The 48,523-nt window shown below is 60.8% G+C and carries 46 protein-coding genes (1 of these 46 cut by a window edge); 31 read left to right on the plus strand and 15 right to left on the minus strand.

Going from position 1 to position 48,523, the window contains the following annotated elements; genetic code table 11:
* From FHK92_RS18595 to FHK92_RS18635, 9 genes are all read left to right on the plus strand, one after another.
* Positions 1–432, plus strand: partial view of a response regulator gene (locus FHK92_RS18595; RefSeq protein ID WP_030139365.1) — the 3' portion only. 300 nt of this gene lie to the left of the window's left edge; 432 of the gene's 732 nt are visible here — the last part of the coding sequence; its start codon lies beyond the left edge, outside the window; the stop codon is at positions 430–432.
* Positions 422–1,891, plus strand: coding sequence for an ATP-binding protein (locus FHK92_RS18600; RefSeq protein WP_181289328.1), 1,470 nt, complete (start codon positions 422–424; stop codon positions 1,889–1,891). Before FHK92_RS18595 ends, FHK92_RS18600 begins: the two co-directional genes overlap by 11 nt.
* A gap of 226 nt (positions 1,892–2,117) precedes the next feature.
* Entirely contained in the window at positions 2,118–3,377 is a 1,260-nt protein-coding gene (locus FHK92_RS18605; protein WP_181289329.1) for a D-mannose isomerase, read from the plus strand.
* A 116-nt stretch (positions 3,378–3,493) separates the two neighbouring features.
* Positions 3,494–4,795: an ABC transporter substrate-binding protein gene (locus FHK92_RS18610; protein WP_181289330.1), complete on the plus strand. Its 1,302-nt coding sequence runs from the start codon at positions 3,494–3,496 to the stop codon at positions 4,793–4,795.
* Positions 4,796–4,938: 143 nt separating this feature from the next.
* Positions 4,939–5,847 (plus strand): carbohydrate ABC transporter permease, encoded by a 909-nt coding sequence (locus FHK92_RS18615; protein ID WP_181289331.1) that lies wholly within the window; start codon positions 4,939–4,941, stop codon positions 5,845–5,847.
* Positions 5,840–6,685, plus strand: coding sequence for a carbohydrate ABC transporter permease (locus FHK92_RS18620; RefSeq protein ID WP_030139359.1), 846 nt, complete (start codon positions 5,840–5,842; stop codon positions 6,683–6,685). The genes FHK92_RS18615 and FHK92_RS18620 overlap by 8 nt, the downstream gene beginning before the upstream one ends.
* Before the next feature lie 2 nt (positions 6,686–6,687).
* Complete coding sequence (locus FHK92_RS18625) at positions 6,688–7,848, plus strand: ABC transporter ATP-binding protein (protein WP_181289332.1); 1,161 nt, start codon at positions 6,688–6,690, stop codon at positions 7,846–7,848.
* A 196-nt stretch (positions 7,849–8,044) separates the two neighbouring features.
* Positions 8,045–9,391: a carbohydrate porin gene (locus FHK92_RS18630; protein WP_181289333.1), complete on the plus strand. Its 1,347-nt coding sequence runs from the start codon at positions 8,045–8,047 to the stop codon at positions 9,389–9,391.
* A 264-nt stretch (positions 9,392–9,655) separates the two neighbouring features.
* Positions 9,656–10,510 (plus strand): D-hexose-6-phosphate mutarotase, encoded by an 855-nt coding sequence (locus FHK92_RS18635; RefSeq protein ID WP_181289334.1) that lies wholly within the window; start codon positions 9,656–9,658, stop codon positions 10,508–10,510.
* A 129-nt stretch (positions 10,511–10,639) separates the two neighbouring features.
* Here FHK92_RS18635 and FHK92_RS18640 read toward each other — a convergent pair whose 3' ends face one another.
* Positions 10,640–11,500 carry a MurR/RpiR family transcriptional regulator gene (locus tag FHK92_RS18640; RefSeq protein WP_181289374.1) on the minus strand — a complete coding sequence of 287 codons (861 nt, stop codon included), beginning with the start codon at positions 11,498–11,500 and terminating at the stop codon, positions 10,640–10,642.
* Positions 11,501–11,696: 196 nt separating this feature from the next.
* Here FHK92_RS18640 and zwf point away from each other — a divergent pair, with 196 nt between their 5' ends.
* Genes zwf through FHK92_RS18655 form a run of 3 tightly spaced genes read left to right on the plus strand, consistent with a single transcriptional unit; the run spans position 11,697 to position 14,552 of the window.
* A complete protein-coding gene (gene zwf, locus FHK92_RS18645; protein WP_181289335.1) occupies positions 11,697–13,169 on the plus strand; it encodes a glucose-6-phosphate dehydrogenase in 1,473 nt (490 codons plus the stop codon).
* Positions 13,156–13,869, plus strand: coding sequence for a 6-phosphogluconolactonase (gene pgl / locus FHK92_RS18650; protein WP_181289336.1), 714 nt, complete (start codon positions 13,156–13,158; stop codon positions 13,867–13,869). Before zwf ends, pgl begins: the two co-directional genes overlap by 14 nt.
* 17 nt (positions 13,870–13,886) lie before the next feature.
* Positions 13,887–14,552 (plus strand): bifunctional 4-hydroxy-2-oxoglutarate aldolase/2-dehydro-3-deoxy-phosphogluconate aldolase, encoded by a 666-nt coding sequence (locus FHK92_RS18655; RefSeq protein WP_181289337.1) that lies wholly within the window; start codon positions 13,887–13,889, stop codon positions 14,550–14,552.
* Positions 14,553–14,748: 196 nt separating this feature from the next.
* Here FHK92_RS18655 and FHK92_RS18660 read toward each other — a convergent pair whose 3' ends face one another.
* Positions 14,749–15,936 carry an aminotransferase class V-fold PLP-dependent enzyme gene (locus FHK92_RS18660; RefSeq protein ID WP_181289338.1) on the minus strand — a complete coding sequence of 396 codons (1,188 nt, stop codon included), beginning with the start codon at positions 15,934–15,936 and terminating at the stop codon, positions 14,749–14,751.
* A gap of 28 nt (positions 15,937–15,964) precedes the next feature.
* Positions 15,965–16,201, minus strand: a complete 237-nt coding sequence (locus FHK92_RS18665; protein WP_053119117.1) for a DUF3820 family protein — start codon at positions 16,199–16,201, stop codon at positions 15,965–15,967.
* Positions 16,202–16,407: 206 nt separating this feature from the next.
* On the opposite strand from FHK92_RS18665, the gene FHK92_RS18670 reads away from it, so the two are divergent.
* The 4 genes from FHK92_RS18670 (at position 16,408) to FHK92_RS18685 (ending at position 20,233) form a co-directional block, all read left to right on the plus strand.
* Positions 16,408–16,872, plus strand: coding sequence for a PA2169 family four-helix-bundle protein (locus FHK92_RS18670; protein ID WP_030139349.1), 465 nt, complete (start codon positions 16,408–16,410; stop codon positions 16,870–16,872).
* Between the two features lie 293 nt (positions 16,873–17,165).
* Positions 17,166–19,166 (plus strand): FUSC family protein, encoded by a 2,001-nt coding sequence (locus FHK92_RS18675; protein WP_181289339.1) that lies wholly within the window; start codon positions 17,166–17,168, stop codon positions 19,164–19,166.
* A complete protein-coding gene (locus FHK92_RS18680) occupies positions 19,153–19,359 on the plus strand; it encodes a DUF1656 domain-containing protein (RefSeq protein WP_181289340.1) in 207 nt (68 codons plus the stop codon). Before FHK92_RS18675 ends, FHK92_RS18680 begins: the two co-directional genes overlap by 14 nt.
* 10 nt (positions 19,360–19,369) lie before the next feature.
* Positions 19,370–20,233: an efflux RND transporter periplasmic adaptor subunit gene (locus FHK92_RS18685; RefSeq protein ID WP_181289341.1), complete on the plus strand. Its 864-nt coding sequence runs from the start codon at positions 19,370–19,372 to the stop codon at positions 20,231–20,233.
* 187 nt (positions 20,234–20,420) lie between these two features.
* Here FHK92_RS18685 and FHK92_RS18690 read toward each other — a convergent pair whose 3' ends face one another.
* A complete protein-coding gene (locus FHK92_RS18690) occupies positions 20,421–20,891 on the minus strand; it encodes a MaoC family dehydratase (RefSeq protein ID WP_030139345.1) in 471 nt (156 codons plus the stop codon).
* Positions 20,892–20,932: 41 nt separating this feature from the next.
* Positions 20,933–21,877: an alpha/beta hydrolase gene (locus FHK92_RS18695; protein ID WP_181289342.1), complete on the minus strand. Its 945-nt coding sequence runs from the start codon at positions 21,875–21,877 to the stop codon at positions 20,933–20,935.
* Positions 21,878–22,101: 224 nt separating this feature from the next.
* Here FHK92_RS18695 and fadD2 point away from each other — a divergent pair, with 224 nt between their 5' ends.
* Both fadD2 and fadD1 read left to right on the plus strand, forming a co-directional pair.
* Positions 22,102–23,790, plus strand: coding sequence for a long-chain-fatty-acid--CoA ligase FadD2 (fadD2, locus tag FHK92_RS18700; RefSeq protein ID WP_181289343.1), 1,689 nt, complete (start codon positions 22,102–22,104; stop codon positions 23,788–23,790).
* A gap of 382 nt (positions 23,791–24,172) precedes the next feature.
* A complete protein-coding gene (gene fadD1, locus FHK92_RS18705; RefSeq protein ID WP_181289344.1) occupies positions 24,173–25,864 on the plus strand; it encodes a long-chain-fatty-acid--CoA ligase FadD1 in 1,692 nt (563 codons plus the stop codon).
* 210 nt (positions 25,865–26,074) lie between these two features.
* Here the strand turns inward: fadD1 and FHK92_RS18710 are convergent, their stop codons facing one another.
* Complete coding sequence (locus FHK92_RS18710; protein WP_030139341.1) at positions 26,075–26,452, minus strand: hypothetical protein; 378 nt, start codon at positions 26,450–26,452, stop codon at positions 26,075–26,077.
* A 248-nt stretch (positions 26,453–26,700) separates the two neighbouring features.
* Between FHK92_RS18710 and FHK92_RS18715 the strand changes: the two genes are divergently transcribed.
* Positions 26,701–27,651, plus strand: a complete 951-nt coding sequence (locus FHK92_RS18715; protein ID WP_181289345.1) for a YihY/virulence factor BrkB family protein — start codon at positions 26,701–26,703, stop codon at positions 27,649–27,651.
* On the plus strand, positions 27,648–28,187 hold the full coding sequence (gene def / locus FHK92_RS18720) for a peptide deformylase (RefSeq protein WP_181289346.1): 540 nt from the start codon (positions 27,648–27,650) through the stop codon (positions 28,185–28,187). The genes FHK92_RS18715 and def overlap by 4 nt, the downstream gene beginning before the upstream one ends.
* Before the next feature lie 122 nt (positions 28,188–28,309).
* On the opposite strand, the gene FHK92_RS18725 is transcribed toward def, so the two are convergent.
* The 3 genes from FHK92_RS18725 to FHK92_RS18735 form a co-directional block, all read right to left on the minus strand.
* Complete coding sequence (locus tag FHK92_RS18725) at positions 28,310–28,729, minus strand: GNAT family N-acetyltransferase (RefSeq protein ID WP_181289347.1); 420 nt, start codon at positions 28,727–28,729, stop codon at positions 28,310–28,312.
* 289 nt (positions 28,730–29,018) lie between these two features.
* The gene (locus FHK92_RS18730) at positions 29,019–29,573 is read right to left on the minus strand and encodes a hypothetical protein (protein ID WP_181289348.1); all 555 of its coding nucleotides are present in this window, start codon (positions 29,571–29,573) and stop codon (positions 29,019–29,021) included.
* Positions 29,574–29,732: 159 nt separating this feature from the next.
* The gene (locus tag FHK92_RS18735) at positions 29,733–30,764 is read right to left on the minus strand and encodes a LacI family DNA-binding transcriptional regulator (protein ID WP_181289349.1); all 1,032 of its coding nucleotides are present in this window, start codon (positions 30,762–30,764) and stop codon (positions 29,733–29,735) included.
* A gap of 215 nt (positions 30,765–30,979) precedes the next feature.
* On the opposite strand from FHK92_RS18735, the gene FHK92_RS18740 reads away from it, so the two are divergent.
* Positions 30,980–31,513 (plus strand): gluconokinase, encoded by a 534-nt coding sequence (locus tag FHK92_RS18740; protein ID WP_030139335.1) that lies wholly within the window; start codon positions 30,980–30,982, stop codon positions 31,511–31,513.
* A gap of 91 nt (positions 31,514–31,604) precedes the next feature.
* Positions 31,605–32,957: a GntP family permease gene (locus FHK92_RS18745; protein WP_030139334.1), complete on the plus strand. Its 1,353-nt coding sequence runs from the start codon at positions 31,605–31,607 to the stop codon at positions 32,955–32,957.
* Between the two features lie 164 nt (positions 32,958–33,121).
* Here FHK92_RS18745 and alaC read toward each other — a convergent pair whose 3' ends face one another.
* Complete coding sequence (alaC, locus tag FHK92_RS18750; RefSeq protein ID WP_181289350.1) at positions 33,122–34,339, minus strand: alanine transaminase; 1,218 nt, start codon at positions 34,337–34,339, stop codon at positions 33,122–33,124.
* 206 nt (positions 34,340–34,545) lie between these two features.
* Between alaC and FHK92_RS18755 the strand changes: the two genes are divergently transcribed.
* Positions 34,546–35,208, plus strand: a complete 663-nt coding sequence (locus FHK92_RS18755) for a LysE family translocator (RefSeq protein WP_181289351.1) — start codon at positions 34,546–34,548, stop codon at positions 35,206–35,208.
* A gap of 79 nt (positions 35,209–35,287) precedes the next feature.
* Positions 35,288–35,776, plus strand: coding sequence for a GyrI-like domain-containing protein (locus FHK92_RS18760; RefSeq protein ID WP_181289352.1), 489 nt, complete (start codon positions 35,288–35,290; stop codon positions 35,774–35,776).
* Positions 35,777–35,844: 68 nt separating this feature from the next.
* Here FHK92_RS18760 and FHK92_RS18765 read toward each other — a convergent pair whose 3' ends face one another.
* On the minus strand, positions 35,845–36,330 hold the full coding sequence (locus FHK92_RS18765) for a GNAT family N-acetyltransferase (protein WP_181289353.1): 486 nt from the start codon (positions 36,328–36,330) through the stop codon (positions 35,845–35,847).
* 141 nt (positions 36,331–36,471) lie between these two features.
* On the opposite strand from FHK92_RS18765, the gene FHK92_RS18770 reads away from it, so the two are divergent.
* The 3 genes from FHK92_RS18770 (at position 36,472) to FHK92_RS18780 (ending at position 38,625) form a co-directional block, all read left to right on the plus strand.
* The gene (locus tag FHK92_RS18770) at positions 36,472–36,900 is read left to right on the plus strand and encodes a YybH family protein (protein ID WP_181289354.1); all 429 of its coding nucleotides are present in this window, start codon (positions 36,472–36,474) and stop codon (positions 36,898–36,900) included.
* 56 nt (positions 36,901–36,956) lie between these two features.
* On the plus strand, positions 36,957–37,301 hold the full coding sequence (locus FHK92_RS18775; protein WP_181289355.1) for a YciI family protein: 345 nt from the start codon (positions 36,957–36,959) through the stop codon (positions 37,299–37,301).
* Between the two features lie 88 nt (positions 37,302–37,389).
* Positions 37,390–38,625: an RNA polymerase sigma factor gene (locus tag FHK92_RS18780; protein WP_181289356.1), complete on the plus strand. Its 1,236-nt coding sequence runs from the start codon at positions 37,390–37,392 to the stop codon at positions 38,623–38,625.
* Positions 38,626–38,837: 212 nt separating this feature from the next.
* On the opposite strand, the gene FHK92_RS18785 is transcribed toward FHK92_RS18780, so the two are convergent.
* The 4 genes from FHK92_RS18785 to FHK92_RS18800 all read right to left on the minus strand — a co-directional run bounded on the left by FHK92_RS18785 (position 38,838) and on the right by FHK92_RS18800 (position 44,293).
* A complete protein-coding gene (locus tag FHK92_RS18785) occupies positions 38,838–40,181 on the minus strand; it encodes an imelysin family protein (protein WP_181289357.1) in 1,344 nt (447 codons plus the stop codon).
* A 264-nt stretch (positions 40,182–40,445) separates the two neighbouring features.
* A complete protein-coding gene (locus FHK92_RS18790) occupies positions 40,446–42,497 on the minus strand; it encodes a putative bifunctional diguanylate cyclase/phosphodiesterase (protein ID WP_181289358.1) in 2,052 nt (683 codons plus the stop codon).
* A 423-nt stretch (positions 42,498–42,920) separates the two neighbouring features.
* Positions 42,921–43,517, minus strand: a complete 597-nt coding sequence (locus FHK92_RS18795; RefSeq protein ID WP_181289359.1) for a superoxide dismutase — start codon at positions 43,515–43,517, stop codon at positions 42,921–42,923.
* Positions 43,518–43,690: 173 nt separating this feature from the next.
* Positions 43,691–44,293, minus strand: coding sequence for a LysE/ArgO family amino acid transporter (locus FHK92_RS18800; RefSeq protein ID WP_181289360.1), 603 nt, complete (start codon positions 44,291–44,293; stop codon positions 43,691–43,693).
* 95 nt (positions 44,294–44,388) lie between these two features.
* Between FHK92_RS18800 and FHK92_RS18805 the strand changes: the two genes are divergently transcribed.
* The 4 genes from FHK92_RS18805 (at position 44,389) to FHK92_RS18820 (ending at position 48,322) form a co-directional block, all read left to right on the plus strand.
* Complete coding sequence (locus tag FHK92_RS18805) at positions 44,389–45,282, plus strand: LysR family transcriptional regulator ArgP (protein WP_181289361.1); 894 nt, start codon at positions 44,389–44,391, stop codon at positions 45,280–45,282.
* A 55-nt stretch (positions 45,283–45,337) separates the two neighbouring features.
* Positions 45,338–46,330, plus strand: a complete 993-nt coding sequence (locus tag FHK92_RS18810) for an NAD-dependent epimerase/dehydratase family protein (protein WP_181289362.1) — start codon at positions 45,338–45,340, stop codon at positions 46,328–46,330.
* A 107-nt stretch (positions 46,331–46,437) separates the two neighbouring features.
* A complete protein-coding gene (locus FHK92_RS18815; RefSeq protein ID WP_181289363.1) occupies positions 46,438–47,319 on the plus strand; it encodes an ATPase in 882 nt (293 codons plus the stop codon).
* A 166-nt stretch (positions 47,320–47,485) separates the two neighbouring features.
* Complete coding sequence (locus tag FHK92_RS18820) at positions 47,486–48,322, plus strand: cache domain-containing protein (RefSeq protein WP_181289364.1); 837 nt, start codon at positions 47,486–47,488, stop codon at positions 48,320–48,322.
* The last annotated feature ends 201 nt before the right edge of the window (positions 48,323–48,523 follow it).

Genomic DNA, 48,523 nt, shown 5'->3' on the forward strand with positions numbered 1-48,523 from the left:
GGGGCCGATGATTACCTGGGCAAGCCGTTCAGCCCGCGTGAATTGCAGGCGCGCATCAAGGCGCTGCTGCGTCGGGCACAGTTCGGCCAGGAACGGTCGGGCGGCGACGTGCTGGCCTTCGACGAGTGGCGACTGGACATGGTCAGCCATCGGCTGTTCCACACCGACGGTGAAGAAGTGATTCTCTCCGGCGCCGATTTTGCCTTGCTCAAGCTGTTCCTCGACCACCCGCAGGAAATCCTCGATCGCGACACCATCGGCAACGCCACCCGAGGGCGTGAACTGATGCCTCTGGACCGGATCGTCGACATGGCGGTGAGTCGCCTGCGCCAGCGCCTGCGCGACACGGACAAGCCACCGCGGCTGATCCGCACGGTGCGCGGCAGCGGTTATCAACTGGCGGCCAGTGTGGTTGCCAGCAATGGTCACTGAAGCGATCAGAAAAATTGTCCGGCGGATACCGGTGCCACGCTCGTTGCTGGGCCGAATGCTGTTGCTGACCCTGCTGGTCGTGCTGTTCGCCCAGACGTTGTCGAGCCTGATCTGGGTCTCGCAATTGCGGGCCACACAACTCGAAGGCCTGGTCACCAGCGCCCGCAGCCTCGCCCATTCGATGACCGCCACCGTCAGCTATCTGCGCTCGCTACCGGTGGCCTATCGGCCCTTGGTGCTGGACCAGTTGCGCAGCATGGGCGGTACACGCTTCGTCGTCACCCTCAATGACAAGCCGCTGGGCATGGACGTGTTGCCCGTGACGCCACGCAAACTGGCGGTGCTCCAGGCCGTGGATGAAGTACTGCGGCGCTCCCTGGGCAACAACGCCGACATCTCCGTGAAGTTCGTCAGCCCGGAAGACCTGCGGATCTTCAACGGCGGACTGAAGCTCGATGAGCTGCCGCGTTCCTGGGCCCATTACGCCCTGACGCTTGAACCAGTGAATCCGCCGGTGCTGGTCACGCAGATCCAGATGGCGCCGGGTGAATGGCTGTACATCGCCTCGCTGCTGCCCGAACCCTACACCAGCCTCGAAGAACAGGACCTGCCCAAGCAGCAGGTGGGTTTCATCGTGCTCACCAGTAGCCTGTTGCTGTTGTTCATCGGCCTGCTGGTGCATTGGCAGAGCCGGCCGCTCAAGCGTTTGGCCCGGGCGGCGCGGGACATGTCCCTGGGCGCAGAGGTGCAGCCCGTGGCCGAAGGCGGCGGCAGCGAAGTGGTGGAAGTAGGCCGGGCATTCAATGCCATGCGCGAGCGCATCAGCCGCTACCTGACCGAGCGCAGCCAGCTGTTCAGCGCCATCTCCCATGACCTGCGCACGCCCATCACCCGGCTGCGGCTGCGGGTCGAGCTGCTGGAAGATGAGAATCTGCAAGCCAAGTTTGGCCGTGACCTCGACGAGCTGGAGCTGCTGGTCAAGGGCGCGCTGCAATGCGTCAAGGACACCGACATCCACGAGAACATCGAGCCGGTGGACCTCAATCATGTATTGGATTGCCTGGTGGAACCTTACCTCGCGCCCAACGGCAACGGCCGGGTCACCCAGGATGGCCGGGCGCTGGCGCCGTATCCCGGCAAGCCGCTGGCCCTCAAGCGCTGCATCGGTAACCTGATCGACAACGCCTTGAAGTACGGGCAGAGAGCCCACCTGCATATCGATGACGATGACACGGCGTTCATCCTGCACGTTGACGACGAAGGGCCGGGCGTGCCGGAACAGCGCTTGGAGCAGGTCTTCGAGCCGCACTTTCGCCTGGCCGGGCAGCAGCAGGGGTACGGTCTGGGATTGGGCATCGCCCGCAACATTGCCCACAGCCATGGCGGTGAGGTGAGCTTGCAGAACCTGCGCGAGGGCGGGTTGCGGGTGACGTTGCAGTTGCCTCGGAGTGTGGATTAGTCGGACCGCGTTATCGTTCTTCGCGAGCAGGCTCGCTCCCACAGGGATTTTGTGAGCGCGCAAAATCCAGTGTAGGAGCGAGCCTGCTCGCGAAGGCGCCAGTCGCTTCAACCCATTCCCATGCCAATGTCACAAGTCGGTGACATAACTCGCCCCTTTCGTTACCTGCCGCCGACCCTCCCTTGTTTAGACTCCCCGGGTCAAAACAACAAAAAAGGTCACGTCGATGGACACCTTCCAACCGGCGTTCAGCAGTTGGTTGAACGCTCCTGCCCACCAGCAATGGCTCGCCGCCGAAGGCTTGCGGCTGCTGGCGTTTGCCAAGGCCTCGAAGCTGCCGGACGGTTTCGGCAACCTGGACGAGCTGGGTCGCCTGCCCGCCGATGCCCGCGCCGAAACCATGAATACCGCGCGCATGACCCACAGCTTCGCCATGGCCCATATCCAGGGCCTGCCTGGGTTTGTCGAGTTGGTGGATCATGGTGTGCAAGCGCTCATGGGGCCGCTGCGCGATGCTGAGTTCGGCGGCTGGTTCGCCACCGCCAATCCGGCTGAAAACGAGACCGGCAAAGCCGCCTACCTGCACGCTTTCGTTGCCCTGGCCGCCAGCTCGGCGGTGGTGGCCCAGCGCCCTGGCGCCGAGGCCTTGCTCAAGGACGCCGTGCGGATCATCGACGAGCGTTTCTGGTGTGAAGAAGAGGGCGCCTTGCGCGAATCCTTCAACCGCGACTGGCGCGAAGAAGAAGCCTATCGCGGCGCCAACAGCAACATGCACGCCACCGAAGCCTTTCTCGCCCTGGCCGATGCCACGGACGACCCGCGCTGGCTGGCGCGGGCCCTGCGCATCGTCGAGCGCGTCATTCATGGCCATGCGGCCGCCAACGATTATATGGTCGTCGAGCATTTCGACCGCGACTGGCAGCCGCTGCGCGAGTACAACCACGACAACCCGGCTGATGGTTTCCGCCCATACGGCACCACGCCCGGCCATGGTTTCGAATGGGCGCGGCTGCTGCTGCACCTCGAAGCCGCGCGTGTGCAGATCGGCATGCTGACCCCGGGCTGGCTGGCCCAGGACGCGCAGAAACTCTTCGACCAGAACTGCCGCCACGGCTGGGATGTCGATGGCGCGCCAGGCATCGTCTATACGCTGGACTGGGACAACCGCGCCGTGGTTCGCCATCGCCTGCATTGGGTGCATGCCGAAGCAGCGGCAGCGGCCAGCGCGCTGCTCAAGCGTACCGACGAGGCGCAATACGAGGCCTGGTATCGGCGTTTCTGGGAATTTTGTGACAAACATTTCATCGATCGCTGCAACGGCAGTTGGCACCACGAACTCGATCCACAAAATCGCCCCAGCGCCGACATCTGGCCGGGCAAGCCGGACCTTTACCACGCCTGGCAGGCCGTGCTGATACCTCGGCTTCCCTTGGCGCCTAGCATGGCGTCTGCGTTGGCGCGGTTATCCGCTCCCGCGCCTGTGTAACCATGCAGTGACATATCCGCGTCCCTTCGTTACCTGCGAAGGGATAACCCCTGATTAGAATCCATGCAGCGCAAGCACCAGACTTGCATGCATAACAACAAGAAAGGTACTTCTAGATGAATGCGATTTCTCGCCTCGCTACTGTCATTTCTCTTGCTTCCTTGCTTCCCGTCGCAGCATTTCCTGTCACTACCCTTGCCGCCGAATCGAAAGGTTCCGTGGAAGTCGTCCACTGGTGGACGTCGGGTGGTGAAAAAGCCGCGGTCGATGTGCTCAAGGCCCAGGTAGAAAAAGACGGCTTTACCTGGAAGGACGGCGCTGTCGCCGGTGGTGGCGGTTCCACTGCCATGACCGTGCTCAAGAGCCGTGCCGTGGCTGGCAACCCTCCGGGCGTCGCCCAGATCAAAGGTCCGGACATTCAGGAATGGGCGACTACAGGTCTGCTCGACACCGACGTCCTGAAGGACGTTTCCAAGGCGGAAAAGTGGGACAGCCTGCTCGACAAGAAAGTCTCCGACACCGTGAAGTACGAAGGTGACTACGTCGCTGTGCCGGTGAACATCCACCGCGTCAACTGGCTGTGGATCAACCCGGAAGTCTTCAAGAAAGCCGGCATCACCAAGAACCCGACCACCCTCGAAGAATTCTACGCAGCCGGTGACAAGCTCAAGGCTGCCGGCTTCATTCCTCTGGCCCACGGTGGCCAGCCATGGCAGGACAGCACCGTGTTCGAAGCCGTGGTGCTCTCGGTCATGGGCGCTGATGGCTACAAGAAAGCCCTGGTCGACCTGGACAACAAGGCGCTGACCGGTCCGGAAATGGTCAAGGCGCTGACCGAACTGAAGAAAGTCGCGACCTACATGGACGTCGACGGCAAGGGTCAGGACTGGAACCTGGAAGCGGCCAAGGTCATCAACGGCAAGGCCGGCATGCAGATCATGGGTGACTGGGCCAAGAGCGAGTGGACCGCGGCGAAGAAAGTCGCCGGCAAGGACTATGAGTGCGTAGCGTTCCCGGGCACCGACAAAGCCTTCACCTACAACATCGACTCCCTGGCGGTGTTCAAGCAGAAGGATGCAGGCACTTCGGCGGGGCAGAAGGATATCGCCAAGGTCGTGCTGGGCGAGAACTTCCAGAAAGTCTTCAGCATCAACAAAGGCTCGATCCCGGTGCGCAACGACATGCTGGCCGACATGGGCAAGTACGGTTTCGACTCTTGCGCCCAGACCGCCGCCAAGGACTTCCTGGCTGACGCCAAGAACGGCGGCCTGCAACCAAGCATGGCGCACAACATGGCGACCACATTGGCGGTACAAGGCGCGTTCTTTGACGTCGTGACCAACTACATCAACGACCCGAAAGCCGACCCGGCCGATGCCGCCAAGAAGCTTGGCGCAGCGGTTCAGTCTGCGAAGTAATTAGCGCCGCGGTCCCTTGTGGGAGCGAGCTTGCTCGCGATGACAGTGTGTCAGTTCACTCATTTGCTGTATGACACTCCGCTATCGCGAGCAAGCTCGCTCCCACAGAGGGAGGCTCTTGTAACCTTGGTTTGGATTTCCCCATGAGTTCTGTTGCTGTGTTCAGCAAGGCCTCGCCGTTCGATGCATTGCAGCGCTGGCTACCAAAACTGGTAATGGCGCCGAGCATGTTCATCGTCCTGGTGGGCTTCTATGGCTACATCCTGTGGACGTTCGTCCTGTCGTTCACGACGTCGACTTTCCTGCCCACCTACAAATGGGCGGGCCTGGCGCAATACGCACGGCTGTGGGACAACGACCGCTGGTGGGTGGCCAGCAAGAACCTCGCGGTGTTCGGTGGCATGTTCATCGGCATCACCCTGGTGATCGGCGTGCTGCTGGCGGTGTTCCTCGACCAGCGTATTCGTCGCGAAGGTTTCATCCGCACCATTTACCTGTACCCGATGGCGCTCTCGATGATCGTCACCGGTACCGCCTGGAAATGGCTGCTCAACCCGGGCATGGGCCTGGACAAATTGTTGCGTGACTGGGGTTGGGAAGGCTTCCGCCTGGACTGGCTGATCGACCCTGACCGCGTGGTGTATTGCCTGGTGATCGCTGCCGTATGGCAGGCCTCGGGTTTCATCATGGCGATGTTCCTGGCCGGCCTGCGTGGCGTGGACCAGTCGATCATCCGCGCCGCGCAGATCGATGGCGCGAGCATGCCGCGCATCTACTGGAAAGTCGTGCTGCCGAGCCTGCGCCCGGTGTTCTTCAGCGCCGTGATGATCCTGGCGCACATCGCGATCAAGAGCTTCGACCTGGTGGCGGCCATGACGGCCGGTGGCCCGGGCTACTCCTCCGACCTGCCTGCCATGTTCATGTACTCGTTCACCTTCAGCCGCGGCCAGATGGGCATGGGCTCGGCCAGTGCAATCCTGATGCTCGGCGCGATCCTCGCGATCATCGTGCCTTACCTGTACTCCGAGCTGAGGGCCAAGCGTCATGACTAGTCTCGCTGCGAAACCGTCCATCAGCCTGAGCCGCATCGCGATCTACGCGGTGCTGATCCTCGCGGTACTGCTTTACCTGGTGCCGTTGGTGGTCATGCTGTTGACCAGCTTCAAGACGCCGGAAGACATCAGCACCGGCAACCTGTTGAGCTGGCCGACCGTGGTCAGCGGCATCGGTTGGGTCAAGGCCTGGGCCACGGTCAACGGCTATTTTTGGAACTCGATCAAGATCACCGTGCCGGCCGTGCTGATTTCCACTGCTATCGGCGCATTGAACGGATATGTGCTGTCGATGTGGCGCTTCCGTGGGTCGCAGTTGTTCTTCGGCCTGTTGCTGTTCGGTTGCTTCCTGCCGTTCCAGACCGTGCTGCTGCCGGCCTCGTTCACCCTCGGCAAGATGGGCCTGGCCAGCACCACCACCGGCCTGGTGTTTGTCCACGTCGTCTACGGCCTGGCGTTCACCACGCTGTTCTTCCGTAACTACTACGTGAGCATTCCCGACGCGTTGGTGAAGGCTGCGCGCCTCGATGGGGCCGGGTTCTTCACGATCTTCCGCCGCATCATCCTGCCGATGTCGACGCCGATCATCATGGTCTGCCTGATCTGGCAGTTCACGCAGATCTGGAACGACTTCCTGTTCGGCGTGGTGTTCTCCAGCGGCGACTCCCAGCCCATCACGGTGGCGCTGAACAACTTGGTCAACACCAGCACCGGGGCCAAGGAATATAACGTGGACATGGCGGCGGCGATGATCGCCGGGCTGCCGACCCTGCTGGTCTATGTGATCGCAGGCAAGTATTTCGTGCGCGGCCTCACGGCTGGCGCGGTCAAGGGGTAATCATGGCTACGCTTGAACTTCGCAATGTAAACAAGACCTACGGCGCGGGCCTGCCCGACACCTTGAAGGACATCCAATTGTCGATCAAGGAAGGCGAATTCCTGATCCTGGTCGGCCCTTCGGGTTGCGGTAAATCGACCCTGATGAACTGCATCGCCGGTCTCGAGACCATCACTGGCGGCGCGATCATGATCGGCGACCAGGACGTCAGCGGCATGAGCCCGAAGGATCGCGACATCGCCATGGTGTTCCAGTCCTACGCGCTGTACCCGACCATGAGCGTGCGCGAGAACATCGAGTTCGGCCTGAAGATTCGCAAGATGAAGCAGTCGGACATCAACGAAGAAGTGGCGCGGGTTGCCAAGTTGCTGCAGATCGAACACCTGCTCAACCGCAAGCCCGGCCAGCTCTCCGGTGGTCAACAGCAGCGCGTCGCGATGGGGCGTGCCCTGGCGCGGCGGCCGAAGATCTACCTGTTCGACGAGCCGCTGTCCAACCTCGACGCCAAGCTGCGGGTCGAGATGCGCACCGAAATGAAACTGATGCACCAGCGCCTGAAAACCACCACGGTCTACGTGACCCACGACCAGATCGAAGCCATGACCCTGGGCGACAAAGTGGCGGTGATGAAGGACGGGATCATCCAGCAGTTCGGCACGCCGAAGGACATCTACAACAACCCGGCCAACCTGTTCGTGGCGAGTTTTATCGGCTCGCCGCCGATGAACTTCATCCCGCTGCGCCTGCAACGCAAGGACGGTCGCCTGCTGGCCTTGCTCGACAGCGGCCAGGCCCGTTGCGAGTTGCCGCTGGGCATGCAGGACGCCGGGCTGGAAGATCGCGAAGTGATCCTCGGGCTGCGCCCGGAGCAGATCGTCCTGGCGGGCAACGAGCCAAACGGTTTGCCGACTATTCGCGCCGAAGTCCAGGTCACCGAGCCCACCGGTCCGGACACCCTGGTATTCGTCAACCTCAACGACACCAAGGTCTGCTGCCGCCTGGCGCCGGACGTGGCGCCGCAGCCGGGGGAAACCCTGACGTTGCAATTCGATCCGGCGAAAGTATTGCTGTTCGACGCCAAGTCCGGCGAGCGCTTGGGCGTGGCCGCGCAGCCACAGGCTGAAGACCGGCCTGCCAACGTGGCGCAGTTCAAAGGTCGATGAGAGGCCTATGTGGGAGTGAGCTTGCTCGCGATGACGGTAGATCAGTTGCTGCCGAGGTGAATGACACACCGCTATCGCGAGCAAGCTCGCTCCCACAGAAAAAGGAGTATGCGGTGAGTGGGGGACCATCCATCGCAATCGTTGTAAACCGCGTTAGATAAAAACAGTTAATAACAATAAAGACGAGGATGTAGGGATGAAGAAGAAAAACAATGCCCAGCTTATCTGCCAGTTGTCAGCCGTTGCGGCGATGATGCTGGCCGGTAGCGCACACGCTGCCGACGCGTTCAGCGCCGATTCGCAGTGGATGACGGGCGACTGGGGCGGTGAACGGACCAAACTGATCGAGCAGGGTATCGACATCAAGGCCGACTATGTCGGCGAAGTGGGCGGCAACCTGCACGGTGGCTATAACAACGACAAGACCGCGCGTTACGCCGACCAGTTCGGTCTGGGCGTGGCGCTGGACCTGGAAAAGCTGTGGGGCTGGGATAACACCCAAGCCAAGATCCAACTGACCAACCGTAACGGGCAGAACATCTCCAACGACCGCGTCGGCGACCCGCGCGCAGGCACCTTGAGTTCCTCACAGGAAGTCTATGGTCGTGGTCACATGGTCCGTTTGACCCAATTGTGGATCAAGCACCAGTTCCTCGACGGCAAGCTGGACGTCAAGGCCGGTTACTTCGGCGAAGGCGAAGACTTCAACACCTTCCCTTGCGAATTCCAGAACCTGGCGTTCTGCGGCTCCCAAGTGGGTAACTGGGCGACCGGCATCTGGTACAACTGGCCCGTCATGCAGGCTGCAATCCGCGTGAAGTACAACATCACGCCTGAGTTCTACGCGCAAATCGGTGCGTACAACCAGAACCCATCGCAGCTGGAGCACGGCAACGGCTTCAAGCTCAGCGGCAGCGGCACCAAAGGTACCGTCATTCCTGTCGAACTGGTCTGGTCGCCGAAGGTCAACAACCTGCCGGGCGAATACCGTGTCGGTTACTACAAGAGCACGGCTGACGCCAACGACGTCCGTGAAGACGAAGACGGCAACGATGCCGCTACCACCGGCAACGCCTACCGCAGTCACGATAGCAAGCACGGCTACTGGTTCGTGGCGCAACAGCAACTCACTACTCACAACGGCGACGCGTCCCGCGGCCTGAACATCGCGGCCAACGCAACCTTCCACGACAAGGACACCAACGTCGTCGACAACTACCAGTCGTTGATGTTCGTGTACAAAGGACCGTTCGACGCACGTCCGAAGGATGACATCGGGATCGGTTTCTCCCGTATCCATGTCAACGAAGACGTGAAGAAAAACGCCGACCTGACCAACATCGCCAACGGTGTCACCGACTACAACGACCCACTGTTCGCGCCACTGCGTAGCACTGAGTACAACTACGAACTCAACTACGGCGTGCACGTGACCAACTGGCTGACCGTGCGTCCGAACCTGCAATACATCACCCACCCGGGCGGTGTTGACGAGGTCGACAACGCCTTGGTGGCCGGTCTGAAAATTCAGTCGGTGTTCTAACGCTGTTGCGATAAGCTCCTCTCTATGTGCGCATATTTGCGGACGGCCAAGGCTGTCCGCTTTTTTTTGTGAGATGGCTGGCAAGGAACCTGTGGCGAGGGAGCTTGCTCCCGCTGGGTTGCGAAGCGACCCCTGAGCCATTCAACTCGGTGCTTCAGCCAGACCGAATCTGCTTCCTTAACGACTGCTTCGCAGCCGAGCGGGAGCAAGCTCCCTCGCCACAAAAGCAGATGAGCAACTCAATGATTTCCAGGACCACAGCCCATGCATGAGCATCCCCTGCAACGCTTTTTCAGATCCTTGCGCGAGCGTCCGGTGTTTGCGTGGGAGCGCTATCAGCAGCGTGATGTGTTGGTCATCGATCATCCGCTGTGCCAGGCGGTTTTCAGTCGCCAGGGTGCGCAGTTGTTGCACTTCCAGCCACGCGGCCAGAAACCCTGGCTGTGGTGCGCGGCGAAGTGGCCGCAGGTCGGTGCAATACGCGGCGGCGTTCCGGTGTGCTGGCCTTGGTATGGCCGTCACCCGAGCGAAAATGCCTGGCCGTCCCATGGCTGGGCGCGTTTGATCAATTGGAAACTGCTCGACAGCCGCAGCGATGACGACGGCGTGCATTTGCACTGGCAATTGCAGCTGTGCGACTGGCAAGTGGACCTGCATGCCGACCTGGGCGAACGCATGGAACTGCGCTTGAGCACCGAGCATCAAGACAGCTTGCCTTGCCAGTTGAGCCAGGCGTTGCACGCCTATTGGCGTATTGGCGACATCGGTGAGGTAGCGCTGTCTGGGCTTGAAGGTGCAGAGGGTTATGACCAATTGAACCGCGAGGTTTGCCGCCAGCAAGGCGAGTTGCGGGTGGACGGTGGCTGCCAGCGGGTGTTCCAGCATGACGGGGAACTGCAGCTCAAGGATCACGCCTGGCAGCGCGAGTTGTGCATCGACACGGGCGACAGTGCCGACACCGTGGTCTGGCATCCGGGCGCACGGCCGTTGCTGGGGGTGAGTTGGGATGAGGTCAGCGAATTTGTCTGCGTCGAAGCGGCCAGCGGCGGCACCGATAGTGTGTGCCTGGCGCCGGGGGAGCGGGCGCATTTGAGTTTGCAGGCGCGGGCGGGGGCTTGATTCAGAAGTGCCGGCCTCTTCGCGAGCAGGCTCGCTCCCACAATGGATCTTTGACGTTCATACAGACCCCTGTGGGAGCGAGCCTGCTCGCGAAGACGGACTATCTGACGCTGAAGGTTCCGGACCGAATCAGTTGAACTCATCCCCAACCGGGTACCGGCTGGCATTCAGGCTCTCCTTGATCTTGCGCAGGTGCGGCTGGAAATCCACGCCCCGGCGCAGGGTCATGCCGGTGGCGAGCACGTCCAGCACGGTGAGCTGGATGATCCGTGAAGTCATCGGCATGTAGATGTCCGTGTCTTCCGGCAGGGGAATGTTCAGGCTCAGGGTGCTGGCCTTGGCCAGCGGCGAGCCTTCGGCGGTCAGGCCTAGCACCGATGCGCCGTTCTCCCGGGCGATGCGTGCCACTTCCACCAGCTCGCGGGTACGCCCGGTGTAGGAAATGATCACGAACAGCTCGCCGGTATGGGCCACCGAGGCGATCATGCGTTGCATCAGTACGTCGGCATGGGCGGTCACCGCCAGGTTGAAGCGGAAGAATTTGTGCTGGGCATCCAACGCCACCGGGGCCGAGGCGCCGAGGCCGAAGAAGTGGATCTGCCGGGCCTGGATCAGCAAATCCACGGCGCGGCTGATCAAATTTGGATCAAGGGCCTGGCAGGCACTGTCCAATGAGGCAATGGCACTGCCAAAGATTTTCTGGGTGTAGGCTTCCGGGTTGTCGTCGGCCTCAACCGCGCGGCTGACATAGGCCGCGCCGCTGGCCAGGCTTTGCGCCAGTTGCAGCTTGAGTTCCGGATAACCGCTGACACCGAACGAGCGGCAGAAGCGGTTGACGGTCGGTTCGCTGACCGAAGCGGCCTGGGCGAGGGCGGCGATGCTGAAACGGGTTGCCTGCTGTGGGTTGAGCAGGATCACTTCGGCCACCTTGCGTTCGGCCTTGTTCAGGTCTTCCAGGCGACTCTGGATCTGCTCCAGTAGATTTCGCACGCGGTCCATACAAGATTCCTAGAGAGGCGGGTCTTTGATACGACCCTTTGCGGTGGCCTATCCTACTGATGGCTCCGACGGACCACCACTCGGAATCGGTATTTTCGAAAAATGTTGTGGTTATTACTACATTTTTCCTTGAGTGATACCTTGAAAAAAGGTATTTGTAGCTTAACTTGATAAAAGAACAAACATCATGCATTCGATTACGGTTGAACCGTGCACCTTTGCCTTGTTCGGCGCGTTGGGCGACCTGGCGTTGCGCAAGCTGTTTCCTGCCCTTTATCAGCTCGATGGCGCCGGCCTGTTGCACGAGGACACGCGGATCCTCGCGTTGGCCCGCGAACCTGGCAGCGAACAGCAGCATCTGGCGTTCATCGCCACCGAGCTGCGCCGTTATGTAGGTGACAAAGACCTCAACGAAACCGTGATCGAGCGCTTCCTGGCGCGACTGACCTACCTGCATGTGGATTTCCTCAGGGCTGAGGATTACGTCGCCCTCGCCGAGCAGGCCGGTTCGACCCAGCAGCAGGTCATTGCCTATTTCGCCACGCCGGCTGCCGTCTACGGCGCGATCTGCGAGAACCTGGCCAAGGTCGGCTTGAGCGAAAACACCCGCGTCGTGCTGGAAAAACCCATCGGCTCGGACCTGGAATCCTCGCGCAAGGTCAACGATGCCGTGGCGCAGTTCTTCCCGGAAAACCGCACCTATCGCATTGACCATTACCTGGGCAAGGAGACGGTGCAGAACCTGATCGCGCTGCGCTTCGCCAACAGCCTGTTCGAAACCCAGTGGAACCAGAACTACATCTCCCACGTGGAGATCACCGTGGCCGAGAAGGTCGGTATCGAGGGCCGCTGGGGCTATTTCGACAAGGCCGGCCAGCTGCGGGACATGATCCAGAACCACTTGCTGCAACTGCTTTGCCTGATTGCCATGGACCCGCCGGCCGACCTGTCTGCCGACAGCATCCGTGACGAGAAGGTGAAGGTGCTCAAGGCCCTCGCGCCGATCAGCCCGGAAGGCCTGACCACCCAGGTGGTGCGCGGCCAATACATCGCCGGCCACAGCGAAGGCAAGGCGGTTCCGGGTTATCTGGAAGAACCAAATTCCAACACCCAGAGCGACACCGAGACTTTTGTTGCCCTGCGCGCCGACATTCGCAACTGGCGCTGGGCCGGTGTTCCGTTCTACCTGCGCACCGGCAAGCGCATGCCGCAAAAGCTGTCGCAGATCGTGATTCACTTCAAGGAACCGTCCCACTACATCTTCGCCCCCGAGCAGCGCCTGCAGATCAGCAACAAACTGATCATCCGCCTGCAACCGGACGAAGGGATTTCCTTGCGGGTGATGACCAAGGAGCAAGGCCTGGACAAGGGCATGCAATTGCGCAGCGGTCCGCTGCAACTCAACTTCTCCGACACCTATCGCAGCGCGCGGATTCCCGATGCCTACGAGCGGTTGTTGCTGGAAGTCATGAACGGCAATCAGAACCTGTTTGTCCGTAAAGATGAAATCGAAGCCGCGTGGACGTGGTGTGACCAGTTGATCGCCGGATGGAAGAAGTCCGGCGATGCGCCCAAGCCGTATGCCGCTGGGTCCTGGGGGCCGATGAGCTCCATTGCACTGATCACGCGGGATGGGAGGTCATGGTATGGCGATATCTGAATTGCAACTGCCCCAGGGCGTCACCGCCCTGGCATTCAAGAGCCCGGTGGCGCTGGCGGAAAAACTGGCGCTGAACGTGGCGGAGCAACTGCGCGCCGCAATCGATGCCAAAGGCGCGGCAACCCTGGTGGTTTCCGGTGGGCGCAGCCCGGTGGCGTTTTTCCAGCACTTGGCCAAGCAGGCGCTGGACTGGTCGAAGGTGGTGGTGAGCCTGGCTGACGAGCGCTGGGTGCCGGTTGAACATGCCGACAGCAATGCCGGCCTGCTCAAGCGTTATCTGCTCCAAGGCGCTGCGGCCAAGGCCCAGTTCCTGAGCCTGTACAGCGCCAGCGCCAACCTGGAAGCCGCCGCCGAACAGGCTGATCGTTTGTTGGCCGAACTGCCTCCAATCGATGTGCTGGTCCTGGGCATGGGCGACGACGGGCATACCGCGTCGCTGTTCCCCGACAGTCCGAACCTGGCCCAGGCCCTGGATAAGGATGGCGAGCGCCGTTGCTGGCCGATGCTGGCGCCGACCGTGCCGCACCAGCGCTTGACCATGAGCCGCGCCTTGCTGGCCTCGGCCCGACACAAAGTGCTGGCGATTTCCGGTCAATCGAAATTGACCACATTGAACGCTGCGGTGGCGGGTGACGATGTCGCCGAAATGCCGATCCGCGCGTTTCTGCAACCTACGTTAGAGATTTACTGGTGCCCATGAACCAAGGATCAGCCGCTATGAAAAACCCATCCCCGACCGTTTCCATGGCGGACAAAGTTGCCCTGATCGACAGCCTCTGCGCCAAGGCGCGGATCCTGCCGGTGATCACCATCGCTCGCGAACAGGACATCCTGCCATTGGCCGATGCCCTGGCCGCGGGTGGTCTGACGGCGTTGGAAGTGACCTTGCGCTCGCAGTTCGGCCTCAAGGCCATCCAGGTGCTGCGCGAACAGCGTCCGGAATTGGTGACCGGTGCTGGCACGGTGCTTGATCGCCACATGCTGGCCGCCGCCGAGGCAGCCGGTTCGCAATTCATCGTCACCCCAGGCATTACCCGCGATCTGCTGGAAGCCAGCGTCCAGAGCCCGATCCCGTTGCTGCCGGGGATCAGCAATGCCTCGGGCATCATGGAAGGCTACGGCCTGGGCTATCGCCGCTTCAAGTTGTTCCCGGCGGAAGTCAGCGGTGGCGTGGCGGCGATCAAAGCGTTGGGCGGACCGTTTGGCGAAGTGAAATTCTGCCCGACCGGCGGTGTCAGCCCGGCCAATATCAAGAGCTACATGGCGTTGAAAAACGTGATGTGCGTGGGCGGTAGCTGGATGCTCGATCCGGAGTGGATCAAGAACGGCGACTGGGCCCGCATCCAGGAATGCACCGCCGAGGCACTGGCGCTGCTGGACTGATTTCTTACCGAACTTCGTTGTGTGTTCTACGGCTTTACGGTGCGCTTGGTCGGCGCGCCGTTTTTTTTTGCCTGGATTTTTGCAACGAGCACGCTGGCTCTGTGGCGAGGGGATTTATCCCCGCTGGGGCGCGTAGCGGCCCTATGCTTTTTGGGTCTGCTATGCAGCCCAGCGGGGATAAATCCCCTCGCCACAACTAGATTCGGCTCAGGTTGGTCAGTGCTCGGCTCAACCGCTCGATATCCCGCGCCAACGTAATCAATCCCGGCGTGATGCGAATGCACGGCCCAACGCTGGTTTCGCGTACCACGGTGAAAATCCCGTGGTCCTTGAGCAATCGATTCGCCATTGCCTGCTGGTCTGGCTGTGCGGTGAATCGCATCGAGGTGATGCCGCAATACAGGCGCCGGTCATCCGGGGTCATGACTTCAATGCCCGGTACGTCACGAACGGCGCTCACCCACAGGTCGCGCAGGTAACAGAGCCGCGCGCCTTTGGCTGACGCGCCGCCCAGGGCACGGTGTTCTTCAAACACCAGGGGCAGCGTCAGCAATGCCGGGATATTGGGCGTGCTGTGGGGCGTGCGTGAGCGTATGTCGGTGGCCGGGTAATTGGCTTCGTCCATGTCCGGATCGATGTCGGCCAGCCGTTGTGGTTCGATGTAGAGAAAGCCCAGGGCCAGGGGGCCGCCAATCCATTTCTGCAGATTGAAGCCGGCGAACGGGATGCCGAGTTTCTTCAGGTCGAAATCGATCTGCCCCAAGGCGTGGGCACCGTCGAGAATGATGTCGACCTCGAACTCCCGCGCCGCCTCGGCAATCGCCTGGACCGGCATCACCAGGCCGGTCAGGTGATTGACGTAGGTCAGCGCCATCACCTTCAGGCGCGGATAGCGAATGAAGGCTTCTCGATAAGTACCCACCAGGCTGTCGAAAGTGGCAGGGTAGGGAAGGACCAGCTCAACGACCTCCGCGCCACGTTGGCGGGCCAGCCAGCGCATGGCGCTCTTGACCGAGGTGTATTCCACGTCGCTGATCAGCACCTGGTCGCCGGGCTTGAGACCGTTGTAGTTGCGAATCAGCATCTGCAGGGCATCCACTGCGCTGGTGGCCAGTGCCACGGTGGACGCCGGGGCACGGATCAGTTGCGCCACCTGGCGGCGAATGGCTTCGCCGTGTTCCCGGTCGAAGTGCTGGCGCACGTACACCGAGTTGCTGCGGTTGATGAGTTCGATGTTGCGCTGGTATTCCTCGACGACGGTGCGCGACATCCGACCGAAGTAGCCGTTTTCCAGATTGAGCAAGCCATCGGCCTCGACATCGTAGCGACCGACAAAGGTTTCCCAGAAAGTTTCGTCGTGGGCGCGAAGGGTGTTCTCGGGCATGGCGGGCTCAATCAATAAATGGCGGTGTTCAATGGCGAGGCTTGGGCAGACCATGTTTGGCTCGCAACGGGTCCAGCAGGTCCGACAAGCCGTTGTGGTCGATTTCCTGCATCAAGGCCAGCAACCCGCCCAGTTCCCCTTTGGGAAAACCCTCCCGTGCGAACCAGTTCAAGTACTGGCCCGGCAAGTCGGCAAGGATTCGGCCCTTGTATTTGCCGAAGGGCATCTGGCGCGTCACCAGCAGCTCGAGTTTTTCCGGATTCATTGCGATTCGTCTTGATAATTACCATCGGCAAAATACAGGCATTCTGCATGCAGGCCAAATGACAGATCATGCAAATAACGCGGATACAGATTTGTCTTTGTTTTTTAAATATTTGATTTACAAGTATTTATTTCGTTAATGATGCCTGGCATGGCCGATGCAATATTCCTTGCAGGTTTTTATTCACCAAGCAAAGGAACTGAAAAATGACTGACATCAACAAAGAATCCATCTCTGTCTTGAACGACCTGATCGAGACCAGCAAGGATGGCCAGGAAGGATTCAAGACCTGCGCTGAAGACATCAAGCATCCTGAACTCAAGGCGCTGTTCGTCAAGCGCTCCGCCGATTGCGCAACCGCCGCGGCCGAATTGCAGGCTGCGGTCCGTTCCCTGGGTGGTGATCCGGAAACCTCCACCAGCGTCTCCGGTGACCTGCACCGCCGTTGGGTGGACGTGAAGTCGATGTTCACCGGCAAGGACGAAGAAGCGGTGCTCAACGAAGCCGAGCGCGGCGAAGACCATGCGCTGAAGGCTTACAAGGAAGCCATCGAGAAGATCAACAAGCACAACCTGGTGGGCATTCGTGACCTCGTCGAGCGCCAGTACCATGGCGTGCAACGCAACCACGATCAGGTCAAGGCCCTGCGCAACCAGGCGCGTGCCAGCTAAATAGCGTGTGTCCTGCTCAAAAAAACGCCAGCCAGCCTGGCGTTTTTTTTGTCTGGAGCGACTCAGATTGACGGTAAACACTCTTGTGGCGAGGGAGCTTGCTCCCGCTGGGCTGCCCAGCAGCCCCAAAAATCAGGGTCGCTACGCAACCCAGCGGGAGCAAGCTCCCTCGTCACAAAAGCCTTCGCATGACGGGTCGACAAACAACTCTGGACTCAAATAGGTAGCTAGCTAATAATTGCATCACCTTCCCAGCGATCTATCGTTACAACATCCCTAGAAGAGTTTCTCGCGTGCCCATTACCCTCCAGGCCTTGTTCGCCCCCGATCGCCTCGCTGTGCAGTTCGCCATCAAGACCGTGCTCGGTGGCGGCCTGGCGCTGTGGCTGGCGTTGCGCTGGGGGCTGGAGCAGCCGTCCTGGGCGCTGATGACCGCGTTCATCGTTGCTCAGCCGTTGTCCGGGATGGTGGTGCAGAAGGGCTTGGCGCGATTGCTCGGCACCCTGGTGGGCACCATCATGTCAGTGGTGTTCATGGGTCTGTTCGCCCAGACGCCATGGTTGTTCCTACTGGCGCTGGCGCTGTGGCTGGGCGTATGCACGGCCTGTTCGACGCTGTTGCGCAGCGCCTGGTCCTATTCGTTCGTGTTGGCGGGCTATACGGTGGCGATTATCGCTTTGCCGGCCATTTCCCATCCGCTTGCGGTGTTTGATCAAGCCGTTGCGCGTTGCACTGAAATCAGCCTGGGCATCGCCTGTGCCACGGCGACCAGTGCGTTGCTCTGGCCGCTGCGGGTCGAGCGGCAATTGGCGGATCAGGCCCGTGCCGCCTGGCTGAGCGGCATGCAGGCGGCCCGCGCCACGTTGGCGGGTGATGCCCAGGCGCGCAAGGGTTTGCTCGAAATCCTTGGCAAGATCGTCGCGGTGGATGCCCAGCGTGAACACGCCTGGTTCGAAGGCAGCCTGGGTCGCCAGCGTGCCCGGGCCATTAGCGGCTTGAGCCAGAAATTGCTGATGCTGTTGCGCATTTCCCGTTCGGTGCGCAGGCAGTGGAAACAGCTTGAGCCGCAGGAAGCCGAAGCGCTTCAGCCATGGATGGACGAGGTGCAGCAAGCCCTGGAGGCGGACAGCTCGGCACTGCAGGCGTTACGACCGCGGGTCTGGGACGCCTCTCACGACCCGCAGATCAGCTCGGCGCAAAGTTATTGCCTGGCTCGGTTCGCCTTGCTGCTCGATACCGCCCTGGCCGCCTGCGCTGCGCTGGCGGCGGTGCAGGAGGGCAGGGCAACGGTAGACCCGCCGCGAACCCTGGCGCCGCACCGCGATCTTTCCCTGGCCGTGGTCTTTGGCGCCCGCAGTGCTCTCGCGTTCCTGGCGGTGTCGTGTTTCTGGCTGGCCACCGCCTGGCCCGCCGCGTCCGGTGCCCTGGTGCTCACTTGCGTGGTGTGCAGCCTGTTCGCCAGCCGGGAAAACGGCGCGCAGATCGGCATGAGTTTCTTGCGGGGCATTCTGCTGGCGGTGCCGACGGCGTTCGTGATTGGCGAAATCCTGCTGCCGCAATGGAACAGTTTCGCGATGCTCTGCATGGCCATGGGCGTGCCGCTGTTCCTCGGGGCGCTGGGGATGGCCAAGCCGCCGATATTTGCCACGGCCACTTCGTTCTGCCTGCATTTCGTGGTGTTGGTGTCGCCGCTCAACGCGATGAAGTACGACGTCGCGGCTTTTTTCAATAACGCCCAAGCGATGATGATTGGTGTGGGCGCGGCGGTGTTGGCTTTCAAGCTGCTGATCCTGCGCAACCCGGCGTGGCACAGTCGTCGACTGCTGGCCGCGACCCTGGACGATCTGGTGCGCCTGACTCATCGCAACCTGGGCGGTGCCGAGAGCTGGTTTGGCGGGCGCATGGCTGACCGGCTGCTGCAACTGGCCCGGCATTACCCCGAACTGCCGGTGCCGGCGCGCAGCCGTTGGGATGATGGTTTGCTGGGCCTGGACATCGGCGATGAGCTGCTGCATCTGCGCTTGAGCCTGGCCGTTGCCCAAATCCCCGAAAGCCCAGCCCAGCGCCGTTATTTCGAAACGCTGGAACAGGTCTTGGAGCGTGGCCCGGCCGGTGACCAGGCCGACGCGCTGGCCCGGGTGAGCGATGACTATCTGCGAGTATTGGCACAGCAACCTTCGAGCGATGCGCTGAAACTGGCCCAGGGCGCCGTCGTGCAACTGCAGAACAGCTGGCGCGCCTGGTGTCGCCAGCACGAATCCGAACGAGGGGAGCTTAGCCATGGGCTTGTGTGAATGGTCGATCGGCGGGGTACTGCTCAGCCCGTTCCTGATTTACGTGGTGCTGGCCCTGCTGGCGACCGGTGCGTTGCGCCTGTTGCTCGGCCTGTTGCCCGCCGGGCGCTGGATCTGGCACGAAGCCTTGTTCGACTGTGCCCTGTATGTCTGTGTCCTGACTGTCATTACCCTGGTCCTCGGACCGTTATGAGGAGTTGAACATGCGTACCTCCGTACGTGTCGCCGTCACGTTGTGCGTGGTGGCCGTGGCGATCTTCGCCGGGTTTCATTTGTGGCAGTACTACATGCTCACGCCCTGGACCCGTGACGCGCGAATCCGCGCCGACGTGGTGGTGGTCGCCCCTGACGTCTCGGGCTGGGTGCGCGAGCTCAAGGCCGTGGATAACCAGCAGGTCAAGGCCGGCGATTTATTGCTGAGTATCGATCGCGAGCGTTTCGAGGCCGCCGTGGAGAAAGCCCGGGCGGTGGTCCAGACCCGCCAGCAACAGTTGAGTTTGCGTGAGCACGAAGCCAGTCGCCGGGCAGCCCTTGGGCCCCAGGCCATCAGCGCCGAGTTGCGCGAGAACGCCCAGATCAACGCCGGCATTGCCCGAGGTGAACTGCGCGAGGCCCAGGCCGAAGCGAAGGTCGCCGAGTTGAACCTGGCCCGCAGCCAGGTCCTGGCTCCGCGTAGCGGCCATATCACCAACCTGCGCCTGGCCGAAGGCAACTACGTGAATGCCGGGCAACCGGTCATGGCGCTGATCGATGACTCGACGTTTTATGTGCAGGCCTATTTCGAAGAAACCAAACTGCCGCGGATTCGCGTGGGCGATCCGGTCAAGGTCTGGTTGATGAGCGCCGGGCATGCGCTGGAAGGCCACGTGGAAAGCATCAGTCGCGGCATCACCGACCGCAACACCAACCCTGACGCGCAACTGCTGGCGGAAGTGGAGCCGACCTTCAACTGGGTGCGCCTGGCCCAGCGCATTCCGGTGCGGATCAAGCTCGACAAGGTGCCAGAAGGCGTGACGTTGAGCGCGGGGATGACGGCGAGCGTGCAAGTGCGGGACGAGCCGCAGTAGCCGCCGCGCTGCGAACCCCCGTGGCGAGGGAGCTTGCTCCCGCTCGGCGGCGAAGCCGTCGTAAAAAGGCGCCCGCGTTGGATCAGATCAATTCGGGTGTCTTTTTTGGGGGCGCTTCGCACCCCAGCGGGAGCAAGCTCCCTCGCCACAATTCATTCACTCCACAGAGGGTGTGTCGCTTCGAAAATCAACCTACCGTGATTGCCGGCAACTCCGGCAATGTCACGGTCTGCTGCTTGCGCGGTGCGAGGATTTCGGCTTCGCCGTCCACCACCAGCTCGTCGCGCTGGTTGAATACGCGGGTGGCGATGCGCACGCGGAACTTCGGCAGCTTTTCCAGGATTTCCAGGCGTACGGTCAGGGTGTCGCCGATTTTCACCGGTTTCTGGAAGCTCATCTGCTGGCCGATATAGATGGTGCCCGGCCCAGGCAATTCACACGCCACCGCCGCGCTGATCAGCGCACCGCTGAACATGCCGTGGGCGATGCGTTCCTTGAACATGCTGGCGGCGGCGAATTCGGCGTCCAGGTGCACCGGGTTGTGATCGCCCGACATCGCGGCGAACAGCTGGATATCGCGCTCCTCGACGGTCTTGCTGTAGCTGGCGGTCTGGCCGACTTCGAGGGCTTCGTAAGGGATGTTGGTGACCTGGGTCATGTCTGGTTCCTGTGACGGTAAAAAGGAAAAACGCTGTCGTTTTATTCGCTGCGAGGCGGCCGCTTGTGGCTCAAGGCCTGGGCGATCCAGGCGAGCACATCGGCGGTCACTTCATCGCGGTTGGTTTCATTGAACAATTCGTGCCGGGCCTGCGGGTAGATCTTCAATTGCAGATGCTGATTGCCGGCGCCGCTCAAGGCATCGGCCAGATCCTTGAGACGCTTGCCTTCGCTCACCGGATCACATTCGCCGCCAATCACCAGCAGCGGCAGGCCTGGATCGATCTGCGCGAGATTGGACGCTTTGCTGATCTGCTGCAACCCGCCGAGCAGGTCGATCCAGAGCTGATTGGTGCAACGAAAGCCGCACAGCGGGTCGCTGACGTACTTGTCCACTTCGGCGGGGTCGCGGCTGAGCCAGTCGAAGGGCGTGCGCGTCGGTTTGAGTTTTTTGTTGAAACTGCCAAATGACAGCCATTCGATCAGGGCGCTGCGCCCGGCGGCGCCTTGCCGCCTGCGTTCGAAACGGGCGATCAGTCGCGCCGCGCGATAAAGCGCCACGGGTTGGAAATTGGAACCGCTGAGGAGGGCGCCATGCAGGCTGGCGCTGTGGTGTAACAGGTAACCCTGGGCGATATAGCTGCCCATGCTGTGGCCCAGCAGCAGAATTGGTATTTCTGGATGTTGCTGGCAGATGTGGTGGTTCAGGCTCGCCAGGTCGCCGACAACCTTGGCCCAGCCGTCCTGGTCGGCAAAGTGGCCGAGGACCGCTGCTTCGCCGGTCTTGCCATGGCCACGCAGGTCCGGCGCGTAGACACCGTAACCTTCATCGCACAGTGCCTGGGCCAGGCGCCCATAGCGGCCGCTGTGTTCGGCCATGCCGTGGGCCAGCATGATCACCGCCAGCGGGGCGGTTTCGGGCAACCACTGATTGACGAACAGGCGGCTGTGGTCAGTCGCGGTCAGCCAGAACGTTTGGTGGATCATGGCGGTTCCTTTGCACAAAGTCAGACGCAGCGTCGCTGCATTGTATAGCCCATCCGTTGCGTCCCGTCTGATCAGCCCAAGGCAATTCAGGAAGATTCACACAATCTATGACGCAAGTTGCCATATTTGCCTGAATGGCCATAGCTGCTAGTGTCCCAAGAGCTCCGTCTCCACGCGCGATACAGAGGCGGCCCGGATAGGTTCAGGTAAAGAGGACAAAAACAATGCAGCCTGATTTCTGGAATGACAAACGCCCGGCCGGCGTACCCTCGGATATCGAGCCAGGTACCTACAAGTCGGTTGTCGAGGTGTTCGAGCGTTCCTGCAAGAAATTTGCCGATCGTCCGGCGTTCAGCAACATGGGGGTAACGCTCACCTACGCCGAGCTCGAGCGCTACAGCGCGGCCTTTGCCGGTTACCTGCAAGCCCATACCGACCTGGCGCCAGGCGATCGCATCGCCGTGCAGATGCCCAATGTCCTGCAATACCCGATCGCTGTCTTCGGAGCCCTGCGCGCCGGGCTCATCGTGGTCAATACCAACCCGCTCTACACCCCACGGGAAATGCGCCATCAGTTCAAGGACTCCGGTGCCCGGGCGCTGGTGTACATGAATCTGTTCGGGCAGAAGGTCCAGGAAGTGCTGCCCGACACCGACCTGCAATACCTGATCGAAGCGAAGATGGGCGACCTGATGCCCACCGCCAAGGGCTGGCTGGTGAATACGGTGGTGAGCAAGGTCAAGAAAATGGTCCCGGCCTATTCGCTGCCCCAGGCTATTTCCTTCAAGAGCGCCTTGCGCCTGGGACGCGGCCAGGGCATCAAGCCGTTGAACGTCAGCCTCGACGACATCGCTGTATTGCAATACACCGGTGGCACCACCGGTTTGGCGAAAGGCGCGATGCTGACCCACGGCAACCTGGTGGCCAACATGCAACAGGCCCGCGCCTGTCTGGGGCAGATCGGTGACGACGGCCAGCCGCTGTTGCGCGAAGGACAGGAAGTCATGATCGCGCCGCTGCCGCTTTACCATATCTATGCCTTCACGGCGAACTGCATGTGCATGATGGTCACCGGCAACCACAACGTGCTGATCACCAACCCGCGGGACATCGGCGGTTTCATCAAGGAGCTGAAGAACTGGCGGTTTTCGCTGCTGCTGGGACTCAACACGCTGTTCGTGGCGCTGATGGACCACCCGGATTTCAAGACGCTGGACTTCTCCAACCTCAAGGTCACCAATTCAGGCGGCACCGCGCTGGTCAAGGCCACCGCCGAACGTTGGAAACAACTCACCGGTTGCAGCATTACCGAGGGCTACGGGCTGACCGAAACCTCGCCGGTGGCCAGCGCCAACCCTTACGGCGGCAAGTCGCGCCTGGGTACGGTGGGGCTGCCGGTGCCGGGTACGCTGATGAAGGTCATCAGCGACGACGGCGTCGAGATGCCCCTCGGTGAGCGTGGCGAGCTGTGCATCAAGGGCCCGCAGATCATGAAAGGCTATTGGAACAAGCCCGAAGCGACCGCCGAAGTGCTCGACAGCGAGGGCTGGTTCAAGTCGGGTGATATCGCGGTGATCGACCCCGACGGGTTCGTGCGGATTGTCGATCGCAAGAAGGACATGATCATCGTCTCGGGTTTCAACGTGTACCCGAATGAAATCGAGGATGTGGTGATGGCCCATCCGAAAGTCGCCAGTTGCGCGGTGATCGGCGTGCCGGACGAGCGTTCGGGGGAGGCGGTGAAGCTGTTCGTGGTCGCGCGTGAGGCCGGAGTCAGCCTCGAAGAACTCAAGGCGTACTGCAAGGAAAACTTCACCGGCTACAAGGTGCCCAAGCACATCGTACTGCGAGAGTCGCTGCCGATGACGCCGGTGGGCAAGATTCTGCGCCGGGAGTTGCGCGATATCGCCTGACGCTCGAGAGTGAAAGTGGAACCCTGTGGGAGCGAGCTTGCTCGCGATAGCGGTCTGTCAGTAACAGAAATGTTGGCTGACCCACCGCCATCGCGAGCAAGCTCGCTCCCACAGGTTCTTATGTATTCGGGTCAATTAGGCAAAGCTTAGGTTTTTTACTCTAAAAATGACCATTGCACATTCTTGAGTCATGTTTATGACTGTAGGGGCCACTTTTGGCTCTAGGCGACCCTTGGCAAAGCTGCTACTCTCGGCGCGCTTTTGTGACTTCTCGGCCTTTATCCAAGCCAGACTCACCAATAAACAAGCACCAAAAAACAAACACCAATAATAATCGCATCAAATGCGGTGAGAATTCGCGTTGCTGAGGAGTGGGGCTTCCATGATCGAAGACTTTTGGAAGGATAAGTACCCAGCTGGGATTGCTGCCGACATCAATCCAGATGAGTATCCGAATATTCAGGCGGTGTTGAAGCAATCCTGCCAGCGCTTCGCCGACAAGCCGGCATTCAGTAACCTTGGCAAGACGATCACCTACGGTGAGCTGTACGAGTTGTCCGGTGCCTTTGCCGCGTACCTGCAACAGCATACCGATTTGCAGCCGGGCGATCGAATCGCCGTGCAACTGCCCAACGTCCTCCAGTACCCCGTCGCCGTGTTCGGTGCGATCCGCGCCGGCCTGATCGTGGTCAATACCAACCCGCTCTACACCGCGCGGGAAATGGAGCACCAATTCAACGATTCCGGCGCCAAGGCGTTGGTGTGCCTGGCAAACATGGCGCACCTGGCCGAAAACGTGGTGCCCAAGACCAGCGTCAAGCACGTCATTGTCACTGAAGTGGCCGACCTCCTGCCGCCACTCAAGCGACTGTTGATCAACAGCGTGATCAAGTACGTCAAGAAGATGGTCCCGGCGTATCACCTGCCCAAGGCCATCAAGTTCAACGATGTGCTGCGCAAGGGTCATGGCCAGCCCGTGAACGAAGCCAACCCCGCCCGCGATGACGTGGCGGTGTTGCAATACACCGGCGGTACCACCGGCGTGGCCAAGGGGGCGATGCTGACCCACCGCAATCTGGTGGCGAACATGCTGCAGTGCAAGGCGCTGATGGGCTCCAACCTCAATGAAGGTTGTGAAGTACTGATCACGCCGCTGCCGCTTTACCACATCTATGCCTTCACCTTTCATTGCATGGCGATGATGCTGATCGGCAACCACAACATCCTGATCAGCAACCCGCGCGATCTGTCGGCGATGGTCAAAGAGCTGTCGAAGTGGAAGTTCAGCGGCTTCGTCGGTCTTAACACGTTGTTCGTGGCGCTGTGCAACAACGAAGCCTTCCGCAAGCTGGATTTCTCGGCGTTGAAAGTCACCCTGTCGGGCGGCATGGCCCTGCAACTGGCAGCGGCGGAGCGTTGGAAAGCGGTCACCGGTTGCCCGATCTGCGAAGGCTACGGCATGACCGAGACGAGCCCGGTGGCCACCGTCAATCCGATCCAGAACATCCAGGTTGGCACCATCGGCATTCCGGTGCCGTCGACATTGTGCAAGGTGATCAACGATGCGGGCGAAGAACAGCCCTTGGGTGAAGTCGGCGAGTTGTGCGTGAAAGGCCCTCAGGTCATGAAGGGCTATTGGCAGCGCCAGGACGCCACCGACGAGATCCTCGACAGCGAAGGCTGGCTCAAGACCGGCGACATTGCGATCATCCAGCCAGACGGCTACATGCGCATCGTCGATCGTAAGAAGGACATGATCCTGATTTCTGGCTTCAACGTGTACCCGAACGAGCTCGAGGATGTATTGGCCACCTTGCCGGGCGTACTGCAATGCGCGGCCATCGGCGTACCGGACGAGAAGTCCGGTGAGGCGATCAAGATATTCATCGTCGCGCGTCCGGGTGTCACGCTGACCAAGGAACAGGTGATGGAGCACATGCGCGCCAACGTCACCGGCTATAAAGTGCCCAAGGCCGTGGAATTCCGCGATGCATTGCCAACCACCAACGTGGGCAAGATCCTGCGGCGCGAGTTGCGTGATGAAGAATTGCGGAAGTTGGGGCTGAAGAAGTAAAGCCACCTGCCACAAAAAGCCCCGCAGATGCGGGGCTTTTTATGTACGCGATGATGCCCTGGAGCGGGACAGCTCTTGTGGCGAGGGAGCTTGCTCCCGCTGGGCTGCGCAGCAGGCCCGTCCGTCCCGACTGATTCACCGCAAGGGGCCGCTTCGCGTCCAGCGGGAGCAAGCTCCCTCGCCACGGGGAATGCGTAGCGTGGCGGTCGATTACAACCGAAACTGCGCAAAATCCAGGTTGGTGCCACCCGGCCGCATGTCCTGCAGGTAGGAATCCTTGTCGGCGCTCAGTTCCAGGCTCAGGGCGGCCTTGCGTTTGCCCTGGTTGCGCACTTCCAGGCCTTCCATTTTTTCCCGCAGGAACACGGTCGGCACCTTAAGGTGCAGCAGTTCGTCGGTGGCCGGGGTGTGCAGCAGCAGGTGAATCCATTCGTACTGACCGATGGCCAGGCGCGCCACGGGAATATCGAACCAGAAAATGTTGCGGTTGCGGTTCAATTCGCTGAAATGGCAATTATTGACACCCAGGACGGCGCCGCCCAGTTCCTGGTTCCTGCGGGCGATGGCCTGCTTCTTATCGAGTTTCATAACGTTCCTACGGGATGGGAGCTTCGGGCCACGGCCTGAATACGAGGGGCATTCTCGGTGGTTGCCGGCCAAACATAAAGCCCCGCTTGCACGAACGATGAAACTTGCCCAGTGGATCTTCGGTCAATTCTGCGTCAGTTGGTAAAACGATCAAATTGCTCCAAAGTCGCCAAACAGGCTACTTTGTTGTAGAAAACGGCCCTTGAGTCGCCACGCGACCCCTCTTTTTGCGGCGAAAGGAGACGCTTATGATGTTCCCGGCCTTGAAAGGCTTGCCCCTGCACCGGGTGATGATGCGCACGGTGACCGAGTTTCTCGACGACGAGATGTCGACCTACGCCTCCGCTCTGGCTTACCAAATGCTGTTTTCATTGTTTCCCTTCATTCTTTTCCTGATCGCGCTGATCGGCTTCCTGCACCTGCCGGATTTTTTCTCCTGGCTGCGCCTGCAATCGGAACTGGTCCTGCCGCCCCAGGCGCTGGAGCAGGTCAACCCGGTGATCGACCAACTGCAGCAATCCAAGGGCGGCTTGTTGTCGGTGGGTATCGTGGTTGCGTTGTGGACCGCGTCCGCTGGCGTGCGCCTGATGATGAGCGCCATGAACGCCGCTTATGACGTGGTTGAGGGCCGCCCGGCCTGGAAGCGTTTCCCGCTATCGATCCTCTACACAGTTGGCATCGCCGGCATGCTGTTGGCCGCCGCCGCGCTGATGGTGCTGGGGCCGCAGGTGATGGGCTGGATTGCCGCGCAGATCGGCCTGGAGGACTTCATCGTCACCGTCTGGACCCTCGTGCGCTGGCCAGTCATTGTGTTTCTGCTGATGGTGGCCGTGGCGCTGATCTATTACGTGATGCCTGACGTCAAACAGGAGTTTCGCTTCATCACGCCGGGGTCGGTATTGGCGGTGGTGGTGTGGATCGTCGCGTCCCTGGGCTTTGCGTTCTACGTGAAGACGTTTGCCGACTACAACGCGATGTATGGCAGTATCGGCGCGATTATCGTGCTGTTGCTGTATTTCTATATCTCGGCGGCGGTGTTGCTGCTCGGCGCGGAGATGAATGCAGTGATCGAGCACATGTCCGCCGAAGGCAAGGACACGGGCGAAAAGACCCCGGGCGCGCATGAGAAGCAGCATGTGTCGGGCTTGGGCCGCGATCATTCCATCCATCACAACCATACTGACGAAGCCCGACCATGATCCATGAAATCCTGAAGATGGGCGACGAACGCCTGCTGCGCATCGCCCCGCCAGTACCGCCGGAAATGTTCGACAGTCCCGAGTTGTGGCAGCTGATCGACGACATGTTCCAAACCATGGAAAGTGTCGGTGGCGTCGGGCTGGCGGCGCCGCAGATCGGCGTAGACCTGCAACTGGTGATCTTCGGCTTCGAGCACAGCGAGCGCTATCCCGATGCCGAGGCGGTGCCGCAGACCATTCTGATCAACCCGCTGATCACGCCGCTGAGCCCACTGATGGAGGAAGGCTTTGAAGGCTGCTTGTCGGTGCCAGGCTTGCGTGGCGCGGTGGATCGCTACCAGCATATCCGTTATGAAGGTTTCGACCCGAAGGGCGAGCCGATCGTGCGCATCGCTTCAGGCTTCCACGCTCGGGTGGTCCAGCATGAGTGCGACCACCTGATCGGCCGTTTGTATCCGTCGCGCATCACCGACTTCAGCAAGTTCGGCTTTACCGAGGTGATGTTTCCGGATCTCGACCCCACGGCGGACGATTGACAACCCACCATCCAAACCTGTGGGAGCGAGCCTGCTCGCGAATGCCATTCAACTTCAGCAGACGATGCGACTGATATACCGCATTCGCGAGCAGGCTCGCTCCCACAAGGGTGTATGGCGCTTCAGGACTGTGCAGTCACCAACCCCATCGCAATCATCGGCTTGCTGCGCGCATACCGGCTCAGCCGTTCGGCCATCGCATAGGGCAGTTCAGGGTCGAAGCTGAAACCACGTCGCTCATAAAAACCGCGCAAGTCCGGGTGACAAAACAGCCACACCGGCTCATCCACGCCTTTCACCGCTTCGGCGATCAAGCGTGCGGCGATGCCCTGGGCGCGGTACGCCGGGGCGACGAACAACCCCGTCAACCAATGCCCGCCTGACACTGGCCGCAAGCACAAGGCGGCGACGATTTCATCGCGCCGTGCCACCCACAACTGCGCGTCACGCACGGCTTTCATCGAGGATTGGTGGGCACGATAGAACTTGTTCATCAGCGGCCAAAGCGGTTCTTCGAGCGCGGCGTAATGGATTTCGGACATGACAGGGTCGTGGCGCAGAAAGGGGGGCGATTATAAAAGAACGCGGGGGCGGCGATAGGTGTATACCTGACGTCACATCCGTATGACTGGAGTACCTATCATGGCCAAAGGCATGGATTCAAAAAAAGCGGCAAAGAAAAAACCGGCGAAGACCGCCGATGAAAAGCGTGCCGACAAAAAAGCCAAGAAGGTCAATCTGTTCGGTCATTGAGCCGGTATCGCCTCGGCGGGCCTTAGGTTTGAGCTGGGGCGGTAACCCCTGCTCAAACGCTTCGCCAGGTACCAGGGCTCAAAGCGAGGCGAGGAACATGTCCGCGGCCGAGGTTTTGTCGCCTGTGCGGCTCTCTTGGGCCTTTTCCAGCTGTGCTATCGCCGACTTGTCCTGCATGCGCTGGGCTATCTCCTGGCTGACGGCCATTTGTTTCTCCGGCGGCATCGCCTCCACCTCCTCCTGGGTAATGCCCATCTCTTCAAGGATGCCGTCGCGCAGGCGCTCTTCGGGCGTCTTGCTCATGTAGTCCTTGAACTCTGCCGTCGCGGAGCCGCCAAGCGTCGTGGTTTGTTCAGGTGTTGGTGAAGCGACGGTCTGCAGTTGCACGCGCGTCTTCGCGAACGCCTCGTCCACCTTGTCGCTGATGGCGGTGGCGGCGTTGACCTGTTGCGTGGCTTGTCGGGTGAAGGAGTCCTGGACTTGGGCGCTGCCCTGACTGGCCTGGGCCTGGACGTTATCGCGCAGCGCTTGCAACGCGGCGCTTTGCAGGCCGCTGGCGGCCTCGGCGACAGGGTCTTCGCCCGGGCGTTTGAGCGGCAGGATCATCGCTTGCTGTTTTGCACTGACCAACATGATATGCACCTGTAGGTAATGGCTGAGCCAGGGCGGGAGCAATTACCATGCCGTCGTGCAAAGTCCCGTATTTCAAGGACTGCAGGCACATTTTCTGCGGCGGGGCGGCCAATCCTTGCCGATTGTCGGCATGGATCGACCGCATCGAGCCCGGCAGCCTCAGGTGCTTTCGCGAACCTTGAGTTCGAAGCCCAGGTCCACGACGGGTTGGGCGATGCGGTTGCCGGCCATCAAGGTGAGCATCTGTTCGGCAGCGTGGCGGCCGACGGCTTCCCTGGGGGTACTGATGCTGCTCAAGCGTGGCACCATGTGGGCCGAGGCGGGCAGGTCGTTGAAACCGAGGATCGAAACCTGCTCGGGGATCTTGATGCCACAGCGCAACGCTTCGAGCAGGGCGCCGTGGGCCAGGTCGTCGTTGCCGAAGAAGATCGCATCGACGTCCGGATGACTGGCCAGCAATTGCAGGAACAACTCGCCGCCCAGGCCGACCGATGACGGGCGAGGGGTCAGCACTTCCAGGTCCGGATCGTAGAGCCCGACCTTCTGCAACGCGCGACGAAAACCTTCACCGCGCAGCAACGTCCGTTGGTCGAGTTGCGCGCCGATGTAGGCCAGGCGCTTGCGACCTCGGGAAATCAGATGCTCGGCGGCGGTCTCACCGGCCTTGAGCTGGGAGAATCCCACGCAGTTGAGGCCGGCCCCCGGGTCCAGTTCCATCATGTATACACAGGGAATATTGCTGGCCTCGATCATGCGCCGTGCGCTTTCGGTTCGGTCGAATCCGGTCAGCAACAAACCCCGGGGCTGATAGGCCATGTAATTGCGCAGCAGGTCTTCTTCTTCGTCCCGGGAATAGTGGTAGTTGCCGATCACCACTTCGAAGCCCTTGGGCCGCAAGACGCGATGAATGGCTTCCAGGGTGTCGATGAACAACAAGTTGGACAGCGATGGCACCAGCACCACCACCGAATGGCTCTGGGCCGAGGCCAGGGCGCGGGCGGCGGGGTTGACGACGTAGTTGAGGTCAAGGGCAGCCTGGCGGACCTTTTCCACCAATTCCACGGCCACGCTGCTGACGCCGCGCAGGGCACGGGAAGCGGTGATCGGGCTGACACCGGCCAGGCGTGCGACTTCGTTGAGCGTGGGGCGACCGGTGGTGCGAGTATTCTTATCGTTTTTAGTGACGGTCATCAGGGTGGCTTGCCAAACAAAAATCAAGGCACTAAGGTAGCGCTGTCTCGGCGCGGCTGCAAATGCGTTGGTGGGGTTTGCCTGATCCCTGTGCGCTGGTGTCGTGGACGAACATGCTGCAACCACAAAAATGACAAGAAGGCGTCGGCAACTTCTGCTTTTGCTGCGGTGTCATAACTGGCAAAGGTAGCGCTGTCTGCGCGCTGAGGTGTTACATGAATAATCCAATCACCGCCCTGGTCATCATGGGCGTTGCCGGTTGCGGCAAAACCTGCGTCAGCCAGGCCCTGTGCCAACTGAGCGGCGCCACCGCCATCGAAGGCGACACGTTCCACCCCGCGGCCAACATCCAGAAGATGAGCGCCGGTATTCCCCTGAACGACGACGACCGTGCCGGCTGGCTCGACAGCCTGTGCGACGAATTGCGTCGCGTCGACGCCACGGGCGAGCGCCCGGTGCTGACGTGTTCGGCCCTCAAGCACAGCTATCGCGAGCGCCTGCGCAGCGCCTTGCCTGGCCTGGGCTTCGTATTCCTTGAATTGACTCCGGAAGTGGCCGCCGATCGCGTCTCCCATCGGCCCGGCCATTTCATGCCATCGACCCTGATCGACAGCCAGTTTGCCACCCTTGAGTCCCCTGTCGGCGAGCCCTTGACCCTGGCTCTGGATGCGTCCAGCCACAGCATCGATGAATTGGCGCGCCAGGCTTACGTCTGGTGGCTGGCCCACGGTTTGAAGCTGGCCAGTTGAGTTTCAAAAAATTTGCGTCAGAAAGATAGCGCTGTCCCGACGACCTACAAATAACTGCTTCAATAACAACAACAAATCAGGAGACACCCCCATGTTTGGCATGTCCCACGAGACGTACCTACTGCTTGATGCAGTGGTCACGGTGATCGGACTCATCGTCCTCATCACCAAGTTCAAGATCCACCCCTTCATTGCGCTGACCATCGCCGCCGCGTTTCTCGGCCTGACGTCGGGCATGCCGATCGGCACCATCATCAAGGCGTTCCAGGACGGCTTCGGTGGCGTGCTCGGTTTTGTCGGCATCATCCTCGCGCTGGGCACGATGCTCGGCAAAATGATGGCCGAGTCGGGTGGGGCCGATCAGATTGCCCAGACCCTTATCCGCGCCTTCGGCAAGGACAAGGTGCAATGGGCCATGATGTTCGCCGCGTTCCTGGTGGGCATCCCGCTGTTCTTCGAAATCGGCTTCGTGCTGCTGATCCCGCTGGTGTTCATCGTTGCGCGCCGCACCGGCGTGTCAATCATCAAGATCGGCATCCCGTTGCTCGCCGGCCTTTCCGCAGTCCACGGCCTGGTGCCGCCGCACCCGGGCCCGTTGCTGGCGATTGGCATCTTTGGTGCTGACATCGGCAAGACCATTCTCTATGGCCTGATCGTTGCGCTGCCGACCGCCATCATTGCCGGCCCGATTTTCGGTACGTTCATTGCCAAGCACATCCCCGGCCATCCGAACCAGGAACTGGTGGATCAACTGGCGCGTGAAACCGACGGCGCTGAACTGCCGAGTTTCGGCATCACCCTAGTCACCGTGCTGTCGCCGGTGTTCCTGATGCTGCTCAAGACGTTCGCTGACGTGACGCTGCCGGATGGCAACTTCTTCCGCACCTGGATGGACATGATCGGCCACCCGATCTCGGCGCTGCTGTTGGCGTTGCTGTTGTCGCTTTACACCTTTGGCTACAAGCAGGGCATCGGCTCCAGCCAGATACTGAAATGGCTGGATGCCAGCCTGGCACCGACGGCCGCGATCATCTTGATCATCGGTGCCGGTGGTGGCTTCAAGCAGATGCTGGTGACCAGCGGCGTGGGTGACGTGATCGGCCACATGGCGGTCAGCGCGCAGATCTCTCCGATCCTGTTGGCGTGGCTGGTGGCCGCAGTGATTCGGATTGCGACGGGTTCGGCGACCGTGGCGACCATTACCGGTGCCGGGATTGTCGTGCCGGTGGTAGGGATGATGCCAGGCGTGAACCGTGAGTTGCTGGTGCTGGCGACCGGTGCCGGTTCGTTGATCCTGTCCCACGTCAACGACGCGGGCTTCTGGCTGGTCAAGCAATACTTCAACATGACCGTGGCCGAGACCTTCAAGACCTGGACCGCGATGGAAACCATCCTGTCGGTGGTGGGCTTGATCTTTATCCTACTGCTGTCGTTGGTGATCTAAACCTGAAGCAATACCCTGTGGGAGCGAGCCTGCTCGCGAAAGCGATATAACATTCAGCGTCTCTGTTGACTGTCACACCGCCTTCGCGAGCAGGCTCGCTCCCACACTGATTTCTGGTAATCAGCAGAGCCAGGGTGGGAGCAACTCCCACCGTTGGCTTGGTGTCAGGCGTTAGGTTTGCTTGCCAACCCATCCGCCCGAAACATCCCCCGAATCCCCCGCACCGCCTGGCGAATCCGGTCCTGGTTCTCGATCAGTGCAAAGCGCACGTGATCATCCCCATATTCCCCGAACCCCACCCCCGGCGAGACGCAGACCTTGGCCTCGGCCAACAGCTTCTTGGCAAATTCCAACGACCCCAGGTGCGCGTAGGCATCGGGTATCTTGGCCCAGACGTACATCGACGCCTTGGGGTTTTCCACCATCCACCCCAGTTCATGCAGGCCCTTGACCAGCACATTGCGGCGCTGGCGGTACTGCTCGGCGATATCACGCACGCATTGCTGGTCACCTTCGAGGGCGGCGATGGCAGCCACTTGCAGCGGGGTGAAAGTGCCGTAGTCGTGGTAGCTCTTGATTCGCGCGAGGGCGCTGACCAGTTCCGGGTTGCCGACCATGAAGCCGATGCGCCAGCCGGCCATGTTGTAGCTCTTGGACAGAGTGAAAAATTCCACCGCGATGTCTTTCGCGCCGGGCACCTGCATGATCGACGGGGCTTTCCAGCCGTCATAGACGATGTCGGCATAGGCCAGGTCGTGGATCACCAGCACGTCGTACTGCTTGGCGAGGGCGATGACCCGCTCGAAAAAGTCCAACTCCACGCACTGGGCGGTGGGGTTGGAAGGGAAGCCGAGGATCATCATCTTCGGCTTGGGGATCGAGCCGCGAATGGCCCGTTCCAGCTCGTCGAAGAAATCCACGCCAGGCACCAGCGGCACCGAACGCACCTGGGCGCCGGCAATCACCGCGCCGTAGATGTGGATCGGATAGCTGGGGTTGGGCACCAGCACCGTGTCGCCCTGGTCCAGGGTGGCCAGCATCAAGTGCGCCAGGCCTTCCTTGGAGCCGATGGTGACGATGGCTTCGCTTTCCGGGTCGATGTCGACTTCGTAGCGGTCCTTGTACCAGCGCGAAATGGCGCGGCGCAGGCGTGGGATGCCTTTGGACGTGGAATATCCGTGGGTGTCTTCACGCTGGGCGACGGTGACCAGTTTCTCCACGATGTGTGGAGGCGTGGCGCCGTCGGGGTTACCCATGCTCAAGTCGATGATGTCTTCGCCGCGCCGACGCGCAGCCATCTTCAGCTCGGCAGTGATATTGAATACGTACGGGGGGAGTCGATCGATGCGCGCAAAGCGGCGCGGCGAACCTTGTTCGGCCATTGTTGCCTCGAGATACGTGAGCGCCCGGAACCGTCCGAGCGACGTTGGCCACTGCGGTGGCCTGCGGCGCAAGATAATCGGGCTGATGACAGATTGTCCAGTAGCCGCATCGAACTATTTTCGACGACACTGTTGCCCCGGCTGCGGTGCCACCGCCGGCCCGTGGATCGGTAAACACTGCACACCCAATCTTGATGGAACGAATGATGGAATTTTCCAGCGGCTTCCTGCTGAGCCTTTCGCTGTGCCTGGACATTGGCGTGGCCAATATCGCGATGATCACCCTGGCGATGCAACGCGGCTATTTCCAAGGCTTTGCCCTGGGCCTGGGCACCTGTGTAGGGGATTTGATCTACGCAGTCCTGGCGTTGGCCGGGATGACTGTGTTGTTGCAATACGACACGGTGCGCTGGGTGCTGTGGATTGGCGGCTCGGTCCTGTTGTTGTATTTCGCCGCGAAGATGGTTCATTCGGCGATCTACCATCATGCAGTGTTGGCCGAGGCCGGCGAAACTCGAGGCAACTCGCCACGGCAGGAGTTTTTCCGCGGGATTTTCCTCGCCATGTCATCTCCAAGCGCCATTCTCTGGTTCGCGGCGGTAGGCGGGACGCTGATCGCCCGCTCCGGTGGTGGCACGGTGCTCAGTTCGGCGTTGTTCCTGGGAGGATTTCTCAGCGCCGGGTTGCTTTGGAGCGCGGGCCTGTGCCTGGCGGCGACCCAAGGCGGAAAATTGTTGGGGGATAAATTGCTGCGCTACTCGTATTGGGCTTCCGCTGCGATCTTCTGTTATTTCGCCGTTTACGTGATTGTTTCTGGTTACAACGAGTTTGTAGGAAAAAACGCTACGGCTGTCCTGCCTGGACTTTGACAAGCGAAACGGCCTGGCAATCACGGTTTGGCCTCTATACTGCCAAGCCCGACCTCAAGTTTTCCGGAGTGTTGAAGCAATGGAAACGCAAAAACGCGTTAACGCAGGCGAGCCGCGCTTTGAACAGGGACGCTTTCAGCTCATCGCCGGTTTCGGCGCGCGTTTTACCCAGGACACCGCCCAGGACATCCCGCAGCTTTGGGAAAAATTCCTGCCTTGGCTTGGCAACATGCCGGGGCAGAAAGACGAAGTGACCTACGGGGTGTGCTGCAACCCGGACGGCCAAGGTGGCTTCGAATACATTGCCGGGGTGGAAATCAGCCGCCTCGATGATCTGCCCGAACAATACCGTTGGATAGAAATCCAGCCCGGGCCGTACGCGGTCTTTGAACACAAAGGGCCGCTCAAGAACCTACCGGACACCTTCCAATACATCTGGAAGGAATGGCTGCCGCAATCCGGCCACCAAGCGGCGGACGAGCCGGAGTTCGAGCGCTACAGCGAAGATTTCAATCCCCGGACCGGCGAAGGCAGCCTGGAAATCTGGATACCTCTCAAGCCCAGCTGATCGACGCGAGTCCCAGTGGGAGCAAGCCAGCTCCCACCTATAGCGCTTTCTGATCGTCGAAACCGTTGTTAAAACGCCAACCCCATCCGCCGCTCATAACCGATGCGACCCTTGTAGGCCTCTCCGCTGTCGATCCAGCCCAGCCGGGTGTAAAGGCCGATGGCCGAGACATTATCAGCGTCCACCGACAGCTCCAGCCCCTTGATCTCCGGCCACGCTGCCTGGGCCACGGCGGGTAGTGCTTGCAGGCAGGCCTTGCCATAGCCCTTGCCCTGGGCGCGGTGGTCGACTTGCAAGGCGTGCAAAGTAGCGCTGTGTTCGTTGGCCCAAGCGGGCAGCACGGGCGGGCGCTTGAGTAGCAGGAACGCCACCGGCACCTCGCCGGCCAGCAAGGCGAAACCCTTGACCCCTGGGCCGGGCTTGGACAGCAGTGTATGCAACGCACCGTGGATGTCGCCGGAAAACTTGATTTGTTCGGGGTGGATTTCGATGGATTCGACCTGTTGCCGTTGCAGCGGAGTCAGGTCTTCATAAGGCACGAGCTGAGCAGTCACGAAAACGTCCGTTGTTTGCCGACAGAATGGGCCTTGGATTCTAGCGAAATTTTTTCTTTGGATTATTTTTGTTTGGCTGTCGATTCGCCGTTTCTCCAAACGACAAAGGATGTCTCTAACAAAAACCTGCGGAGAACCACCATGAACACCCAAGCCACCGAAATCCAGGCGCTGATCGACACCTATCGCCAGGCTGTCATGGCCAAGGACGTGGAAAAAGTCATGGCGCTCTATGACGACAACATTGTTTCGTTCGACGCCATCCAGGCCCTGCAATTCAAGGGCAAGGTCGCCTACCGGGCCCACTGGGAGGCCTGCATGGAAATGTGCCCCGGCCCGCACAAGTTCGATTTCCATCAGGTGCAGATCACGCCAGCCGACAATATTGCGTTCGCCCACTGGCTGGCTTATTGCGGCGGCACCAACGACAAAGGTGAGGAGCAGGCTTGCTGGATGCGCGTGACGGCGTGCTACAAGCGTTCGGCCGCGCAGTGGAAAATCGTCCATGAGCACTGGTCGGCGCCGTTCGATCCGATGGCCGGGACGGCGATTTTCGATCTGCAGCCCTGAGCGGCTGCGGTTCGCTTCTGCCATCCTTGTCGATCAGTCCGATCACGGAGTTTTCCATGAAGTATTTATGCTTGGTGTACAGCAACGAAGAAGTTCTGCATAACTCGCCGGACAGCCCGGAGGACGCCGAGTGCATGGCCTACGCCGAATCGATCCAGGGCAGCGGCCGGATGGTCGCGGCCGAAGCGCTGGAGTCGGTGCAGACCGCCACCACGGTGCGCATGCGCGGCGGCAAGCTGTCGATTACCGACGGCCCGTTTGCCGAAACCAAGGAGCAACTGGCGGGTTTCTACCTGATCGACGCCAAGGACTTGAACGAAGCCATCCAGGTCGCCGGCAACATACCGGCGGCCCGGGTCGGTTGCGTCGAGGTCCGGCCCGTGCGGCAACTGAACCCCTGAACGTCATCCTCCGCGGGAGCGTTTTCATGAAACGTGAGCCTGTTTCCAGCCGAGCCATCAGGCCGATAACCCAGGGCCTGTCCGCCTGATGCTGGCCGAAGCGGTCAAGGCGCGGGTCGAGCAGGTTTATCGCCAGGATTCGCGGCGAATCCTGGCGACCCTGATTCGCCTGCTGGGGGATTTCGACCTCGCTGAAGAAGCCCTGCACGAGGCCTTTTTTATCGCGGTCGAGCGCTGGCAGCGCGACGGTGTGCCAGATAATCCGCGGGCCTGGCTGGTATCGGCCGGACGCTTCAAGGCGATCGACAGCCTGCGTCGGCGGGCGCGCTTCGCCGCCTCGCAGCCGATGCTGATTGCCCAGCTTGAAGCATTGGAACAAGCCGAGTGGAGCGATGAAGACGTGGAAGACGATCGGCTGCGGCTGATTTTCACTTGTTGCCACCCGGCATTGGCGGCTGACGCGCAGGTGCCGTTGACCTTGCGTGAAGTCTGCGACCTGACCACCGAGGAAATCGCCCGGGCCTTCCTCGCCGCGCCAGCGACCATTGCCCAGCGCATCGTGCGGGCCAAGGCAAAGATTCGCGACGCGAAGATTCCCTATCAGGTGCCGTCCCGCACGGAGCTGCCTGAGCGGCTCGACAGTGTGCTTCGGGTCATTTACCTGGTGTTCAACGAGGGCTATTCGGCATCGATGGGCGCCGAGTTGACCCGCGAAGACCTGACTCGCGAAGCCATCCGTTTGGCGCGCCTGTTGCTGGAATTGCTGCCCGAAGCCGAAGTCATGGGATTGTTAGCCTTGATGCTCTTGCATGAATCGCGGCGGCCGGCGCGAACCTCAATGACCGGCGAGTTGGTTTTGCTGGACGAACAGGACCGGTCACTGTGGGATCGCGCAATGATCACCGAAGGTTGCGCCATGGTCGAGGCCGCGCTCAATACCCGGCGGTTCGGGCCTTATTGCCTGCAAGCGGCGATCGCTGCGGTGCATGCCGAAGCATCCACGGCGCAAGAGACCGACTGGCCGCAGATCGTTGGCCTTTACGACGTTCTCTTGCGCGCGGTGCCATCACCGGTGATCGAACTCAACCGCGCGGCCGCCCTGGCCAAGCGCGACGGGCCACAGGCGGGGCTGCAATTGGTCGACGGGATATTGGGCCGGGGCGAATTGACCGATTATCACCTGGCCCATTCGGCACGGGCAGAGTTCTGTCGGCAGTTGGGGCGGGTTGACGAGGCGAGGGCGGCGTACCGGCGTGCGCTTGAATTGACGCAGCAGTTGCCGGAGCGACGGTTTATCGAAGCCAGGCTTGCCGGTTTGCAATGAGGTGGCGCCGGGCACAGCCCCGTGGTGAGGGAGCTTGCTCCCGCTGGGTCGCGAAGCGGCCCCCTGCGGTGTGCCAGTTAAATTAAAGGAGCTGCTGCGCAGCTCAGCGGGAGCAAGCTCCCTCGCCACGGGGTTTTTCTTATGCTCACGCGCTGAGGGACCAAACAAAAAAGGCGACCCGAAGGTCGCCTTTTTCAATCGTCCGGCGTTGATCAGAACTCGTGATCAGCGTTGTCCGGGTTCAGGTCGCTGATGCCCAGCTTGCCCGCGGCCTGTTCGATCGAGCCGGTCTGCTTGACCAGGGCGGCGATGGCGTCGCGTACGATCTGGTTGCCCGCGGTGTTGCCCGCGGCGATCAGTTGGTCGTAGTGCTCACCCTTGTTGGCGTGGTCGACCATGACCTGGATCTTGGCTTCGGTGTCGGCCAGGTCGGCCTTCAACGCGGTGTCGGCGGCCGAATCGGCCTTGGCCACCAGGGACGACAGGCTGGCGCCGGTCATCTTGGTGCCGTCGACGCGGGTGTATTCGCCCAGGTAGACGTTACGCACACCTTTGGCATCGTAGAAATGCGAGTTGTGAGTGTTGTCGCTGAAGCAATCCTGTTCGTCTTCCGGGGAGTTGGCTTCCAGGGAGACTTTCATGCGCTCGCCCGCCAGTTCGCCCAAGGACAGGCTGCCCATGCCGAAGAGCATCTTGCGCAGGCCGGTTTCGGCAGGTTCGGCTTCCAGGGTGGCGCGGTAGTTGTCGGCCACGTTCGGCTTCCAGTTGCCGACCATTTCCTGCAGGTCGTTGACCAGCAGTTGGGTGACGGACTTCAGGTAGGCACGACGACGGTCGTTGTGGCCGCCGGTGGCGCCAGCGCCTTGCAGGTAATCGGAGGCCGGGCGATTGCCGGCGCCAGGGCCGGTACCGTTGAGGTCCTGGCCCCACAGCAGGAATTCGATGGCGTGGTAGCCAGTGGCAACGTTGGCCTCGGAACCGCCCAGCTCGTTCAGGCTGGCGAGTTTTTCCGGGGTGATGTCCTTGACGTCGACCTTGTCTTCGCCGACCTGGACTTCGGTGTTGGCAATGATATTCGCGGTGGCGCCCGGGTTGCCCAAGGCATGCTCGTAGGATTTGTCGACGTAGTCGATCAGACCTTCATCCAGGGGCCACGAGTTCACCTGGCCTTCCCAGTCGTCGACGATGGTGTTGCCGAAGCGGAACACTTCGCTCTGCAGGTAGGGCACGCGCGCGGCAACCCAGGCAGCCTTGGCGGCTTTCAGGGTGTCGGCGTTCGGCTTGGCGAGGAAGGCGTCGACGGCGGTTTGCAGGGTCTTGGCGGTGGATTCGGCATCGCTGTAGACGGCATAGACGATGTCGGCGTAATGCGCGACAACAGCCTTGGCGGCGGTTTCGTCGATCTTGCCAGCGGCAGCGGGGGCCGCCGGTGCAGCGGTGCTGGCGGCCGGCGTTGGCGCTTGCGGCGCGGCGGCCTTGTCTTTGCCTTCGCCGCAACCGGCGAGGGAAATGGCGATGGCCAACAGACTGGCGGTAGCCAGAGGCATACGAATCATGGCGTAGATCCTGCTTCGATGATGAGTGGGGCTGGCGCGAGGGTGCGCAAAAACTGCGACATAATGCGAAAGATTTGCATTATGTGTAAAGGGTGCGGCCGTAAATATTTCTTGTTTAATAATGCAGATCGCCGCCTTTCGGCGGCGTCTGTAGGCGCTGCCTCGCGAAGAGAGGCTGCGATCCTTTGATTGACCTTTGAATCCCAAGCGAACATCAAGGGATCGCAGGCTTCGCCAGCGCCTACAGGTGCAGGGCAGCGGGAATCAGACGATGGAGGCCTTGATGCGCTCCGCCTGTTTCAAATAGAGGCCCAGCTCCCGGGCCGGCAGGGGTTTGCTGTAGTAGTAGCCCTGGCCTTCGTGGCAGCCCTCGGAAATGATGTAGGCCTCTTGCTCGATCGTTTCGACGCCTTCGGCAATGACCTGCATCCCCAGGCTTTTGCCCAACTGGATGATGGCGCGGACGATGGTCGCGTCATCTTCGTCATCGAGCAGGTCCTGGACGAAGCTCTTGTCGATCTTGATCTTGTCCAGCGGCAGGCTCTTGAGGTAACTCAGCGACGAATAACCGGTGCCGAAGTCATCGATGGCGATCAGCGCTCCGGAGCGACGCAGGCTAAGCAGGTGCTGGGCGGCGGTGGTGATGTCTTCCATCAGGCCGGTCTCGGTGACTTCCAGCTCTAGGCTACGTGGCGGCAAGCGGTACATCTGCAGGAAATTGTTCACCACCCGTGGCAGCTCGGCGTGGTGCAACTGCACCGTGGACAGGTTGACCGCCATGCGCATGTCGACGAAGCCCTGGTCGTGCCACTCGCGCAACTGCTTGCAGGCCTGGTCCAGCACCCACTCGCCGATCGCGATGATGGTGCCGTTCTGCTCGGCCAGAGGAATGAACAGGTCCGGCGGCACCAGGCCGTGTTCGGGATGATGCCAGCGAATCAAGGCTTCGGTGCCCACTACGCGCAAGTCGCGGTAACTGATCTGCGGCTGGTACACCAGCGTGAATTGTCCACGGGCCAGCGCTTCGCGCAGGTCTTTCTCCAATTCGCGGCGGCGACGCATCTCGCTGTCCACGCTGGCGATGTAGAACTGGTAGCGATTGCGCGAGCGGGTCTTGGCCAGGGTCATGGTCTGCTCGGCTTTTTGCAGCAGTTTCTCCGTGCTGTCACCGTCTTCGGGGAACAGGGTGATGCCGATCGTGGCGCGCAGGCGGATCTCGTGGTCATCGAGGGCGAACGGTGCTTCCAGGTCATCAAGGATGCTCTGGGCCAGTTCGGCGGCCTCGTAGGGCTGCTCGATATCGGCCTGGACCAGGGCAAACTGGTCACCGCCCAATCGCGCCAGGGCGCCGAGACGACCGCTGTGGGCACGCAGCCGATCGGCCAGGGCCAAGAGCAACTGGTCGCCAATCTGATAAGTGAATTGTTCGTTGATGCTCTTGAAATCATCCAGCCCTACGCACAACACGGCTACGCGACGCTGCAAGCGCCCGGCGTCCACCAGTATCTTGTCCAGTTGCTGCTGAAGCTGCTGGCGATTGGGCAGGCCGGTCAGGAAGTCGTACTGGGCCATGCGCAACAGGCTGTTTTCTGCTTCGTGGCGCAGGTGCGTATTGCGCTCGATGGAGGCGAGTAACTGGTTGGCGGTATTGATCCACAGGCCCAGCTCATTGTGCTCGTGCCCCGGCAGTTGCGGGATTTTGTGCGCGCTCGGGCGGTCGGGGTTTATTTCGGTCAGGTGCTGGATAATCCGCGACAGGGGTTTGGTCAACAGCCAGTGATAGACGAGGTACAGCACTAGGCCCATCGCCAAGGCCCGCAGCATTCCGGAAGTAAAAATGATCACCGAACTGATGATAAAACCCTGGCCATAGCTGGCGGTGTCCAGGGTAATGCTGAGGTCGCCGTAATATTCGCTGTAGGGGCCACGACCCACCAACTGCGTGGTGAAGGTTCGTTCCTGGCCGAGAATCAGGTCAGTCAGCCAACGGCTACTGGAATGCTGTAGAGGCCGGGCCTTTTCCGCGAGCATGGTTTCACCAGGGTGACCGATGGACGCCACGCGCACGGCTTCGTCCCGGAACAGCCCTTCGATCACCTGCATGCCCATTTCCCGGTCCAGGCTGTAGACCGCCTGGGTAGAAGGATCGCGGAACATATCGAGGATGCGCTGGGCGTCGTCAGTAACGGCCCGGTTGGTTTTGTAGGCATCGAACACGATCTGGGCACAGCTCAAGATCATGCCAACGATCAATGCCGAGAGGAGCACGACCCGGAGCAACTTCACAGACAAGCTGTTCTTGAGTTCCAGCTTCAAAGAGAGATTCCTTGTTCCGTGCGGGTAGCGTCAAGTTGCCATGAGTATTGGCAATCCTGTGATGTCAGTCAAAGGGACAATCAAACACAAGGGTTTTCGCCTGAAACCTGGCCGTTATACGGTGTTTACAGAGTGATTGCTCTACGACCATTGTTTCGGTTGGAAAGGCCTGCAACTTGAGGCCTGGCGGGATTTTTTCTTGGATTTCAGACGCGAGGTCATCTGCCCGGTGCGAGATTGGTCATTCACCGCGAAGCTAGTCGTGGGACCGGGCTTGCTCGCGAAGACTGTGAGTCAGACAACCTATCCGTCGGTTGACACTCCGCTTCCGCGATCAAGCCCGCTTCCACGAAACAATCCAGTCCGCTAAAAAAAACGGCGCCTTCCCGTCGGGAAAGCGCCGTTTTTTATTGGCATCACGACTTACGCAGTGAAGGCCTTGCCTTCGAACTGCTCAGCCACGAACTTCCAGTTGACCAGGTTCCAGAACGCTTCGACGTACTTCGGACGAACGTTGCGGTAGTCGATGTAGTAGGCGTGTTCCCAGACGTCGCAGGTCAGCAGCGGGGTGTCGCCGCTGGTCAGCGGGTTGCCGGCGCCGATGGTGCTGGCCAGGGCCAGGGAACCGTCAGCTTTCTTGACCAGCCAGCCCCAGCCGGAACCGAAGGTGCCGATGGAAGTCTTGCTGAATTCTTCCTTGAACTTGTCAAACGAACCGAAGGCGGCGTTGATGGCTTCAGCCAAAGCGCCGGTTGGTTGACCGCCGGCGTTTGGTGCCAGGCAGTTCCAGTAGAAGGTGTGGTTCCAGACCTGAGCGGCGTTGTTGAAGATACCGCCCGAGGAAGTCTTGACGATTTCTTCCAGGGTCTTGCCTTCGAACTCGGTGCCAGGCACCAGGTTGTTCAGGTTCACGACATAGGTGTTGTGGTGCTTGTCGTGGTGGTATTCCAGCGTTTCTTTGGAGATGTGTGGCGCCAGTGCGTCGTGTGGGTACGGCAGCGGCGGCAATTCGAAAGCCATGGTGATTCTCCTAATCAGGTCAGTTGCGGTGAGCGCAAGGCCGATCACGGGCGGCCAGACTAGCGCCAGCGAGTTTGTACTCTTTGGGCGCAGGAGTCGGATCATAGCACCGGGGGTGCGGCATAACCACGCAACAACTGTGTGGGATAGAGGTTCCAGAGCGGTTTGGAATATCAGCCCGAGACGATTAATTGCATCGCCACGCTGAACATCATCACCGCCACCAGAAGATCCAGGACGCGCCAGGTAGTGGGCCGGGCCAGCCAGGGCGCCAGCCACGCGGCGCCGATGGCGAGAATGGAAAACCACAGCAGCGAGGCGCTGGCCGCCCCTATGACATACGCACCGGGTACGCTTTGCTGGGCGCCCAGGGAACCGATCAGCAGCACGGTGTCCAGGTAGACGTGAGGGTTGAGCAACGTGACCGCCAACGCACTGAGCAGCACCGTGTGCAATGAGCGCGCCGCCTGTTTTTCATCCCGTTGCAGGCTTTGTTTGGAAAAGACCCGGCGCAACGCCTGGCTGCCGTACCAGAGCAGGAATACGGCACCCCCCCAGCGTGCGATCGACAGCAACAGCGGGCTTTGGGCCAGCAGCGTGGCCAGCCCGAATACTCCGGCGGCCACCAACAGCGCATCGCAGGTTATGCAGAGCGCAGCCACGGGCAAGTGATGCTCGCGGCGCAAGCTCTGGGCGAGGACGAAGGCATTCTGCGCGCCAATCGCCATGATCAACCCGAGGGCCACCAGCAGGCCGTTCACATAGCTTTGCCACATAGGGATTCTCCATCCAGGTTTGCAATGCTGGCCATTCTCCGGTTCGTCGAGTTATAAGAAAAACCAATCTTGCTGATTGCCCATTAGGAAAACTGATGTTCGACTACAAATTGCTTTCCGCCCTGGCGGCCGTGGTCGAGCAGGCTGGATTTGAACGTGCCGCGCAGGTTCTGGGGTTGTCGCAATCGGCCATTTCCCAGCGGATCAAATTGCTCGAGGCGCGCGTTGGCCAGCCCGTACTGGTGCGCGCCGCGCCGCCGGCGCCGACCGAGATCGGCCGTCGGCTGCTCAACCATGTCCAGCAGGTCAGGTTGCTGGAGCGTGACCTGCAAAGCCTGGTACCAGCATTGGACGAAGCAGGGCTGCCCGAGCGCCTGCGGATTGCCTTGAATGCCGACAGCCTGGCGACGTGGTGGGCTGGTGCCGTGGGTAAGTTCTGCGCCGAACAGCATCTGTTGCTGGACCTAGTGGTAGAGGACCAGACCGTTGGCCTCAAGCGCATGCGTGCTGGCGAAGTGGCGGCTTGTGTCTGTGCCAGCGAGCGTCCCGTGGCTGGTGCCCGCAGCGTATTGCTGGGAGCCATGCGTTACCGTGCCCTTGCCAATCCAGCCTTCATCGCCCGGCACTTCCCCGACGGCGTGCGCGCTGATCAACTGGCTCGCGCGCCGGCCCTGGTGTTCGGCCCGGATGATTTCCTACAGCACCGGTACCTTGCGTCCCTCGGCCTCGAAGGTGGTTTCGAGTATCACCTGTGCCCTTCATCCGAAGGTTTCATTCGCCTTGCCGAGGCTGGGCTTGGCTGGGGGCTGGTGCCTGAATTACAGGTGCGTGAGCAACTGGAGCGGGGCGAACTGGTGGAGCTGGTCGCAGATAAACCGATCGATGTGCCGCTGTACTGGCATCATTGGCGCAACGGCGGGCAGTTGCTCGGCTTGTTGACCGAACAACTGGTTCGCGCGTCCGGGCAGTGGCTGGTGCCGTTGGGCTGATTCGCAGCGTCAGGATTGCACGCAATACGCAAAACCTTCTTCATCGGAGCACTACATGAAAATTCTCGTCACCGGCGCGAGCGGCTTCATCGGCGGACGCTTTGCGCGTTTCGCCCTGGAGCAAGGCCTGGATGTTCGGGTCAACGGCCGCCGGGCCGAAAGCGTCGAGCACCTGGTGAGGCGCGGCGCCGAGTTCATCCCGGGCGACCTGAGCGATCCGGAACTGGCCCGTGATTTGTGCCGGGACGTTGATGCCGTGGTGCATTGTGCCGGCTCAGTGGGGTTGTGGGGCCGTTATCAGGATTTTCACCTGGGCAATGTCCAGCTCACTGAAAACGTTGTCGAGGCTTGCCTCAAGCAGAAGGTTCGGCGGATGGTGCACCTGTCGTCCCCGTCCGTTTATTTCGATGGCCGTGACCACGTGGGGCTGACGGAAGAACAAGTGCCCAAGCGCTTCAAGCATCCCTACGCCGCCACCAAATACCTGGCCGAACAGAAAGTCTTCGGCGCCCAGGAGTTCGGCCTGGAAGTGCTGGCGCTGCGTCCGCGCTTCGTCACCGGGGCCGGAGACATGAGCATTTTCCCGCGCCTGTTGAAAATGCAGCGCAAGGGCCGGCTGGCGATTGTCGGCAACGGACTGAACAAGGTGGATTTCACCAGCGTCCAGAACCTTAATGAAGCGCTGCTCAGCAGCCTGCTGGCCACGGATTCGGCGTTGGGCAAGGCCTACAACATCAGCAACGGCGCGCCGGTCCCGCTGTGGGACGTGGTCAACTACGTCATGCGAAAAATGGAAGTCCCGCAAGTCAGGCGCTATCGGTCCTACGGGCTGGCCTACAGCCTCGGTGCGGTGAACGAAGGCTTGTGCGCGCTTTGGCCCGGTCGCCCGGAACCGACGGTGTCGCGCCTGGGCATGCAGGTCATGAACAAGAATTTCACCCTGGATATCAGTCGGGCCAGGCATTATCTCGATTACGATCCACAGGTCAGTTTGTGGACCGCCCTTGATGAATTTTGCGCCTGGTGGCGTGTCCAGGACGCCCGCTGATCGCCCCGTCATGAACCGAGTGCCCGGTTCGGGGTCAATGGGTGCGGCGGGCGAGGGGGTTATACTCGCCACATCAAGCCATCCCCGGTTTCCCAAAGGTTAGACCCATGCCCATGCGTAACGATGCCAACGACGACTTCGATGATGTACCGAGCCTGCGGATGCGGGCCGACATTCCCGATGACGATGACTTCATGCCCAACCGCCAGCCCCACGTGCAAGCGCGTCCGGCGCCCGTTGCGGCGGCCAAGGTCAAGGGGCCGAGCACAGGGCCGTTGTGGGCACTGATCGGCGCGCTGCTGTGTGCTTTCGCTTTCCTGGCGTGGTGGAGCTTCCAGCAGATTTCCCTGATGGAACAGCAACTGGTGGCCACCCAGGAAAGCTTCGCCCGGATCAGCGAGGATGCGGCGGGGCGCTTGCAGGACATTTCCGGCAAGGTCGTCGCCGGCCAGTCAAATGTCATGAGCGACAGTGAAGCCTTGAAACTGCAGATCAAGCAGTTGGACAACAAGCTGCAGGAGCAGGGCCGGCAATTCGAAGGCCGGCTGCAGGAGTTGAACAAGCCGCAGCAAGGTGCGTTCGGTCCGTCCGACGACCTGGGCAAGGAATTGGCCCAGATCATTACCCAGGCCAGTGCACAGGAAAATGCCACCGCTCAGTTGCAGGCGGCCAATAAAGAACTCCAAGCCCAGCTCAAGACGCTGACGGCTGAAGTGACCGCGCTGAAGAACCAAGGCGAGGGCGGTGCCCTGGATGCCCAGCTCAAGAGCATCGGTGCCGACATCACGGCCCTGAAGCGAGCCACTTCCAACTCCGCCATCGAGCGTCTGGAGCAGGACATGGTCGTGCTCAAGAGTCAGCAGGAGAACCGTTCGGGCGGCAACACCGCTGAATTCGATGCGTTCCGTGGCCAGGTCACCCGCAACATCAACACGCTGCAATCGCAGATTCAGTACCTGCAACAACAGCTGAGCGCTCGGGCTCAATAAGCCTGAGTAGCCCTTGGCCAGGCGTAGGAGCCTGCGATCTTTTGATCTTTGAATCTTTCGCTCAAGACTCAATTGTCAGGGAAAAGATCGCAGCCTCGTTGCACTCGGCAGCTCCTACGTACGCCGTCTACGCTCTTGAAACACCAACAAGAACGAGGGCGCGCGCATGGGGTTTATTCGATGGATGGCCGGGCTGGCCGCAATACTGTTTCTGATGCAGACCCAGGCCGCCGGACCGGACGACGGCCAGGCCGCCCGGGCACTGCTGGAAAAGGCCTTGGCCTACTACCACGATAACGGTGACAAAGCGTTCGCCGCGTTCAGCCGCCAAGGCGAATTCGTCGACAAGGACCGCTACGTGTTCGTGGTCGATACTCAGGGCGTAATGCTTGCCAGCGGCGGTCCTTCGTCAGCGTTGATCGGTCGCGACGTTTCCGAGGTGCTGGGACCTGACCTGCGCCAAGCCTTCAAAGAGGCGCTGAAAACTCCCGAGGCCAGTGGTATCCAGCAAGCTGATTATCGTTGGCAGAACTGGGCGGACGGCAAGGTCGAGCGCAAGCATGTGTATTTCCAGCGGGTCGGCGAGCGGATCCTCGCAGTCGGCTACTACCTGCCAAGGGCCTCCGCCGAACAGGCCAAGGCGCTGCTGGACAAGGCAGCGGGTGATTTGCTGAAGAACGAGAAAACCACGCTGACGGCAATCAACTCGCTCAAGGGCGGCTACCTTCAGGACGACTTGTACGTATTTGTCGTTGATCTTGATACCCATCGTTATGTCGGGCACGGCACCAACCTGCGGTTGATCAATACCGATTTCGCCAAGATCAAGGATCCGGACGGCAAGCCTGTGGGCGAGCCAATCCTGGCGATGATCGGCAAGCAGGACGCGGGGGAATATGAGTATCGCTGGAAGAATCCGGTGACGGGGAAGGTTGAGAACAAGCATGCCTATCTGAAGAAGGCGGGGCATTTCCTAGTGGCGGTGGGGTATTACAGTCCTTGATTTCCGGGTTTCCGGGTTTCCGGGTTTCCGGGTTTCCGGGTTTAGGGGTGTATATCCATTGCTGCGGTAACGGCCACTTTGGGTTCCGCTCTTACAGCGGCTCACTTTTGAGAAGCGCAAAAGTAAGCAAAACGCTTTATGCCCCACCACTCGGTGCCTCGCCTAGGCTCGGCATGCCCTCACTCCGGCCTTGCTCCGTGG

Source organism: Pseudomonas brassicacearum subsp. neoaurantiaca, assembly GCF_013608025.1.
GTDB lineage: Bacteria > Pseudomonadota > Gammaproteobacteria > Pseudomonadales > Pseudomonadaceae > Aquipseudomonas.

Excerpts from the sequence above, each read along its gene's own strand:
- FHK92_RS18665 (WP_053119117.1), bottom strand. The coding sequence starts at position 16,201 with ATGAATCCGGAAAAACTCGAGCTGCTGGTGACGCGCCAGATGCCCTTC.
- FHK92_RS18770 (WP_181289354.1), top strand. The coding sequence starts at position 36,472 with ATGAACACCCAAGCCACCGAAATCCAGGCGCTGATCGACACCTATCGC.
- FHK92_RS18615 (WP_181289331.1), top strand. The coding sequence starts at position 4,939 with ATGAGTTCTGTTGCTGTGTTCAGCAAGGCCTCGCCGTTCGATGCATTG.
- FHK92_RS18815 (WP_181289363.1), top strand. The coding sequence starts at position 46,438 with ATGCCCATGCGTAACGATGCCAACGACGACTTCGATGATGTACCGAGC.
- FHK92_RS18760 (WP_181289352.1), top strand. The coding sequence starts at position 35,288 with ATGGAAACGCAAAAACGCGTTAACGCAGGCGAGCCGCGCTTTGAACAG.
- FHK92_RS18755 (WP_181289351.1), top strand. The coding sequence starts at position 34,546 with ATGGAATTTTCCAGCGGCTTCCTGCTGAGCCTTTCGCTGTGCCTGGAC.
- FHK92_RS18670 (WP_030139349.1), top strand. The coding sequence starts at position 16,408 with ATGACTGACATCAACAAAGAATCCATCTCTGTCTTGAACGACCTGATC.
- FHK92_RS18610 (WP_181289330.1), top strand. The coding sequence starts at position 3,494 with ATGAATGCGATTTCTCGCCTCGCTACTGTCATTTCTCTTGCTTCCTTG.
- def (WP_181289346.1), top strand. The coding sequence starts at position 27,648 with ATGATCCATGAAATCCTGAAGATGGGCGACGAACGCCTGCTGCGCATC.
- FHK92_RS18800 (WP_181289360.1), bottom strand. The coding sequence starts at position 44,293 with ATGTGGCAAAGCTATGTGAACGGCCTGCTGGTGGCCCTCGGGTTGATC.
- FHK92_RS18820 (WP_181289364.1), top strand. The coding sequence starts at position 47,486 with ATGGGGTTTATTCGATGGATGGCCGGGCTGGCCGCAATACTGTTTCTG.
- FHK92_RS18780 (WP_181289356.1), top strand. The coding sequence starts at position 37,390 with ATGCTGGCCGAAGCGGTCAAGGCGCGGGTCGAGCAGGTTTATCGCCAG.
- FHK92_RS18635 (WP_181289334.1), top strand. The coding sequence starts at position 9,656 with ATGCATGAGCATCCCCTGCAACGCTTTTTCAGATCCTTGCGCGAGCGT.
- alaC (WP_181289350.1), bottom strand. The coding sequence starts at position 34,339 with ATGGCCGAACAAGGTTCGCCGCGCCGCTTTGCGCGCATCGATCGACTC.
- FHK92_RS18805 (WP_181289361.1), top strand. The coding sequence starts at position 44,389 with ATGTTCGACTACAAATTGCTTTCCGCCCTGGCGGCCGTGGTCGAGCAG.
- FHK92_RS18620 (WP_030139359.1), top strand. The coding sequence starts at position 5,840 with ATGACTAGTCTCGCTGCGAAACCGTCCATCAGCCTGAGCCGCATCGCG.
- FHK92_RS18710 (WP_030139341.1), bottom strand. The coding sequence starts at position 26,452 with ATGAAACTCGATAAGAAGCAGGCCATCGCCCGCAGGAACCAGGAACTG.
- FHK92_RS18685 (WP_181289341.1), top strand. The coding sequence starts at position 19,370 with ATGCGTACCTCCGTACGTGTCGCCGTCACGTTGTGCGTGGTGGCCGTG.
- FHK92_RS18725 (WP_181289347.1), bottom strand. The coding sequence starts at position 28,729 with ATGTCCGAAATCCATTACGCCGCGCTCGAAGAACCGCTTTGGCCGCTG.
- FHK92_RS18740 (WP_030139335.1), top strand. The coding sequence starts at position 30,980 with ATGAATAATCCAATCACCGCCCTGGTCATCATGGGCGTTGCCGGTTGC.
- FHK92_RS18655 (WP_181289337.1), top strand. The coding sequence starts at position 13,887 with ATGAAAAACCCATCCCCGACCGTTTCCATGGCGGACAAAGTTGCCCTG.
- zwf (WP_181289335.1), top strand. The coding sequence starts at position 11,697 with ATGCATTCGATTACGGTTGAACCGTGCACCTTTGCCTTGTTCGGCGCG.
- FHK92_RS18605 (WP_181289329.1), top strand. The coding sequence starts at position 2,118 with ATGGACACCTTCCAACCGGCGTTCAGCAGTTGGTTGAACGCTCCTGCC.
- FHK92_RS18785 (WP_181289357.1), bottom strand. The coding sequence starts at position 40,181 with ATGATTCGTATGCCTCTGGCTACCGCCAGTCTGTTGGCCATCGCCATT.
- FHK92_RS18730 (WP_181289348.1), bottom strand. The coding sequence starts at position 29,573 with ATGTTGGTCAGTGCAAAACAGCAAGCGATGATCCTGCCGCTCAAACGC.
- FHK92_RS18625 (WP_181289332.1), top strand. The coding sequence starts at position 6,688 with ATGGCTACGCTTGAACTTCGCAATGTAAACAAGACCTACGGCGCGGGC.
- pgl (WP_181289336.1), top strand. The coding sequence starts at position 13,156 with ATGGCGATATCTGAATTGCAACTGCCCCAGGGCGTCACCGCCCTGGCA.
- fadD2 (WP_181289343.1), top strand. The coding sequence starts at position 22,102 with ATGCAGCCTGATTTCTGGAATGACAAACGCCCGGCCGGCGTACCCTCG.
- FHK92_RS18630 (WP_181289333.1), top strand. The coding sequence starts at position 8,045 with ATGAAGAAGAAAAACAATGCCCAGCTTATCTGCCAGTTGTCAGCCGTT.
- FHK92_RS18690 (WP_030139345.1), bottom strand. The coding sequence starts at position 20,891 with ATGACCCAGGTCACCAACATCCCTTACGAAGCCCTCGAAGTCGGCCAG.
- FHK92_RS18715 (WP_181289345.1), top strand. The coding sequence starts at position 26,701 with ATGATGTTCCCGGCCTTGAAAGGCTTGCCCCTGCACCGGGTGATGATG.
- FHK92_RS18660 (WP_181289338.1), bottom strand. The coding sequence starts at position 15,936 with ATGCCCGAGAACACCCTTCGCGCCCACGACGAAACTTTCTGGGAAACC.
- FHK92_RS18775 (WP_181289355.1), top strand. The coding sequence starts at position 36,957 with ATGAAGTATTTATGCTTGGTGTACAGCAACGAAGAAGTTCTGCATAAC.
- fadD1 (WP_181289344.1), top strand. The coding sequence starts at position 24,173 with ATGATCGAAGACTTTTGGAAGGATAAGTACCCAGCTGGGATTGCTGCC.
- FHK92_RS18680 (WP_181289340.1), top strand. The coding sequence starts at position 19,153 with ATGGGCTTGTGTGAATGGTCGATCGGCGGGGTACTGCTCAGCCCGTTC.
- FHK92_RS18735 (WP_181289349.1), bottom strand. The coding sequence starts at position 30,764 with ATGACCGTCACTAAAAACGATAAGAATACTCGCACCACCGGTCGCCCC.
- FHK92_RS18810 (WP_181289362.1), top strand. The coding sequence starts at position 45,338 with ATGAAAATTCTCGTCACCGGCGCGAGCGGCTTCATCGGCGGACGCTTT.
- FHK92_RS18795 (WP_181289359.1), bottom strand. The coding sequence starts at position 43,517 with ATGGCTTTCGAATTGCCGCCGCTGCCGTACCCACACGACGCACTGGCG.
- FHK92_RS18695 (WP_181289342.1), bottom strand. The coding sequence starts at position 21,877 with ATGATCCACCAAACGTTCTGGCTGACCGCGACTGACCACAGCCGCCTG.
- FHK92_RS18600 (WP_181289328.1), top strand. The coding sequence starts at position 422 with ATGGTCACTGAAGCGATCAGAAAAATTGTCCGGCGGATACCGGTGCCA.
- FHK92_RS18745 (WP_030139334.1), top strand. The coding sequence starts at position 31,605 with ATGTTTGGCATGTCCCACGAGACGTACCTACTGCTTGATGCAGTGGTC.